Annotated in this window: 40 protein-coding genes, 4 tRNA genes, 3 pseudogenes and 1 riboswitch (1 of these 48 cut by a window edge); of the genes and pseudogenes, 29 read left to right on the plus strand and 18 right to left on the minus strand. The window is 61.8% G+C overall.

Translation table 11 applies throughout. From position 1 onward, the window contains the following. Positions 1-170: pseudogene (locus tag ACM62G_RS18715) on the minus strand (inorganic phosphate transporter); it reaches 1,437 nt to the left of the window's first position. A gap of 151 nt (positions 171-321) precedes the next feature. Further along, positions 322-1,344, minus strand: coding sequence for a transporter (locus ACM62G_RS18720; RefSeq protein WP_054061595.1), 1,023 nt, complete (start codon positions 1,342-1,344; stop codon positions 322-324). 276 nt (positions 1,345-1,620) lie between these two features. Here ACM62G_RS18720 and ACM62G_RS18725 point away from each other — a divergent pair, with 276 nt between their 5' ends. Together ACM62G_RS18725 and ACM62G_RS18730 are read left to right on the plus strand one after the other, a co-directional pair. Continuing rightward, entirely contained in the window at positions 1,621-3,243 is a 1,623-nt protein-coding gene (locus ACM62G_RS18725) for a methyl-accepting chemotaxis protein (RefSeq protein ID WP_419735325.1), read from the plus strand. A gap of 120 nt (positions 3,244-3,363) precedes the next feature. Continuing rightward, a complete protein-coding gene (locus ACM62G_RS18730; RefSeq protein ID WP_054057924.1) occupies positions 3,364-3,807 on the plus strand; it encodes a hypothetical protein in 444 nt (147 codons plus the stop codon). 98 nt (positions 3,808-3,905) lie between these two features. On the opposite strand, the gene ACM62G_RS18735 is transcribed toward ACM62G_RS18730, so the two are convergent. Both ACM62G_RS18735 and ACM62G_RS18740 read right to left on the minus strand, forming a co-directional pair. Then, complete coding sequence (locus ACM62G_RS18735) at positions 3,906-4,214, minus strand: PepSY domain-containing protein (protein ID WP_054057925.1); 309 nt, start codon at positions 4,212-4,214, stop codon at positions 3,906-3,908. A 304-nt stretch (positions 4,215-4,518) separates the two neighbouring features. Next, a complete protein-coding gene (locus ACM62G_RS18740; RefSeq protein ID WP_273820345.1) occupies positions 4,519-5,658 on the minus strand; it encodes a glycerophosphodiester phosphodiesterase in 1,140 nt (379 codons plus the stop codon). A 225-nt stretch (positions 5,659-5,883) separates the two neighbouring features. Here ACM62G_RS18740 and ACM62G_RS18745 point away from each other — a divergent pair, with 225 nt between their 5' ends. Next, positions 5,884-6,210 (plus strand): DUF2025 family protein, encoded by a 327-nt coding sequence (locus ACM62G_RS18745; RefSeq protein ID WP_054057927.1) that lies wholly within the window; start codon positions 5,884-5,886, stop codon positions 6,208-6,210. A gap of 18 nt (positions 6,211-6,228) precedes the next feature. Here ACM62G_RS18745 and ACM62G_RS18750 read toward each other — a convergent pair. The 6 genes and pseudogenes from ACM62G_RS18750 to ACM62G_RS18775 form a co-directional block, all read right to left on the minus strand. Then, positions 6,229-6,551, minus strand: a pseudogene (locus ACM62G_RS18750) (antibiotic biosynthesis monooxygenase family protein). Continuing rightward, entirely contained in the window at positions 6,548-7,258 is a 711-nt protein-coding gene (locus ACM62G_RS18755) for a CTP synthase (RefSeq protein ID WP_273820350.1), read from the minus strand. Before ACM62G_RS18755 ends, ACM62G_RS18750 begins: the two are co-directional and overlap by 4 nt. 162 nt (positions 7,259-7,420) lie before the next feature. Then, positions 7,421-7,942, minus strand: coding sequence for a methyl-accepting chemotaxis protein (locus tag ACM62G_RS18760; RefSeq protein ID WP_419737537.1), 522 nt, complete (start codon positions 7,940-7,942; stop codon positions 7,421-7,423). A 27-nt stretch (positions 7,943-7,969) separates the two neighbouring features. Beyond that, positions 7,970-8,737, minus strand: a pseudogene (locus ACM62G_RS18765) (PAS domain-containing protein); the annotation flags it as partial. Between the two features lie 178 nt (positions 8,738-8,915). Next, the gene (locus ACM62G_RS18770; protein WP_273820353.1) at positions 8,916-9,998 is read right to left on the minus strand and encodes a diguanylate cyclase; all 1,083 of its coding nucleotides are present in this window, start codon (positions 9,996-9,998) and stop codon (positions 8,916-8,918) included. Between the two features lie 170 nt (positions 9,999-10,168). Further along, positions 10,169-10,783 carry a TetR/AcrR family transcriptional regulator gene (locus ACM62G_RS18775; protein ID WP_416770261.1) on the minus strand — a complete coding sequence of 205 codons (615 nt, stop codon included), beginning with the start codon at positions 10,781-10,783 and terminating at the stop codon, positions 10,169-10,171. Positions 10,784-10,979: 196 nt separating this feature from the next. Here ACM62G_RS18775 and ACM62G_RS18780 point away from each other — a divergent pair, with 196 nt between their 5' ends. Further along, positions 10,980-12,029: an MBL fold metallo-hydrolase gene (locus tag ACM62G_RS18780; protein ID WP_273820354.1), complete on the plus strand. Its 1,050-nt coding sequence runs from the start codon at positions 10,980-10,982 to the stop codon at positions 12,027-12,029. A gap of 105 nt (positions 12,030-12,134) precedes the next feature. Here ACM62G_RS18780 and ACM62G_RS18785 read toward each other — a convergent pair whose 3' ends face one another. From ACM62G_RS18785 to ACM62G_RS18795, 3 genes are all read right to left on the minus strand, one after another. Beyond that, positions 12,135-12,464, minus strand: a complete 330-nt coding sequence (locus ACM62G_RS18785; RefSeq protein WP_054057934.1) for a helix-turn-helix domain-containing protein — start codon at positions 12,462-12,464, stop codon at positions 12,135-12,137. Between the two features lie 256 nt (positions 12,465-12,720). Then, positions 12,721-13,968 carry a ribonucleotide-diphosphate reductase subunit beta gene (locus tag ACM62G_RS18790; protein WP_416770256.1) on the minus strand — a complete coding sequence of 416 codons (1,248 nt, stop codon included), beginning with the start codon at positions 13,966-13,968 and terminating at the stop codon, positions 12,721-12,723. Positions 13,969-14,451: 483 nt separating this feature from the next. Next, on the minus strand, positions 14,452-14,715 hold the full coding sequence (locus tag ACM62G_RS18795) for a DUF2790 domain-containing protein (protein WP_081005978.1): 264 nt from the start codon (positions 14,713-14,715) through the stop codon (positions 14,452-14,454). 403 nt (positions 14,716-15,118) lie between these two features. On the opposite strand from ACM62G_RS18795, the gene acs reads away from it, so the two are divergent. The 14 genes from acs to astE all read left to right on the plus strand — a co-directional run bounded on the left by acs (position 15,119) and on the right by astE (position 31,084). Then, complete coding sequence (acs, locus tag ACM62G_RS18800) at positions 15,119-17,074, plus strand: acetate--CoA ligase (protein ID WP_054064777.1); 1,956 nt, start codon at positions 15,119-15,121, stop codon at positions 17,072-17,074. A 575-nt stretch (positions 17,075-17,649) separates the two neighbouring features. After that, positions 17,650-18,426, plus strand: coding sequence for an ABC transporter substrate-binding protein (locus ACM62G_RS18805; RefSeq protein WP_017902898.1), 777 nt, complete (start codon positions 17,650-17,652; stop codon positions 18,424-18,426). A gap of 88 nt (positions 18,427-18,514) precedes the next feature. Next, positions 18,515-19,204 carry an ABC transporter permease gene (locus ACM62G_RS18810; protein WP_054058800.1) on the plus strand — a complete coding sequence of 230 codons (690 nt, stop codon included), beginning with the start codon at positions 18,515-18,517 and terminating at the stop codon, positions 19,202-19,204. Next, the gene (locus tag ACM62G_RS18815) at positions 19,201-19,899 is read left to right on the plus strand and encodes an ABC transporter permease (protein WP_054058799.1); all 699 of its coding nucleotides are present in this window, start codon (positions 19,201-19,203) and stop codon (positions 19,897-19,899) included. Before ACM62G_RS18810 ends, ACM62G_RS18815 begins: the two co-directional genes overlap by 4 nt. A 1-nt stretch (position 19,900) precedes the next feature. Next, on the plus strand, positions 19,901-21,013 hold the full coding sequence (locus tag ACM62G_RS18820) for a succinylglutamate desuccinylase/aspartoacylase family protein (RefSeq protein ID WP_419735326.1): 1,113 nt from the start codon (positions 19,901-19,903) through the stop codon (positions 21,011-21,013). A gap of 28 nt (positions 21,014-21,041) precedes the next feature. Further along, positions 21,042-21,806 carry an ABC transporter ATP-binding protein gene (locus ACM62G_RS18825; protein WP_054058797.1) on the plus strand — a complete coding sequence of 255 codons (765 nt, stop codon included), beginning with the start codon at positions 21,042-21,044 and terminating at the stop codon, positions 21,804-21,806. Positions 21,807-21,930: 124 nt separating this feature from the next. Next, on the plus strand, positions 21,931-22,923 hold the full coding sequence (gene argR, locus ACM62G_RS18830) for a transcriptional regulator ArgR (RefSeq protein WP_419735327.1): 993 nt from the start codon (positions 21,931-21,933) through the stop codon (positions 22,921-22,923). Between the two features lie 326 nt (positions 22,924-23,249). Further along, entirely contained in the window at positions 23,250-24,470 is a 1,221-nt protein-coding gene (locus ACM62G_RS18835; RefSeq protein ID WP_273826306.1) for an aspartate aminotransferase family protein, read from the plus strand. Positions 24,471-24,609: 139 nt separating this feature from the next. Next, positions 24,610-25,626 (plus strand): arginine/ornithine succinyltransferase subunit alpha, encoded by a 1,017-nt coding sequence (aruF, locus tag ACM62G_RS18840; protein WP_419735328.1) that lies wholly within the window; start codon positions 24,610-24,612, stop codon positions 25,624-25,626. Positions 25,627-25,698: 72 nt separating this feature from the next. Further along, positions 25,699-26,724, plus strand: coding sequence for an arginine N-succinyltransferase (gene astA, locus ACM62G_RS18845; RefSeq protein ID WP_054058793.1), 1,026 nt, complete (start codon positions 25,699-25,701; stop codon positions 26,722-26,724). Further along, entirely contained in the window at positions 26,721-28,187 is a 1,467-nt protein-coding gene (gene astD / locus ACM62G_RS18850) for a succinylglutamate-semialdehyde dehydrogenase (RefSeq protein WP_419737538.1), read from the plus strand. Before astA ends, astD begins: the two co-directional genes overlap by 4 nt. 169 nt (positions 28,188-28,356) lie before the next feature. Then, positions 28,357-29,703 (plus strand): N-succinylarginine dihydrolase, encoded by a 1,347-nt coding sequence (gene astB / locus ACM62G_RS18855; RefSeq protein ID WP_416770250.1) that lies wholly within the window; start codon positions 28,357-28,359, stop codon positions 29,701-29,703. A 65-nt stretch (positions 29,704-29,768) separates the two neighbouring features. Further along, the gene (locus ACM62G_RS18860) at positions 29,769-30,059 is read left to right on the plus strand and encodes a hypothetical protein (protein WP_026145011.1); all 291 of its coding nucleotides are present in this window, start codon (positions 29,769-29,771) and stop codon (positions 30,057-30,059) included. Between the two features lie 17 nt (positions 30,060-30,076). Then, a complete protein-coding gene (gene astE / locus ACM62G_RS18865; protein ID WP_273826307.1) occupies positions 30,077-31,084 on the plus strand; it encodes a succinylglutamate desuccinylase in 1,008 nt (335 codons plus the stop codon). A 7-nt stretch (positions 31,085-31,091) separates the two neighbouring features. Here the strand turns inward: astE and ACM62G_RS18870 are convergent, their stop codons facing one another. Next, entirely contained in the window at positions 31,092-32,540 is a 1,449-nt protein-coding gene (locus ACM62G_RS18870; protein ID WP_419735329.1) for a M91 family zinc metallopeptidase, read from the minus strand. A 143-nt stretch (positions 32,541-32,683) separates the two neighbouring features. Beyond that, entirely contained in the window at positions 32,684-33,175 is a 492-nt protein-coding gene (locus ACM62G_RS18875) for a 6,7-dimethyl-8-ribityllumazine synthase (RefSeq protein ID WP_419735330.1), read from the minus strand. Positions 33,176-33,308: 133 nt separating this feature from the next. Further along, positions 33,309-33,478: riboswitch (FMN riboswitch) on the minus strand. A gap of 202 nt (positions 33,479-33,680) precedes the next feature. On the opposite strand from ACM62G_RS18875, the gene ltaE reads away from it, so the two are divergent. The 7 genes from ltaE (at position 33,681) to ACM62G_RS18910 (ending at position 39,802) form a co-directional block, all read left to right on the plus strand. Continuing rightward, positions 33,681-34,685: a low-specificity L-threonine aldolase gene (gene ltaE, locus ACM62G_RS18880; RefSeq protein ID WP_419735331.1), complete on the plus strand. Its 1,005-nt coding sequence runs from the start codon at positions 33,681-33,683 to the stop codon at positions 34,683-34,685. 147 nt (positions 34,686-34,832) lie between these two features. Next, on the plus strand, positions 34,833-37,457 hold the full coding sequence (alaS, locus tag ACM62G_RS18885) for an alanine--tRNA ligase (RefSeq protein WP_419735332.1): 2,625 nt from the start codon (positions 34,833-34,835) through the stop codon (positions 37,455-37,457). A gap of 237 nt (positions 37,458-37,694) precedes the next feature. Further along, on the plus strand, positions 37,695-38,936 hold the full coding sequence (locus ACM62G_RS18890) for an aspartate kinase (RefSeq protein WP_054058786.1): 1,242 nt from the start codon (positions 37,695-37,697) through the stop codon (positions 38,934-38,936). A gap of 191 nt (positions 38,937-39,127) precedes the next feature. Then, positions 39,128-39,316: a carbon storage regulator CsrA gene (gene csrA / locus ACM62G_RS18895; protein WP_054058785.1), complete on the plus strand. Its 189-nt coding sequence runs from the start codon at positions 39,128-39,130 to the stop codon at positions 39,314-39,316. Between the two features lie 62 nt (positions 39,317-39,378). Further along, positions 39,379-39,469 (plus strand) — tRNA-Ser (locus ACM62G_RS18900). Positions 39,470-39,576: 107 nt separating this feature from the next. Beyond that, positions 39,577-39,653 (plus strand) — tRNA-Arg (locus ACM62G_RS18905). Positions 39,654-39,725: 72 nt separating this feature from the next. After that, positions 39,726-39,802: transfer RNA gene (locus ACM62G_RS18910), tRNA-Arg, on the plus strand. Between the two features lie 40 nt (positions 39,803-39,842). Here ACM62G_RS18910 and bamE read toward each other — a convergent pair. Beyond that, positions 39,843-40,322, minus strand: coding sequence for an outer membrane protein assembly factor BamE domain-containing protein (bamE, locus tag ACM62G_RS18915; protein ID WP_419735333.1), 480 nt, complete (start codon positions 40,320-40,322; stop codon positions 39,843-39,845). A 319-nt stretch (positions 40,323-40,641) separates the two neighbouring features. On the opposite strand from bamE, the gene mgtE reads away from it, so the two are divergent. Then, positions 40,642-42,084 carry a magnesium transporter gene (gene mgtE / locus ACM62G_RS18920; protein WP_017902917.1) on the plus strand — a complete coding sequence of 481 codons (1,443 nt, stop codon included), beginning with the start codon at positions 40,642-40,644 and terminating at the stop codon, positions 42,082-42,084. Positions 42,085-42,206: 122 nt separating this feature from the next. On the opposite strand, the gene ACM62G_RS18925 is transcribed toward mgtE, so the two are convergent. Next, positions 42,207-42,533, minus strand: coding sequence for an Arc family DNA-binding protein (locus ACM62G_RS18925; RefSeq protein ID WP_026145013.1), 327 nt, complete (start codon positions 42,531-42,533; stop codon positions 42,207-42,209). A 570-nt stretch (positions 42,534-43,103) separates the two neighbouring features. Here ACM62G_RS18925 and ACM62G_RS18930 point away from each other — a divergent pair. Beyond that, positions 43,104-43,180, plus strand: a tRNA-Arg gene (locus ACM62G_RS18930). Positions 43,181-43,244: 64 nt separating this feature from the next. On the opposite strand, the gene ACM62G_RS18935 is transcribed toward ACM62G_RS18930, so the two are convergent. After that, on the minus strand, positions 43,245-43,730 hold the full coding sequence (locus ACM62G_RS18935; RefSeq protein WP_419735334.1) for a hypothetical protein: 486 nt from the start codon (positions 43,728-43,730) through the stop codon (positions 43,245-43,247). A gap of 119 nt (positions 43,731-43,849) precedes the next feature. On the opposite strand from ACM62G_RS18935, the gene ACM62G_RS18940 reads away from it, so the two are divergent. Together ACM62G_RS18940 and ACM62G_RS18945 are read left to right on the plus strand one after the other, a co-directional pair. Then, positions 43,850-44,737, plus strand: coding sequence for an AraC family transcriptional regulator (locus tag ACM62G_RS18940; protein ID WP_419735335.1), 888 nt, complete (start codon positions 43,850-43,852; stop codon positions 44,735-44,737). A gap of 191 nt (positions 44,738-44,928) precedes the next feature. Beyond that, complete coding sequence (locus ACM62G_RS18945; RefSeq protein WP_419735336.1) at positions 44,929-46,473, plus strand: class I SAM-dependent methyltransferase; 1,545 nt, start codon at positions 44,929-44,931, stop codon at positions 46,471-46,473. Positions 46,474-46,610: the final 137 nt, after the last annotated feature.

A 46,610-nucleotide genomic window follows, 5' to 3' on the forward strand; every position in this document is an offset into this window, starting at 1 on the left:
GTGACCACGGTGCCGAGTTCGTGCATGTCATGCACGAGGCTGTAGGCGGTGAACAACAGGCCGACGGCCAGCAGCGCGAAGAAGAGGACGGCGGTGAAGACGTGGGGTTTGCTTTCCAGCTGCGGCCTGCCGTCGCTGGCGGAGGCAGCAGTCAATGAAGGGGTAGCCATGCCTGAAATCCTGTTTGGGAACGGGTATCAGTCATGATCATTGCTAAATGTTACAGAGAGGCTGCCACAGATCAGTATCCGTGGATTTTACCGGGCCGATGGTCTGACAGGCTGCCGCCAGGATGAGCGGGTACACCCTGAACCCGGGGGCTCAGTAATCCTGGCGCTTGCGAAACGCCCAGCGTCCGGCCAGCAGGGTGAAGGTCGCCACCAGCGCCACCAGAATCCAGAACCCTTCCGGGTCGCCGGCCAGCGGGATGCCACCGACGTTCATGCCGAAGAAACCGGCGATGATGTTGATCGGCAGCGCCAGCACCGTGACCACCGTCAGGGTGAACAGGCTGCGGTTGGTCTGTTCGTTGACGGTGGCGGCGATCTCTTCCTGCAGCAACTTGATCCGCTCGCCCAGGGCCTCGAGGTCGCTGAGGATCAGCGAAAACTCCTCGGTGGACTTGCGCAGTTCCTTGACGTCCTCCTTCTGCAGCCACTGTGGCGGGCGGTTGAGCAGCCGCAGCAGCGAGCCCGGCTCAAGGGCCAGCAGCCGTTGCAGGCGCACCAGCACCCGGCGCATGGCACCCAGCTCCGCGCGGTTGATGGTCAGGCGCTGGGCGAGCAACTGGTCCTCGATCTGGTCGACGCTGAGGGTGGTCTTGCGCACGATCTGGGTCAGCACTTCACCCTGGTCGCGCAGCAGGTGCACCAGCAATTCCAGCGGCGAACGGAAGTGTTCGCCGGCCTTGACCGAGGAGCGCAGCTTGTCGACCGAGTGCAGGGGCTGCAGGCGGGCGCTGATCAGCAGCTTGCTGCGTGCGCAGACCCAGAGTGTCGAGACATCCGAGGAGGTCATGCTGCCAAGGTTGAACACCACGTCGTTGACCACCGCCAGCAGGGCGTTGTCGACATGTTCGATGCGGGTCGAGCGTGAGCCTTCGTGCAGGGCTTCGAAGAACTCGTCGGGCAGCGACAGATGGGTGGTCATCCAGCGTTCGCAGGCCGCGTGGGCGAGGTTCAGGTGCAGCCAGAGAAACGCTTCGTCGTCCTCGGGGTTCTGCAGGTAGCGCAGGGCGGTGGCGGAGTCGATTTCCTCGCCGCGCTCGCCGGCGCGAAAGCGAAAACCGTAAAGCAGGCCGAACAGGTCCGGATCGCGGTGACTTTGGTCAAGGCTGTGGTTCATGGAGGCTCGCTGAAATGAAGCGCCCGAAACATTTTTTTACAGGTTCGCTTGAGCCGCATCATCTCAGGGCGTTTTGACATTTTTGTTACGGATTGACGTGCACAATCGCGGCCCATGACCGGTGGTCGGCTCGACTCAAGCGCCGTGCCGGTGCGCCGATGGCGAAGGTGTAGGCTGCGGCGTTTTGGGCCACAAGCCACGATGTCGCTGACAGGGATGTTTTGACTGTTCGCACTCCTGATCGGAGTGCCCAATCCCTGTCCAGAGATATCCACGATGTTGCAGAAATCCTTGAGAGCCCAGATTCTCGCGCTACTGAGCGGCAGCCTGTTGGCGATGCTGTTGATCGCACTGACCTGCTTCCACTTCCTGTCCAACGGCATACGCGACTATCGGGAGCTGATCGGGGGGCCGTTGCTCGCGTCGCAACTGGTGGACGAGGCCAACCTGCGGTTCAAGGAGCAGGTGCAGGAGTGGAAGAACGTCCTGTTACGCGGCAAGCAATCCCAGGACCTGAACCAGTACTGGCGCCAGTTCGAGGATCGCCAGCGTGATGTGCAGGAGATTCTCGGCCGCCTGGCGGCGCAGCCGGCTATCGACAGCAGCCTGAAGGCCCAGGTCGAAAGGCTGCGCGAGGAGCACCGCCAGCTTGGTGTCGCCTATCAGAAGGGCCGTGATGCCTACGTTGCCAGTGGCGCCGATCCGAGTGCCGGCGATCAGGCGGTCAAGGGCGTGGACCGTGCCACCAGCGAGCAGATGAGCGTGCTGGTCAGCCAGTTGCGCAAGGCCGGCGATGCACAGTCGGCCGCCATCAGCGAGGCCGCCGGGCGCACGGTCTGGAGCGGTATCGTGGTGATGCTGGTGTCAGGTCTGCTGATCGCGCTGCTGAGCCTGTGGCTGGTCAATCGCAACCTGGTCGAACCGATTCGCCGCCTGATCGACTATGTGGCGCAACTGAGCCATGGCCGGTTCGCCGAGCGCGTGGCCGCCGACCGCCAGGATGAGCTGGGGCGTCTGGCCGTTGCCGCCAATACCCTGCGGGACTTTCTCGCCGATACGTTCAATCGCCTCAAGCTCAGCACCGCGAACCTGGACAGTGCCAGTGGCGAACTGAACGCGATTGCCGGCCTGATGGCTACGGGTACCCATGAGCAGTTCGAACGGACCGACCAGGTGGCGACGGCGATGACCGAGATGTCCGCCACGGCCCAGGAAGTCGCCCGGCACGCCGCCGCTGCGGCCGGCGCCGCCGACGAAGCCGACCGCTCGGCCCAGCAGGGCGAACTGGTGATGCAGTCGACCATCCAGACCATCACCCGCATGCGCACGGAAATCTCCACGACCGCCACGGTCATTCGCCAGCTGGAAAGCGACAGCGGGCGGATCGGCAAGGTGCTTGAAGTGATCCGCGGGATCGCCGAGCAGACCAACCTGCTGGCGCTCAACGCGGCCATCGAAGCGGCACGGGCCGGCGAGGCCGGACGTGGTTTCGCGGTGGTGGCCGATGAAGTTCGCAGCCTGGCCCAACGCACGGCCGCGTCGATTCTGGAAATCAACCAGATCATCCAGTCGGTGCAGACCGGGGCGGTGGACGCGGCCCAGGCCATCGAGGGCGGCCAGGCCCGCAGCGACGAAAGCGTGGAGCAGGTGACCGAGGCCGGCGCGATGCTCGAGCGCATCACCGCGGCCGTCGAGGCCATCCGTGACATGAACCGGCAGATTGCCACGGCCGCCGAGGAACAGACGTCGGTGGCCGAGGATATTTCCCGCAACCTCACCGAGATCACCGCGATTGCCAGCACCAACCTGGACAACGTCAAGCGCACCGAGGCGGCCAGCACCAACCTGCACGGTCTTTCGGGGCAACTGAACGAAGTCACGGCCAGGCTGGGGGCCTGAGCCTTATCCTGGCGTCGCGGTTGTGTATCGGGATGCTGACCAACGGGATACAGGATAGGTCTCAAACCGGCCAGTCTTCTGTCGATGATGGGGTATCACCACCTCGATAGGGTATTTCCCATGGTCAGCATCACCTCGGTCACCATCACCCCAAGCCAGTCCACCCGTACCGCCACCCAGGCAGCCAGCAGCGACGACAGTACGACGACCGGTACCGTCGCCGCCAGCAGCACCGATACCACCAAGACCGCTGGGACCCAGGCGGCCGCTGGCGGTGGCGCGGCGGGCAGCGGCGACAGCTCCAGTTCGGAGTCCGATACCGTCAAGGCGCTGCGCAAGCAACTGGCCGAGTTGCAGAAGCAGTTGCAGGAACAGGAGCAGCAATTGCAGAAGGCCCAGGCCAGCAACGACAGCGACGAAGCCAAGGCGACTGCCGTGGCCACCGCTTCGGCTCAGGTCGCGACGATTTCCGCCTCGATCCAGACCGTCACCGCGGCCTTGACCCAGGCGCTGCAGGAGTCCGGCAGCAGTACGTCGGGCGGTACCGTCAACACGACCGCCTGAGTGCTTGGACAGCATCTCCCGGGGTTATGGGAGGATGAAAACGAACAAGCCGCACGTTCCGGGTGGAACGCGCGGCTTGTGATTCACGGGGCGGACGATCAGCTGTCGCGCTTCTCCTGCAGGACGGCGGCGCTCTTGGCGTCGAGTTTGACTTCCCACTTCACGCCGTCGGCGGCCTTGAGTTCGACTTCATAGACATAGCCACCACTGGTGCCATGGTCCAGTTCGGTGTCGGTGATGGTCGCGCCTGGGTACTTGGCCAGGGCGGCCTGGTTGAGCTTGTCGAAGTCGGCGATCGCACCGGATTTCAGCAGCCCGGGAATGTGGTCCGGACGGACATCGGCCGAAGCGAAGCCGGCAACGAGAGTCAGGGCGGAGGCGGTCAGCAGGGTCGAGAGGGCTTTCATCGGGGGATTCCTTGTCTGGATGATTTCAGTGGGGTCAGCCTAAGTGTTGCAACTTAATTCACCCTTAAATTGACCCCTGTTCTTGCTGACTGACGATTGCGTCGTTTGTTCAATCGCGCGTAGAGCGCGCCTTTCAAGCGCCAGGCGCAGGCGGCGCCACAGTACCAGGCGGTGACCGGCGCCTCGGGCGTCAGGATCACCTGATGGGCGGAGTGGGCATGGGGCGCGGTGGCCCCAGCTCACCGTGGATCAGGGCGTAGTCACGCCCCAGCCCGAGGACGCCGTTCCACTCGCGCTCCTTCACTCAGTAACCGTTGGCCTCGAGGATTTGCGGCACGGTTTTCGGCGAGGCGCGCTTGAAGTACTTGAGCAGTTCGGAGGCGCGGTTGGTGAAGATGCCATCGACACCGGCGTCCATGACCTTCTTGAAGTCCACCGGTTCGTCGACGGTATAGACGTGAACCAGCAGGCCTTTATCGTGGGTCAGCTGGTTCATCCACGGTTTGACCAGGTCGGAGTAGCTCTGGTCGCCGCCATGGGTCAGTTCGGCCGACGGGCCGGTGCCGATGGCGCCGTTGGCCTTGGCGAAGTCCACCCACTTGATGAACTCGGCCTTGTCCTTCGGTTCCTGCTTGGCGTAGTAGGCGGCCTTGGTCTTCTCGCCGGAGTCGGCGAAGCTGACGTTCGACTTGGGTTCGATGCTGCCTTCGCCGACCCACAGCAGGAGAATCTTCGGCGTGTTCGGCATTTCCTTCTGCAGCAACTCCAGGCTGCTCTTCTCGAAGGTCTGCAGGATCACCCGGCCGGCGCCCTGGCCGACCTGTGGCTGCTCCTTGGAGTGGACCTTGTCCGGGCCGAGCAGGCCACGTTCCTGCAGCTTGTTCTTGAGGTCATGCTCGATACCGGGGAACTGCTTGGGTTCCTTGGTCTCGATGTACAGGCCGGGGCGATGCTTGGGGTTGGCCTGGGCGATGTCGATGATCTGGTCGAGGCTGAGAATCTTCAGGCCGACATAGGACGGCCGCGCGCGCTCGGGGTAGGCCTTGTTGAACCAGCTGCCGGCGTCCAGGGTTTGCAGCTCGGCCCAGGTGAACTCGTTGGCCGGGCTGTCCTTGCGTTCGGGGAACTTGCTGGCGACGTCGGTGGTGCGCGACAGGTTGTTGTCATGCAGGGCGAAGATCACTCCGTCCTTGCTGCGCTGCAGGTCCATTTCCAGGTAGTCGGCGCCGAGGTCGCGGGCCAGGGTGTAGGAGGCCGCGGTGGATTCGGGGGCATCGAAGGACGCGCCACGGTGGGCGATCACCGCCGGATGGGGAATCCCGGCCTTGGCCGCGAGCTCGGCCGGGGTGGTGCCGGCTTGTGCCGTGTCCAGCCCCATGGCCAGCAGCAGGCTCATGAGCAGAGCACTTTTCTTGAAGGTGGCGGCGCTGAAGGTGACAGGCATTGCGAATTCCTTTCGTACGGAGTGAAGGCCCTCTTTTAACAACTGAATGCTTCAAGTGCTATCGCGAAATGCTGCAAGAGCCGGTTGTGTCGTTTTTTCGACACAATCAGGACGGATTTTGCAGTAGGCTTGAGCGGCAGTTTCCCCTGTAGAAGGAAACGCGCTGCCCACCTTGTGTGTAAACCATCGACCCATGGGCCTTCGGGCTCTCCAGTGAGGTTTACCATGCGCATCACTTCCGAACTCATCTGTCAGGCCGCCGACCAGCTCAAGGGTTTCGTCGGCCTGAATCGCAAGACCGGCCAGTACATCGTGCGTTTCAGCGAGGACTCCTTCGGCATGGACGTGGCCGACGACGGGATCATTCCGGCCAGCGAATTCGTCTGGCTACCGGCAGGGCAGGAGGCCATGCGTCTGGCCCGGGAGCGGATCCAGTTGCTGTTGGATCAGAACATCGACCAGCGGATCAACATCACCGAGCCGTTGCGGGTGTACATGCAGCGGGTGGACATGCCCCAGATCGCCGCATTGCGCCGGGTCGTGCCGGGCTGACACGAGCGGGAGGCCGGCTCAGCGATCGAAGCGATAGGCGCGTTCGACCTTGCAGACGCGGGTCTGGCACGTCTCGTACCAGGTCGAGCGGCCGCGCTCGCGGATTTCGCTGTGCTCGGCATGCTGCTTCCAGGCCAGGATCGCCGTCTCATCGCGCCAGTAGGAAACGGTGAGGCCCAGGCCGTTATCCCCCGCGCCGACTCGACACCGAGAAACCCCGGCTGCTCGCGAGCCAGGTCGAGCATGCGCCGGGCCGCTTCGGCATAGCCCTGGTCGCCTGCGGTACGCAGGGAGGTGAAGATCACCGCGTAGTAGGGAGGCTGGGGCGTGCTGGCAATCATGCGTGTTCTCCGGCACAGGCGCTCAGGAAGGCACTGACCAGGGGTGGCGCGATACCTTGCAGGGCGGCCCGCTCCGGCTGGAACAGCGTCGCGACGAAAAACGGATGGTTTGCCAATTCGACGGCCCGCAGTTCCCCCTTGTCGTCGTGGCCGGTGGCTTGCAGGTCGGTGTCGAGCAGCGCCGCTTCGAAGGCCGGGTTGATGCCGTAGCGGCAGTGATAACCCTCGTGGGTTCGCTGGCTGGCATAGGCCCTGGCTATACGCGAGCCTTCGACCAGGCGGATGCCGTCGGTGGCTTCCACCAGGGAGCAGCTCAGCGCCGAGATCACCGCGCGCGGCGAATCCGGCGCTTCCTCACCGTGCTGCGCGTCGTCCCAGCCGAGCACGTGACGGGCATATTCGAGAATCGCGTACTGGAAGCCGGCACAGGTGCCGAGGTAGGGGAGTCGTTGTTCACGAGCATGGCCAATGGCAAGCAAGGCGCCATCGAGGCTGCGATACGGGCTGGCGGGAACGCACCAGATGCCGTCGAAGCCTGCCAGATCGTCCGCGGTCTCGATGCTGTCGGTCGCCACCCAGTGGGCCTGCACCTGCAGACCGGTGGCCTGGGCGGCCAGCTGCAGGGCCACGGGGATGGCCTTGTGGGCCGTCACTTGCGGGTCGTGATCGCCGACCAGGGCAATCTTCAGGGCAGGGCGCAGTTCCATGGGCTTCTCCGGCTTGTCGGTCTCTGCGCCGGACTATAGGTCTGCCTGTTCGCCAGCAAAATAGGCATTCGCTCAAGTGAACAATGCCTTTGTGCAATCAAGTCGCGGGACGACGCGACAGGCACGCCAGGGCATCTGCCGATGTCCTGGCGTGTCGGGTGCTCAGTGCACCCTGTCGTTGGCGAACATGCTGACCGCCTGTACGGCATTGCTCGCCCCGTCGCGGATCTGCAGGATCACCGTACCGGCCTCGTCCGCCAGGCCGACGCCCTTGGATGCCCGGTCGCGGGTGCCGTTCATGCTCTGGATGGCCTGCTGGGTTTCGCTCTGGATCATGCCGATCATGCTGGATATTTCGGCGGTGGAGCCGCTGGTACGTGCCGCGAGCAGACGGACTTCATCGGCCACCACGGCGAAGCCGCGACCCTGCTCGCCGGCCCGGGCCGCTTCGATCGCGGCATTGAGGGCCAGCAGGTTGGTCTGCTCGGCGATCCCGCGAATGGTGTTGACGATGGCGGTAATCTGTTCCGAGCGCTCGCCCAGCTTGGCGATCAGGTTGGACGAACCTTCGATGTTCGAGGCAATCTCGCGCATTTCGCTGGCGGCCTGCTGGATCACTTCGGTGCCTTGCTCGGCGACCCTGCGGGTCTCCACCGAGATGTGATAGGCCTGGCTCGCGCTCATGGCGTCCTGGGCATGTTTCTCTTCCCGCCGGGTCACGTCCGAGGCGAACTTGACCACCTTGCACAGTTTGCCGCTGGCGTCGTAGACCGGGTTGTAGCTGGCTTCGAGCCAGACGCTCTGGCCACGCCTGGTCACGCGTTCGAACTGGCCGCTGAAGAATTCGCCCTGGTTCAGGCGGCGCCAGAAGTCCTGGTAGTCGCTGCCGCCGACAGTGGCCGGGGTGCAGAAGATCCGGTGATGCTTGCCCTGGATTTCGGCCAGGCTGTAGCCCATCAGGTCGAGGAAGTTCTGGTTGGCGCAGATCACCGTTCCGTCGGGCCTGAACTCGATGGCGGCCATGGCCCGGTCGATCGCCTGCAGCTTGCCGTTGGCTTCGCTTTCCTGCTGGATCTTGGCGGTGACGTCCATGGCGTACTTGACGATTTTCACCGCCTTGCCGTTCTCGTCACGGATCGGGTTGTAGCTGGCTTCGAGCCAGACGCTCCGGCCATCGGCGGCGACCCGCTCGAAAGTGCCGGACTCGAATTGGCCGGCCTTGAGGCGTGACCACAACTGGCTGTATTCGGCACTGCGAGCATAGGCTGGCGAGCAGAACATACGATGGGGCTGGCCGAGCACCTGCTCCTGGCGATAGCCCATGGTCTTGAGGAAGTTGTCGTTGGCGCGCAGGACGATGCCGTCGAGATCGAATTCGATGACGGCCATGGAGCGGTCGATGGCCGCGAGCAGGTGGGCCTGTTGGTCGATGGTTTGTTGCAGGTCTTGCAGGGCTTTCTTATGGGCTGCAAAAAACATGGCATGAGAACTCGGAGAGAGGGGAGATCTATCCCTTTCCAGGCCCGGCAGACCCTTGGGGGAAGGGCGCCGGTGGCCAGCGTTCCATGGATGGCACTTTGCCTTATATTCTTATACAAAATAGATTGGTCTTGTACAAGAATCCGCCGTGTGGTTCTTTGAAGTAGCCGAATGGCGCTCAGGCGGAGCTTGCCAGGTACTCGTCCGAGGATTCGGTATTTTCACCGTCGGTGCTGTTGACCTTGTTGCGCCCGGTATTCTTGGCGATGTACAGCGCCTTGTCGGCCTCGTTGAGCCAGGCACCGGCGTCCTTGAAACTAGCCCGGAAGGGCGCCAGGCCGATGCTCAGGGTGACCCGCAGCTCCGGTATTTCCTCGCTGCGCAAGTTGCTGAAGACCTGGCGCAGCCGCTCCATGATCTCGCTGGCCTGTTCCAGCGACAGGCCCGGCAGGATCACGCAGAACTCGTCACCGCCATAACGCCCGGCCAGGTCGTGTTCACGCAGGTTGGCCTTCAGGTCGCGGCTCAACTGGCGCAGTACGCTGTCGCCGATCAGATGGCCGTAACTGTCGTTGATGGTCTTGAAGTGGTCGATATCGATCAATGCGATTGCCGCCTGGCAGTGTGTCTGCCGGCACTTGTGGAACTTGATCTGCAGCAGGTCCTTCCAACTGCCGTGATTGAGCAGCCCGGTCAGGCTGTCGGTACGGCTCAGGGCGCTCAGTGCACGCTTGTGGTCGGCGAGCTTGATCGCCACCTGGAAGCTGCCCATGCCGATGACCACCGGGTACAGGATCAACACCGGCAGGCAGGCATAGATCTGGATCTGGGTGGTCACCCCGTTGAACGCCGGAGTAAAGATCAGCCAGGAGACGAGGATCCCCAGCAACTGCGCGAGCAAGCCCCTGAGCATCAGCCGCGGGCCGCCAGCGGCGACGTTGTGCATGGTCATCAGCGCGAGCATGTTGACCGTGACGAGGGGATTGAACTGGATGGTCGCCGCCCAGAAACCACCCATCAACGAGTCGATCAGGATGTTGCGTCGTTCCGCCCGGTACGGATAGTGGGCGTGTCGGGCGATACGATAGGCCACATGCGGCCAGATCACGGCGTTGAATGCCAGCAGGGCCCAGATCCAGATTGGCATCGACAAGGGGGCGAGTGCGGCGATGATGCTGAAGCAGCCGACGCCTACGCCTATCATGCGGGGCAAGTAGATGCGTCTGGCAAATGATTGCCCTTTGCCTCGATGGATTTCCATAGGTCTCTGCGTCACTTATTTCTTTGTCGGAACACAGGCAATGTGTTCGGCACGGAAGCGCTATTCGTCTGATAAGCAGGATGAATATTGTCGGGGATTCCGTAAAGAATAATCAGTGTCCTTCCAAGCCATTTCTAGGGTTTGGCAGGTGATTTGGCGGGGCGTGTCGGCTATTTGACGATTTCGTAGCCGGAAAGGAACAAATCCAGCGCCGATTCTATGACGCGTGTCTGTGTCGCGGTATCCAGCGGTGGCTGGCCGAGGGAAATCTGCGGCCAGAAGGCGAAGGCCTTGAGCAGGCCGTAGATCTGGTGAGTGGCGAACTCGGGGTCGACCGCCTTGAGTTTGCCGTCGGCCTGGGCGTCGCGGATCCACTGCTTGAAACCTTCCTCCTGGCTGGCCAGTCGCGAGACCATGTCCTGCGCGCGCTCGGGCGCATGAATGGTGGCTGCGATCGCCACCCGTGCCAGATCGAGAAAGTTGCTATCGTTGAACAGCCGCATCTTGCGCATCAGCATGTCGCGCAGTTGCTCGCGCAGGGGGCGCTGCGAGTGATAGGTCATGTCCATCTGCGCGGCACTGCTGGCCCATAGGCGATGGAGAATTTCGGCGAACAGGTCTTCCTTGCTCTGGAAGTGGTTGTATACCGTACGCTTGGAGACCTCGGCCTTGGCCGCGATCCGGTCCATGCTGGTCACTTCGAAACCGTCGGCGCGAAAGGCCGCGATGGCCGCCTGGATGATGGCTTCGCGTTTACGGTCGGTGAGGCGCAGGGGGACGGTCATGGGCAGGCTTCGGCAGGTCAATAAAAGTTACACTCGGCAGTTTACTTGGCGAGTACTTTGGCGCAAGCTAGAAACTACACTGTGTAGTGTAGTTCTTTTCTGCAACTTCGTCCGATCAAGGTTTGCCTGCGGCGGCCCCTGATCTTTCAGCACCTGAGCGTGGGAACTCCTTCGGGTTCCCGGGAGTCACCCTGTCATGACCATTCGTTCGCGTATTGTCGCTGGATCCTCATCCCGGAAAGAGCAGGGCGCTTTTCGCAACCTGGCGCCGACACCCCACGGCGGCCTGGGCAAGACCTTGGGTATCTTCTGGAAAATGACCTTCCAGAAACCGCGCAATACCCGGCCGGCGGGCAGCGTACCGGTCCAGGCGCTGAGCCGTGAGCAGTTGCTTGCGGCTGCCGACTTCAGCGTATTCCGTCTCGGCCACTCGACCCTGCTGCTCAAGTTGCACGGCAAGTTCTGGCTGACCGATCCGGTGTTCTCCGAACGGGCCTCACCCGTTCAGTGGGCCGGACCGAAGCGTTTCCATCAGCCGCCCATCAGCCTGGAAGAACTGCCGCCGATCGAGGCGGTGATCCTTTCCCACAATCACTACGACCACCTGGACCACAAGGCGGTATTGGCACTGGCGGCCAAGACCAAACACTTCCTGGCCCCGCTGGGCGTTGGCGACCTGCTGGTCAAATGGGGCATCGCCGCGCAGAAGGTGCAGCAACTGGACTGGTGGGAAGAGACGGTCGTCGAGGGCATCCGCTTTGCCGCTACACCGTCGCAGCACTTCTCCGGAAGGACGCTGTTCGACAACAACCAGACCTTGTGGGCCTCCTGGGTGATGATCGCCGATGACGTGCGGATCTTCTTCAGCGGCGATAGCGGTTACTTCGACGGCTTCAAGCAGATTGGCGAACACTATGGGCCGTTCGACCTGACGCTGATGGAAACCGGTGCCTACAACGTCGACTGGCCTCATGTGCACATGCAGCCGGAGCAGAGCCTGCAGGCGCACCTGGACCTGCGGGGGCGCTGGCTGCTGCCGATCCACAATGGCACCTTCGACCTGTCGTTCCATGCCTGGTACGAACCCTTCGAGCGGATCCTGGCGCTGGCCTGGGACAATAACGTGTCCATCACCACCCCCGCCATTGGCGAAGCCTTCAACCTGATGCAGCCCCATCGCGGGCGCGCCTGGTGGCTGGAGGTGGAACAGGCCCTGGAGAATGAATCCGCCCTGAGTACTCGCTAGGCGATCCAGGAAACGCCCCTGCGTTCACCCGTTTGCGTCGAAAGCCGGCGGGCCCGACCCGGTGCCCGGCTTGCAGGGCAGGCCGGCAGTGCCGACCTGAATCGATTACTCGATCAGTTCGTAGTCCTGTCGTTCGATCGGGTCCGGTGTAGTGCCGCGAATGTTCATTCCACGGCCGGGTGCAAAGCCTGGGAAGAACACCAGGCCTTCGGCCTCGAAGCGAAAGGCCAGGGCCAATCGGGTGACATCCCTGAGGGAATCGCCCTTCTCGAAACGCTGTACGGCGGCCACCGAGACGCCAGACTCCTGGCTCAACTGCTCGCGACTCCAACCCAGCATCGCGCGGGCTTGCCGGCAGTGCAGCGGGGTGAATTGATGCAGGACCATGCGTTCAACGGTAGTACTCATCACATGATTGGCAGCTTGGCTGGACATGGGGCTCTCCAGGATCGATGGGTTGACTTGAAAATACTGTGTTTTTGTACAGTTGTTTTCGAGCTGGAGCAAAGGATTTTTCGGCAATCCGACTATCGGTCGCCGGTCGGCACCGAGTAGGCCTGGGTGTCTGATCGGGAGGCTTTTCGATGATGTTGAGGGCTCATTGGCGGGCAAGCCCGCCAATGGCCCACCCATGAAAAAGCCCTGAACAGGTCAGGGCTTTTGGCGTCGCGATCCATGCGTGCGGGACGAATCAATCCCAGCTCAGTGCACCGCCGGTCTGGTACTCGATCACGCGGGTCTCGAAGAAGTTCTTTTCCTTCTTCAGGTCCATGATCTCGCTCATCCACGGGAACGGGTTGGTGGTGCCCGGGTACTCTTCCTTCAGGCCGATCTGCGACAGGCGACGGTTGGCGATGAACTTGAGGTAGTCCTCCATCATCGCCGCGTTCATGCCCAGCACGCCGCGCGGCATGGTGTCACGGGCGTATTCGATTTCCAGCTGGGTGCCCTGCAGGATCATCTGGGTCGCTTCTTCCTTCATCTCGGCATCCCACAGGTGCGGGTTCTCGATCTTGATCTGGTTGATCACGTCGATGCCGAAGTTCAGGTGCATGGACTCGTCGCGCAGGATGTACTGGAACTGCTCGGCGACGCCGGTCATCTTGTTGCGCCGGCCCATGGACAGGATCTGGGTGAAGCCGCAGTAGAAGAAGATGCCTTCGAGCACGCAGTAGTAGGCGATCAGGTTGCGCAGCAGTTCCTTGTCGGTCTCGACTGTGCCGGTGTTGAACTGCGGGTCGGAGATCGAGCGGGTGTACTTCAGGCCCCAGGTGGCCTTTTTCGCCACCGAGGGGATCTCGTGGTACATGTTGAAGATCTCGCCTTCATCCATGGCCAGCGATTCGATGCAGTACTGGTAGGCGTGGGTGTGGATCGCCTCCTCGAAGGCCTGGCGCAGGATGTACTGGCGGCACTCGGGGTTGGTGATCAGGCGGTAGACGGCCAGGACCAGGTTGTTCGCCACCAGGGAGTCGGCGGTGGAGAAGAAGCCCAGGTTGCGCATGACGATACGACGCTCGTCGTCGGTCAGGCCTTCGGGGTTTTTCCAGAGGGCGATGTCGGCGGTCATGTTGACCTCTTGCGGCATCCAGTGGTTGGCGCAGCCGTCGAGGTATTTCTGCCAGGCCCAGTCGTATTTGAAAGGTACGAGCTGGTTGAGGTCGGCGCGGCAGTTGATCATGCGCTTCTCGTCGACGGCGACACGGGCCGAGGCGCCTTCGAGTTCGGCCAGGCCTTCGGCGACATCGAGGGCGTCGAGGGCGGCCTTGGCGCGGATGATCGCGGCGGAGTCGCTGGCGGTCACGGCACGGGCTTCGAGGGCGGCGGCACCGCCGGCGCTGTCCAGGCGATCGAGGGTGGCTTCGCTGGCCTGGCCGGTCTTGCTCTCTTTTTCTGCTACTTCGCCGTCTTCTTTGTCGAATTCGTCCCAGCTCAGCATGACGTGTCGTCTCCTGCGTGAGGGCCTGACGCCGGTGTGAAAACACGGATGGGCGGTTTATCACACGGCACGATGGCCACATTGGATATAAGGAATCGTTGCTTGCACCGGCTGTGCAGGCAAACAACGGGAAATTTGTACGGGGCCCCGAGGGGCGGATGGCGCGGGGATGACGCCGGTTCCTGCAGCGATGCCAGCGTGAGAACGCTACCCTGCAAGGGAATATTGCAAGCCCGTTTTACCGGGACATTATAAGGGCTTTTTGCGGTCAGTGGTGTGACGGATTCCGCCCTTGCGTGTGCTTGGGCGGGCACGGCTCGGGTTTGCAGGGCTTTGGCGGCAAAAGAATTTTTTGCCTGGCGGGGGTGTTGGCGACGAGTGGTTCGCTGCGGGAGGCGGCCGGATGATGACCGTTGTGCAAGGACACCCTTGCCGCAGCCGCAAGAATCGCTTCCTGCGGCAAGCGGCTTTCAAGGCGGGCGATCAGCCGTTGGAACAACCATTACCCATTACACGATATTCCATGACATGCCGAACACCCTGGGAGTCTTCATAAACCATGCGTGCCGGTACAACTTCGCAAACTTCCGGAATTTCACTCATGGAGATAACTTTGTGAATATCCGGGTGCATGGAGTAAGTGTATTCCTCTACCGGCAGGTTCCGGCTGGCTACATCGGTCGCCGCCTCGTCGGCCATGGCTGTTGCACAGAGGCTGCTGAGGACTAAAGCGGCAAAAAGTTTCATCGGTTCACCTATTGATGGTCGTGTAGGGGCACGCGGCCCTTGTGGGACCACGTGTGAAGCTCTGGAAGTTTGAATTCGAATTAACGGCCTTCGTGGGGGCTGTCGTCTGGTTAATTCGTTGCCTTAGTTGGCGAAGTTGATTTTAAGAGTGCGCCAGTCGTTCATACAGGTGGGCTTTTGATAAAGACTATTGACAAAACCTGTAACAATCGTCGAAAAAACGTCCTGCCCGAAGATATTTTCCCTGGGCCGAATATCGCCACAGGCCACGTGCTTGAGCCCTGTTGGCGGTATTCACGACGTTTTGTAGGGTTTTGTTACTACCATCGTCGAATGGTCCGGCAGCGTCAGCCCGGCTACAACAGGGCCATAAAACAACAACTATGTCACCGAGGTAAGAAAGATGAGTGCGGCTTCCCTGTACCCCGTTCGCCCTGAGGTTCTGGCCAATACGCTGACCGACGAGGCGACCTACAAGGCGATGTACCAGCAGTCGGTCGTCAACCCTGATGGCTTCTGGCGCGAGCAGGCCAAGCGTCTCGACTGGATCAAGCCTTTCACCACGGTAAAACGGACTTCCTTTGACGACCATCACGTCGATATCAAATGGTTCGCCGACGGCACCCTGAACGTTTCCTATAACTGCCTGGACCGCCATCTGGCCGAGCGCGGCGACCAGGTCGCGATCATCTGGGAAGGCGACGATCCTGCCGATTCGCGCAACATCACCTATCGCGAGCTGCACGAGCAGGTCTGCAAGTTCGCCAACGCCCTGCGTGGCCAGGACGTTCATCGCGGCGACGTGGTGACCATCTACATGCCGATGATTCCCGAAGCCGTGGTGGCCATGCTGGCCTGTGCGCGGATCGGCGCGATCCACTCGGTGGTGTTCGGTGGTTTCTCCCCGGAGGCTCTGGCCGGTCGGATCATCGACTGCCGCTCGAAGGTGGTGATCACCGCCGACGAAGGCGTACGCGCCGGCAAGAAGATCCCGCTCAAGGCCAACGTCGACGATGCCCTGACCAACCCGGAAACCAACAGCATCCAGAAGGTCATCGTGTGCAAGCGCACCGGTGGCGACATCAAGTGGAACCAGCATCGCGACATCTGGTTCGAGGACCTGATGAAAGTGGCGGGCAGCGTCTGCGCGCCCAAGGAGATGGGCGCCGAAGAGGCCCTGTTCATCCTTTATACCTCCGGTTCCACCGGCAAGCCCAAGGGGGTGCAGCACACCAGCGGCGGTTACCTGCTGTATGCGGCCCTGACCCACGAGCGTGTGTTCGACTACCGTCCGGGCGAGATCTACTGGTGCACCGCCGACGTCGGCTGGGTCACCGGCCACAGCTATATCGTCTACGGCCCGCTGGCCAACGGCGCGACCACCGTGCTGTTCGAGGGCGTGCCGAACTATCCGGATATCACCCGGGTGGCGAAGATCGTCGACAAGCACAAGGTCAACATCCTCTACACCGCACCGACGGCGATCCGCGCCATGATGGCCCAGGGTTCGGCCGCAGTCGAAGGCGCCGACGGCAGCAGCCTGCGCCTGCTCGGCTCGGTGGGTGAGCCGATCAACCCGGAAGCCTGGGACTGGTACTACAGGAATGTCGGCAAGTCGCGCTGCCCGATCGTCGATACCTGGTGGCAGACCGAGACCGGCGGCAACATGATGAGCCCGCTGCCGGGGGCCCACGCCCTCAAGCCAGGTTCCGCGGCCCGTCCGTTCTTCGGCGTGGTACCGGCGCTGGTGGACAACCTGGGCAACATCATCGAAGGGGCGGCCGAAGGCAACCTGGTGATCCTCGACTCGTGGCCGGGCCAGGCGCGTACCCTGTACGGCGACCATGACCGCTTCGTCGACACCTACTTCAAGACCTTCCGCGGCATGTATTTCACCGGTGACGGTGCGCGCCGCGACGAGGATGGCTACTACTGGATCACCGGCCGTGTCGACGATGTGCTCAACGTCTCCGGCCACCGCATGGGCACCGCCGAAATCGAAAGCGCCATGGTCGCCCATCCGAAAGTCGCCGAAGCGGCCGTGGTGGGGGTGCCGCACGATATCAAGGGGCAGGGCATCTACGTCTATGTCACCCTCAACAGTGGCGAGGAGCCGAGCGAAGCGCTGCGCCTGGAACTGAAGAACTGGGTACGCCGCGAGATCGGACCGATCGCTTCGCCGGATGTCATCCAGTGGGCGCCGGGCCTGCCCAAGACCCGTTCGGGGAAAATCATGCGCCGTATCCTGCGCAAGATCGCCACGGCGGAATACGATGGGCTGGGTGATATCTCGACCCTGGCAGACCCGAGCGTGGTGCAGCACCTGATCGACACCCACAAGACCATGAACGTCGCCTGAGGCTGCCCAGGCAAAGAAGGCCCCGTCCGGCGATGAGCCGGGCGGGGCTTTTTCATTCTGGAGAAGGGCTATCGGATGGGTGATTGAAAAGAGATAAATATCGGTTTTTGTCGTGGGACGTTTCTTCTTGTTACCCATGCACTGCGAAGTAACCAAATATGTCACCTGTCGCCCGCATTCGGGGCATAGGGAAACGCTTTTGCCCGATTTCGGCTGACGATATCGGTCGAAAAGAGCCTCGTCGCACACCGCGCTTGCCGTAATAGAAGGCTTTGCGAATAATAGGCCCGCAATTTGCAGCGTAGATCGGTTGCCTTTCTTTTGCCCTTGCATGAATTTCAAGGGCTGTCAATGTGCCGGGTCGGCATTCTCGATGCTTCTGTAATTACTTGTCGCATTGAGGAAATATCGACTTCGGGCCTGTCGTTAGAATGCCGATCACTCGCTGGTCGTTGTGCATGGACCGCCGCCCAATCGGCCCTCGCAGGACGCGGCGCCGTAATCCCTGTTCACCCTTCGCATATTGGGCTCGCGCTCACTCTGCCGTTTTTGCCCTTTACCGATGGAGTCCTAAGATGAAGAAACTCGTGCTTCTTGGCGCCCTGGCACTGTCCGTGCTGTCGCTGCCTACATTCGCCGATGAAAAGCCTCTGAAAATTGGTATCGAAGCGGCCTACCCTCCATTCGCCTCGAAGGCCCCGGACGGCAGCATCGTCGGTTTCGACTACGACATCGGCAACGCCCTGTGCGAAGAGATGAAGGTCAAATGTGTCTGGGTCGAGCAGGAGTTCGATGGCCTGATCCCGGCGCTGAAGGTCCGCAAGATCGACGCGATCCTGTCGTCCATGTCGATCACCGACGATCGCAAGAAGTCCGTCGACTTCACCAACAAGTACTACAACACCCCGGCCCGCCTGGTCATGAAGGAAGGCACCGTGGTCAGCGACAGCCTGGTCGAGCTCAAGGGCAAGAAGATCGGCGTGCAGCGTGGCTCGATCCACAATCGTTTCGCCGAGGAAGTGCTCAAGCCGCTGGGTGCCGAAGTCAAGCCGTACGGTTCGCAGAACGAGATCTACCTGGACGTGGAAGCCGGTCGCCTGGACGGCACCGTGGCTGATGCCACCCTGCTGCAGGACGGTTTCCTGAAGACCGACGCCGGCAAGGGTTTCGCTTTCGTGGGGCCGCAGTTCACCGACGTCAAATACTTCGGTGACGGCGTAGGTATCGCCGTGCGCAAGGGTGACAAGGCCGATCTGGACAAGATCAACGCCGCCATCGCCGCGATCCGTGCCAACGGCAAGTACAAGCAGATCCAGGACAAGTACTTCGACTTCGATATTTACGGCAAGTAAATCTCGCCAGCTCGTCCGAAATGGCGCAAGCAACAGGATCCCTGCGGTTTGCGCCATTTTTTCATCCCAATTTTCGAGGACCTGAATCATGTTGAAAGGCTACGGGGCTGTCATCCTCGATGGTGCTTGGCTGACGCTTCAGCTCGCCTTGTCGTCCATGGCCCTGGCCATTGTTCTGGGTTTGATCGGGGTGGCGCTGCGCCTGTCGCCGGTACGCTGGCTGGCCCGGCTCGGTGACCTGTACGCCACCGTGATCCGTGGTATCCCCGACCTGGTGCTGATCCTGCTGATCTTCTACGGCGGCCAGGATCTGATCAACCGAGTCGCGCCGCTGCTCGGTTATGACGACTATATCGATCTCAATCCGCTGGTCGCCGGTATCGGTACGCTGGGTTTCATTTTCGGCGCCTACCTGTCGGAAACCTTCCGCGGTGCCTTCATGGCGATCCCCAAGGGGCAGGCCGAAGCCGGCATGGCCTACGGGATGAGCAGCCTGCAGGTGTTCTTCCGGGTGCTGGTGCCGCAGATGATCCGCCTGGCGATCCCCGGCTTCACCAACAACTGGCTGGTGTTGACCAAGGCGACCGCGCTGATTTCCGTGGTCGGTCTGCAGGACATGATGTTCAAGGCCAAGCAGGCGGCGGATGCCACCCGTGAGCCTTTCACCTTCTTTCTTGCAGTGGCGGCGATGTACCTGGTGATCACCAGTGTCTCGTTGCTGGCACTGCGTCACCTCGAGAAGCGCTACTCGGTAGGCGTAAGGGCGGCTGATCTATGATCTTCGACTACAACGTCGTCTGGGAAGCCATGCCGCTGTACCTCGGCGGCCTGCTGACCACTCTGAAACTGCTGGCCCTGTCGCTGTTTTTCGGCCTGCTGGTGGCGGTACCGCTGGGGCTGATGCGGGTCTCAAAACAGCCGCTGGTCAACGGTGCGGCCTGGCTCTACACCTACGTGATTCGTGGTACGCCGATGCTGGTGCAACTGTTCCTGATCTACTACGGTCTGGCCCAGTTCGAAGTGGTGCGCGAAAGCTTCCTCTGGCCATGGCTGTCGAGCGCGACCTTCTGCGCCTGCCTGGCCTTTGCCATCAACACCAGCGCCTACACCGCCGAAATCATCGCCGGCAGCCTCAAGGCTACGCCCAATGGCGAGATCGAGGCGGCCAAGGCGGTCGGCATGTCCCGCTACAAGATGTATCGGCGCATTCTGCTGCCGTCGGCCCTGCGTCGGGCGCTGCCGCAGTACAGCAACGAAGTGATCATGATGCTGCAGACCACCAGCCTGGCCTCCATCGTGACGCTGATCGACATCACCGGTGCCGCCCGTACCGTCAACGCCCAGTATTACCTGCCGTTCGAGGCCTACATCACCGCGGGTGTGTTCTACCTGTGCCTGACCTTCATCCTGGTGCGCCTGTTCAAGCTGGCCGAGCGCCGCTGGCTGAGCTACCTGGCTCCACGGAAGCATTGAGATGGAACGTATCGATCATTCGCTGCCCTGGGGCAGCCTGGGTACCGAGCGTCGGTTGTCGGTGTTCCGTTTCGGCAGCGGTGAACGCAAGGCCTATATCCAGGCCAGCCTGCATGCCGACGAACTGCCGGGCATGCGTACCGCCTGGGAGTTGAAGAAGCGCCTCGCCGAGCTGGAGGCCCGCGGGGCCCTGAAGGGCGTCGTCGAGCTGGTCCCGGTCGCCAACCCGATTGGGCTTGGCCAGTTGCTGCAAGGCAATCACCAGGGGCGCTTCGAGTACTCCAGCGGCAAGAATTTCAACCGCGATTTCGTCGAGCTGAGCGAGCCGGTCGCGGCGCTGGTCGATGGTCGACTGGGTGACGACCCCCACGCCAACGTGCAGTTGATTCGCCAGGCCATGCGCGATGTGCTGGCCGCGTTGCCGCCGGCTGACAGCCCGTTGCAGGGCATGCAGCGGATTCTGCTCGGCCACGCCTGTGATGCCGACATCGTGCTGGACCTGCATTGCGACTGCGAGGCGGCACTGCACCTGTATGCGCTGCCGCAGCACTGGCCGCAATGGCGCTCGCTGGCCGCGCACCTGAATGTGCGGGTGGCGCTGGTGGCGGAGGACTCCGGCGGCACCTCGTTCGACGAGGCCTGTTCGCTGCCCTGGCTGCGCCTGTCGCGGCGCTTCCCGCAGGCCGCGATTCCCCTGGCGGGGATGTCCACCACCATCGAACTGGGCGGCCAGGCCGATACCGGGCCGGACGCGGCGGTGGCCCATGCCGAAGGCATCCTGGCATTCCTGGCCGAGCAGGGGCTGATCGACGGCGAGTGGCCGGCGGCGCAGCACCAAGCCTGCGAGGCCATGCCGTTCGAAGGCACCGAGTTGCTCTACGCGCCCCATCCCGGTGTCGTCAGCTACCTGTGCCCGGTGGGCAGTTGGGTGGAGCCCGGCGAACCCTTGTTCGAAGTGATCGATCCCTTGTCCGACCGGGCCAGCACCGTCCGTGCCGGCACGGCCGGTGTGCTGTTTGCCGTGGAACGGCTGCGTTACGCCCAACCCTCGATCTGGCTGGCCAAGGTGGCGGGGCGCGAGCCCCTGCGCCACGGGCGCCTGCTCAGCGACTGACCTGACTGTTTTCGTGAGAACCGACCGCATGTACAAGCTTGAAGTCCAAGACCTGCATAAACGCTATGGCAGTCACGAAGTGCTCAAGGGCGTGTCCCTGGCGGCCCAGGCTGGCGATGTGATCAGCATCATCGGCTCCAGTGGCTCCGGCAAGAGTACCTTCCTGCGCTGCATCAACCTGCTGGAGCAGCCGCACGCCGGACGTATCCTGCTCAACAACGAAGAGCTCAAGCTCGTCGCGAACAAGGACGGCGCCATGAAGGCCGCCGATCCCAAGCAGTTGCAGCGCATGCGCTCGCGGCTGTCGATGGTGTTCCAGCACTTCAACCTGTGGTCGCACATGACCGCGCTGGAAAACATCATCGAAGCGCCCGTGCACGTGCTGGGCGTGTCGAAGAAGGAAGCGCTGGAGAAGGCCGAGCACTACCTGAACAAGGTGGGCGTGGCGCACCGCAAGGACGCCTATCCGGGGCACATGTCCGGCGGCGAGCAGCAGCGCGTGGCGATTGCCCGGGCGCTGGCGATGGAACCGGAAGTGATGCTGTTCGACGAGCCGACCTCGGCTCTCGACCCGGAACTGGTCGGTGACGTGCTGAAGGTCATGCAGTCCCTGGCCCAGGAAGGCCGGACCATGGTCGTGGTGACCCACGAAATGGGCTTTGCCCGTGAAGTCTCCAACCAGTTGGTGTTCCTGCACAAGGGGCTGGTGGAGGAGCGCGGCAATCCTCGCGAGGTGCTGGTCAATCCGCAATCCGAGCGTCTGCAGCAATTTTTGTCGGGCAGCCTGAAATAGTCGTCGCTTTTTCTGCTGCCACTGTGCACCAAAATAGGTCATTCTGCGCGCCGTGTGCGGCCTGGTCTACTTTGATGAGGTCGTTCCCGGCCTTTAACCCTGTTCTGCTTTCGGATTGCACGCCATGACTGCCCATCGAATTGGTTTCCTGATTTGGCCCGGCACTAAAGCCTTGACGCTGGCGCTGGCCGAGGAGGCCTTGCGTGTCGCCCAGCGCGTGCATCCGGAAGTGATCTACGAGCTGTCGTTCCTGCAGGCCGAGACACCGGCGCAAGGTGGTGCCGCGGCGGCCTGGCAATTGCCGGGGGAGCCCTGGGCTGGACAGCTCGAGGGCTGCCAGAAACTGTTCCTGCTGGCTGACGAACCACCGGCCGCGCTGGCGCCAGCCCTGGCCAGTGCCCTCAAGCAACTGGTGCGTTCCGGTTGCATGATCGGCGGATTGTCCGCCGGGGTCTATCCACTGGCCCAACTGGGCCTGCTCGATGGATACCGCGCCGCGGTGCACTGGCGTTGGCAGGATGACTTCGCCGAGCGCTTCCCCAAGGTGATCGCCACCAGCCATCTGTTCGACTGGGATCGTGACCGTCTGACGGCCTGTGGTGGCATGTCGGTGCTGGACCTGCTGTTGGCGGTGCTGGCCCGGGATCACGGTGCCGAGCTGGCCGGTGCGGTGTCCGAGGAGCTGGTGGTCGAGCGCATTCGCGAGGGCGGCGAGCGCCAGCGTATTCCCTTGCAGAATCGCCTGGGTTCCAGCCATCCGAAGCTGACCCAGGCGGTATTGCTGATGGAAGCCAATATCGAAGAGCCGCTGACCACCGACGAAATCGCCCAGCATGTCTGCGTGTCCCGCCGGCAACTGGAGCGGATCTTCAAGCAGTACCTCAATCGCGTCCCCAGCCAGTACTACCTGGAGCTGCGCCTGAACAAGGCCCGGCAGATGCTGATGCAGACCAGCAAGTCGATCATCCAGATCGGCCTGTCCTGCGGTTTCTCCTCGGGGCCGCATTTCTCCAGCGCCTACCGCAACTTCTTCGGCGCCACGCCGCGGGAGGATCGCAATCAGCGGCGCAGCAGCAGCCCGTTCGAGCTGTCCTCCGTCCCCGCCGAGCGCGGCTGAGCCCCGCTATCGGCATCGCTGTGCTGGCGATTGCCCTCCCGCTGACCGGATGGGCTGTCCATCCGGATTGCCGGCATTTTTCTAAAAATCACGTCGCAGGGTTCGTCAGTCGAAAATCTCCTCGTCGCGACTCTGCATGAAAAGCCTCTCACCGTTTAAACTGCGCCTTTGCGAAGCTATTTGTCGCATTGCCGAAAACCCCGGCAAAACCCGGTTTGGCGCTATAAGAAGTTGTCGCTTGGCGGCAAGGCCGGACCGAAATCTGTCCTTACAATCCCCCCATCGCTCGCCAGTTTCAGGCAGGCGTTCCTCTTCAGGAGACTCCGATGTCCGTTGAGCAAGCTCCGGTGCAACGCGCCGATTTCGACCAGGTAATGGTTCCCAACTACGCACCTGCGGCTTTCATTCCCGTGCGTGGTGCCGGTTCCCGAGTGTGGGACCAGTCCGGTCGTGAGCTGATCGATTTTGCCGGTGGGATTGCGGTGAACGTCCTGGGCCACGCGCATCCGGCGCTGGTCGGGGCCCTGACCGAGCAGGCCAACAACCTGTGGCACGTCTCCAACGTGTTCACCAACGAGCCGGCCCTGCGCCTGGCCAGGAAGCTGGTGGACGCGACCTTTGCCGAACGCGTGTTCTTCTGCAACTCCGGCGCCGAAGCCAACGAGGCCGCCTTCAAGCTGGCCCGTCGCGTGGCGTTCGACCGTTTCGGCGAGGAAAAGTACGAGATCATCGCGGCGCTCAACAGCTTCCACGGCCGTACCCTGTTCACCGTGAACGTCGGTGGTCAGTCGAAGTACTCCGATGGCTTCGGCCCGAAGATCACCGGTATCACCCATGTGCCGTACAACGACCTGGCGGCACTGAAGGCCGCGGTTTCGGACAAGACCTGTGCCGTGGTCCTGGAACCGATCCAGGGCGAGGGCGGCGTGCTGCCGGCCGAGCTGTCCTATCTGCAGGGTGCCCGCGAGCTGTGCGACCAGCACAACGCGCTGCTGGTGTTCGATGAAGTGCAGAGCGGCATGGGCCGGACCGGCAAGCTGTTCGCCTACATGCAGTACGGCGTGACCCCGGACATCCTCACCAGCGCCAAGAGCCTGGGCGGTGGTTTCCCGATTGCCGCCATGCTCACCACCGAGGCGCTGGCCAAGCACTTGGTGGTCGGCACCCACGGCACCACCTACGGTGGCAACCCGCTGGCATGTGCCGTCGGCAACGCGGTGGTCGACGTGATCAACACACCTGAAGTGCTCAATGGCGTTGCTGCCAAGCACGACGCGTTCAAGACCCGCCTGGAGCAGATCGGTGCCAAGTACGGCCTGTTCACCCAGGTCCGTGGCATGGGCCTGCTGCTCGGCTGCGTACTGGCCGATGCCTGGAAAGGCAAGGCCAAGGATGTGTTCAACGCTGCCGAACAGGAGAATCTGATGATCCTGCAGGCCGGCCCGGACGTGGTGCGCTTTGCGCCAAGCCTGGTGGTCGAGGACGCCGATATCCGCGAAGGCCTGGACCGTTTCGAGCGTGCTGTCGCCAAGCTGACCCAGGCCTGATCGGCCGAGTGCTGGCAATTGCGTCGTCGTGCCGGTCGGCCGGCGACGGACAGATTATTCCTGTGCCGGGCATGCCCGGCATTTTTTTCCCTGCGCCGGCGCTGCCGCCGGCCTGTTCTTCAAGTTAAGGAGTGACACCATGCTGGTGATGCGCCCCGCGCAAATGGCTGACCTGGACGAGGTACGGCGTCTGGCCGCCGACAGCCCCATTGGTGTCACTTCCCTGCCGGATGACGAGGATCGACTGCGCGACAAGATCGCCGCCAGCGAAGCGTCGTTCGCCGCCGAGGTCAGCTTCAACGGCGAGGAAAGCTATTTCTTCGTACTCGAGGACTCCGATACCGGCAAGCTCGCCGGCTGCTCGGCGATCGTTGCCTCGGCCGGCTACTCGGAGCCCTTCTACAGCTTCCGCAACGAGACCTTCGTGCACGCCTCCCGCGAGCTGAAGATCCACAACAAGATCCACGTGCTCTCGCAGTGCCACGACCTGACCGGCAACAGCCTGCTGACCAGCTTCTACGTGGTACCGGAACTGGTGGGCTCTGCCTGGTCCGAACTCAACTCCCGCGGACGCCTGTTGTTCGTGGCCAGCCATCCGGAGCGTTTTGCCGACTCGGTGGTGACCGAGATCGTCGGCTACAGCGATGAAAATGGCGACTCGCCCTTCTGGGACGCCATCGGTCGCAACTTCTTCGACCTGAACTACGCCGAGGCCGAGCGCCTTTGCGGGCTCAAGAGCCGGACCTTTCTCGCCGAGCTGATGCCGCATTATCCGATCTATGTGCCGCTGCTGCCGGACGCCGCCCAGGAAGCCATGGGCCAGGTGCACCCGCGGGCACAGATCACCTTCGACATCCTGATGCGCGAAGGTTTCGAGACCGATCACTACATCGATATCTTCGACGGCGGTCCGACCCTGCATGCGCGGGTCAGCGGCATCCGTTCGATCGCCCAGAGCCGCGTGGTGCCGGTGAAGGTCGGTGATACCGGCAATCCCGGGCGCCAATACCTGGTCTCCAATGGCCAGCTCCAGGATTACCGTGCGGTGCTGCTGGAGCTCGACTATGCCCCTGGCAAGCCGGTGACCCTGGATCAGGAAGCGGCCGAGGCCCTGGGTGTCGGCGAAGGTGGCAGCGTGCGCCTGGTGGCGGTCTGACGCCGGTATCGAAAGCAGCCTTACAGCGAGTTTCGCGGGAGCCGCCAGGCGGTGCCCGTTTGAGGAGATAGCATGATCGTTCGTCCCGTACGCAGCAGCGATTTACCCGCTCTGATCGACCTGGCCCGCAGCACCGGTACCGGCCTGACCACCTTGCCGGCCAACGAGGCGCGGCTGGCCCACCGTGTCGGCTGGGCGGAGAAAACCTTCCGTGGCGAAGCCGGGCGTGGCGATGCGGACTACCTGTTCGTGCTCGAAGACGACAACGGCCGGGTCGTCGGTATCTCGGCGATCGCCGGGGCCGTCGGCCTGCGCGAGCCCTGGTACAACTTCCGCGTCGGCCTGACCGTCAGCGCCTCCCAGGAGCTGAACATCTACCGCGAGATTCCGACGCTGTTCCTGGCCAATGACCTGACCGGCAACTCCGAGCTGTGTTCGCTGTTCCTGCATGCCGATTATCGCAGCGGCCTCAACGGGCGCATGCTGGCCAAGGCGCGGATGCTGTTCATCGCCGAGTTCCCGCAGCTGTTCGGGCAGAAGATCATTGCCGAGATGCGTGGCATGTCCGACGAGGACGGGCGTTCGCCATTCTGGGAAAGCCTGGGGCGGCACTTCTTCAAGATGGAGTTCAGCCAGGCCGACTACCTGACCGGCGTCGGCAACAAGGCGTTCATTGCCGAACTGATGCCGAAATTCCCGCTGTACACCTGCTTCCTTTCCGAAGGCGCGCGGGCGGTGATCGGCAAGGTGCACACCGATACCGAGCCGGCCCTGTCGATGCTCAGGAGCGAAGGATTCAGCTACCAGGGTTACGTCGACATCTTCGACGCCGGCCCGGCGGTGGAGTGCGAGACCGGCAAGATCCGTGCGGTACGCGACAGCCAGGCGCTGGTGCTGGCCATCGGTACGCCAGGTGACGACGCCACGCCGTTCCTGATCCACAACCGCAAGTGCGAAGACTGCCGCATCACGGCCGCTCCCGCCCGGTTGGCGGCGGGCACCCTGGTGGTCGATCCGCTGACCGCCAAACGTCTTCAATTGAGTGCGGGCGATTCGGTCCGCGCCGTAGCGCTATCCGCTTCCCGGGAGTCGAAATAATGAGCACGCTTTACATCGCAGGCCAATGGCACGCTGGCCAGGGCGAGGCCTTCGAATCGCTGAACCCGGTGACCCAGCAGGTGTTGTGGCGCGGCAACGGCGCCAGCGCGGCGCAGGTCGAGCAGGCCGTGCAGGTTGCCCGTGAGGCTTTCCCGGCCTGGGCGCAACGCAGCCTGGATGAACGCATCGTCGTGCTCGAAGCCTTTGCCGCCAGCCTGAAAGGGCATGCCGACGAACTGGCCCGCTGCATCGGCGAGGAAACCGGCAAGCCACTGTGGGAAGCGGCCACCGAAGTGACCAGCATGGTCAACAAGATCGCCATTTCGATCCAGAGCTATCATGAGCGCACGGGCGAGAAAAGCGGCCCGCTGGGCGATGCCAGCGCGGTGTTGCGCCACAAACCCCACGGCGTGGTGGCGGTGTTCGGCCCGTACAACTTCCCTGGGCATCTGCCCAACGGGCATATCGTCCCGGCGTTGCTGGCCGGTAACAGCGTGTTGTTCAAACCGAGCGAGCTGACCCCGAAGGTGGCCGAGCTGACGGTCAAGTGCTGGATCGAGGCCGGGCTGCCGGCGGGTGTGTTGAACCTGCTGCAGGGGGCCCGCGAGACCGGTATCGCCCTGGCGGGCAACCCGGGGATCGACGGCCTGTTCTTCACCGGTTCCAGCCGTACCGGCAATCACCTGCACCTGCAGTTCGCCGGGCGCCCGGACAAGATCCTCGCCCTGGAAATGGGCGGTAACAACCCGCTGGTGGTGGATCAGGTCGAAGACCTGGATGCGGCGGTCTACACCATCATCCAGTCGGCGTTCATCTCCGCCGGCCAGCGCTGCACCTGTGCCCGTCGCCTGCTGGTACCGGCAGGGGCCTGGGGCGACCAGTTGCTGGCGCGACTGGTCGAGGTCAGCGGCAACATCGAGGTCGGCGCGTTCGACCGGCAGCCGGCGCCTTTCATGGGCTCGGTGATCTCCCTGGCGGCGGCGCGGGCGTTGATGGAGGCCCAGGCGAACCTGTTGGCCAACGGTGCCGTGGCGCTGCTGGCGATGACCCAGCCACAAGCCGGTGCCGCACTGCTGACGCCCGGCATTCTCGATGTGACGGCGGTGAGCGGGCGTCCGGACGAAGAGTTCTTCGGGCCGTTGCTGCAGGTGATTCGCTACAGCGGGTTCGATGCAGCGATCGCCGAAGCGAACAACACCCAGTTCGGCCTGGCGGCGGGCCTGCTGTCCGATTCCGAGGAGCGTTACCGGCAGTTCTGGCTGCAGAGCCGGGCCGGGATCGTCAACTGGAACAAACAGCTGACCGGCGCCGCGAGCAGCGCGCCGTTCGGCGGAGTAGGGGCCTCGGGCAACCATCGCGCCAGTGCCTACTACGCGGCGGACTATTGCGCGTACCCGGTGGCTTCGCTGGAGACGCCGAGCCTGGTGGTGCCGGCGAGCCTGACGCCGGGTGTGAAACTTTGAATCGTGTGGGGCCTGCGGGCCCCGTTCGCGGGCAAGCCCGCTCCCACAGGCCGGGTGTCCGGCCTCGCCCTCGCGAGTGGCCTGGGCTTGCTGGCGATCACCAGACCGCGTTCGCCATCCACCGCATTACCTGATGTCTATAACAACAGATTTTCCTGGAGCCTCGCCGATGAAATCCTTTGAAGTCAATTTTGACGGTCTTGTAGGCCCTACCCACAACTACGGCGGCCTGTCCTATGGCAACGTCGCCTCCCAGAGTAACAGCCAGCAGGCTTCCAACCCGAAGGAAGCGGCCCTGCAAGGCCTGGCGAAGATGAAGGCGTTGATGGAGATGGGCTTCGTCCAGGGCGTGCTTGCACCCCAGGAGCGTCCGGACGTTGCCGCCCTGCGCCGACTCGGTTTCGCCGGCAGCGATGCCCAGGTGATCGAACAGGCCGCGAAGCAGGCCATGCCGCTGCTGGTCGCCAGTTGCTCGGCTTCGAGCATGTGGGTGGCCAACGCCGGTACTGTCAGCCCGAGCGCCGACACGGCCGATGGGCGTGTGCATTTCACCGCGGCCAACCTCAACTGCAAGTACCATCGCAGCATCGAACACCCGACCACCAGCCGTGTGCTGGGGGCGATGTTCGCCGACGACAGATACTTTGCCCATCACGCCGCCTTGCCGGCCGTTGCCCAGTTCGGTGACGAGGGTGCGGCCAACCATACGCGCTTCTGCCGTGAGTACGGCGAAGCCGGCGTCGAGTTCTTCGTGTTCGGCCGCAGTGCGTTCGACACCCGCTACCCGACGCCACAGAAATACCCGGCCCGCCAGACCCTCGAAGCGTCGCAGGCGGTCGCCCGCCTGCACGGCCTGAGCGATGACGGCGTGGTCTATGCCCAGCAGAACCCGGCGGTGATCGACCAGGGGGTATTCCACAACGATGTGATTGCGGTGGGCAACGGCGAGGTGCTGTTCTACCACGAGGACGCGTTCCTCGACACCGACCGGGTGCTCGCCGAGCTGCGGGACAAATTGGCCCGGCGCGGCGGCAACTTCCAGGCGATCTGCGTGCCGCGTGCCCAGGTGACGGTGGAAGATGCGGTGCGCTCCTACCTGTTCAACAGCCAACTGCTCAGCCGCGCCGATGGCAGCATGATGCTGATCGTGCCGGAGGAGTGCCGCAAGAACGAGCGCGTCTGGCAGTACCTGCAGGGCCTGACGGCTGCCGGTGGGCGGGTGCGCGAGGTGAAGGTCTTCGACCTCAAGCAGAGCATGCAGAACGGCGGCGGGCCGGCGTGCCTGCGTTTGCGGGTCGCGCTGAAGGAATCCGAGCTGGCGGCGGTCAACCCAGGGGTTATCATGACCGCGCCGTTGTACGACACGCTGACCCAATGGGTCGAAAGGCACTACCGCGACGCCCTGCGCGAAAGCGATCTGGCCGATCCGCAGTTGTTGCTCGAGTGCCGGACGGCGCTGGATGAACTGACGCAAATCCTTAAACTGGGCGCGGTTTATCCATTCCAGATCAATTGAAAGCGTGAGCCTGGCCTTCAGTGCAAGGCCAGGTGCGCGACTTTTCTCCAGATGAGAGCACGAACATGAGCGATACCCCCCTGCAGTTGATTCTCGAAGACACCGATGGCGCTCAACTGCAAACTTCCTGCACGCGTTTTGCCGTGATCTGGCAGGGTAAGGAAGTGTGGATCCAGCAGGACGGTCGTGGTCAGTTGCTGATCGGTGTCGATGTCGAAGAAGGCGATACCGAGTATGCCAACCTGCTGCTGCGGCCATTGGCGACTAATCTTGTAAGCCTGCAACTGGAGATGGAACCGGCCGACGTTGGCGACGACGATCACGTGCACGGTCCCGACTGCAATCACGATCACTGATCAAGGAACACCGCGCTATGCTCGCCCTCGGCAAACTGCTTGAACTGACCCTCGCCGGTCGTGAACCGGCGGAGAAGACTCAACTGACGGTCGAAGGCGTGCGGATGCGCTGGCTGAGTGAGGGCGCGCTGGAGGTGCGGCCTCCCCAGGGGCGGGACAACGGGCTGGATCTGTTGCTGTCCGCCGGTATCCACGGTAACGAGACCGCGCCGATCGAACTGCTCGATCGCCTGTTGCACGATATTGCCCGCGGCGACCTCAAGCCTCGGGCACGCATTCTGTTCCTGTTCGGCAACCCGGAGGCGATGCGCCGCGGCGAGCGTTATATCGAGCAGGACATCAACCGGCTGTTCAATGGTCGCCATGAACAGAGCAGCGGCAACGAGGCGTTGCGGGCCTGCGAGCTGGAGCGGTTGGCGGCGAGCTTTTTCAGCGTGGCCGATCGCAGCCGCCTGCACTACGACCTGCATACCGCGATTCGCGGCTCGAAGATCGAGCAGTTCGCGCTCTATCCCTACAAGGAAGGGCGTGCGCACTCGCGTCAGGAGCTGGCGCGACTGCAGGCCAGCGGGATCAGCGCAGTGCTGCTGCAGAACAAGCCTTCCATCGTCTTCAGCAGCTACACCTACGACAAGCTCGGGGCCGAGGCCTTCACCCTGGAGCTGGGCAAGGCCCGGCCGTTCGGGCAGAACCAGGGCGTCGATGTGTCGCGCCTTGAACTCCGCCTCAAGCAGCTCATCGAGGGCAGCGAGCCGGACACCGAGCAGCGGCTCGACGGCCTGCAACTGTTCAGCGTGGCGCGGGAGGTCATCAAGCACAGCGATGCCTTCCTGCTGCACCTGCCGGCGGATATCGAGAACTTCTCGCCACTGCCCAAGGGTTACCTGCTGGCCGAGGACCTGGCGGGCAGCCGGTGGGTGGTGGAGGAGGACGAGGCGCGGATCATTTTCCCCAACCCGAAGGTGAAGAACGGCCTGCGCGCGGGGATCCTGGTGGTCCCGTCCGGTAGCGAACAGTTGGCCTGACGCCTGCTCAGTCCTCCCGGTACTGTTTACGTGGCGGGATGCCGAATTCCCTACGCAAGCCGTTTTCGCTGAAGGCCTCGGGGTTGCTGCTCAGGGGATCGGGGTGGCCGGCGAACGGGAACGAGGCCCCCTGGATGTTCAGCCCGACGGCTTGCAACTCGAGGTTGGGGATTGCATGGCGGGGTCTGTCGCCGTCGATGCCATCCGCACTCATGCCGGGAAACATCGTGCCGGTCACGTAGTTATAGGCATGGCACAGCTCGTGATACAGGTGCACGATACTGGTGACCTCGCCCTTGAGAAACGACGGGTCGTAGTAGACCTGGCAGCCGTCGCTCGGTGGTGCGGCCTGGCCGTTTTCGATGAACGGGTAGTCCTGCCCCGGGTGATTCGGAACGCACATGCCGTTTTCCTCTTCACTCAGTTCTCTGACCACGACGGGAATTCCGCTTCTTTCCCGGGCCTGGCCCAGGGCGTCGAGCAGTTGGCGGCCATTTTCCGAGCCCAGCAGCAACCTGAGATCGTCGTTGACCCGCTCCTGGAACTGCGCCGAGCCTTCGACGACCACGCCGCAGCTGTCCAGGTCTTTGGCGGCGATGATGACGCCGGGGTCTTCAAGACGGCTGGAGGGTGCTGTTTCAGCGGCGGAGTAGGCATTGAACAACCGAACATCCGGCCTGAGGTCGTCGACGATGTCGGTTCCCGTTCCGGTGTAGGCGGTGGTGCGGGCGGCCCCGGAAACGAGATGGTCGTCACCATCGGAGCCGCTGAGCACACTGTGGCCGGTGCCGCCCTGTAACAGGTCGTCGCCCTGGCCGCCGTCGAGGAAGCAGGAGCCTTTGCCCCCGATCAAGGTATCCCGGCCCTGGCCGCCGTAGGCGGTGATGGCGCCGCTACCCAGGGCCCTGACCAGGTCGTCGCCGGCGCCGGCCTCGACATAGCTGGCGCCGCTGCGGGTGAAAATCCGGTCGTTGCCGGAGCCTGCGTTGACCTTGGTGAAGCCGCCGCCAGCCACGACCAGGTCGTTTCCCTCTGCCGAATCGATGAAGACCGTGGTCTTGACCGCGTCGTCCACCCTGATGCGGTCATCGCCTGCCTGCGTGCGCAGGACGATCACCTGGGTGTCCGACGCCAGGTCGAGGTGATAGCGCCGCTCGTTGATGTCGATGACCAGATGATCGGTCTGGTAGAGATGGATGCGGTCATCGTCGTTGCCGCTGGTGAAGACCAGATGGTCGGTCGGGCCGCGATAGCTGGGCGGCGCCTGCAATCTGTGGCGTTCGATCAGGACGTTGGTGTCCTGGTGAACCGAGTGCACCTGCAGGCTCCTCTCATCGTCCGGGTATTGCCGCAGAGGGGTGATGGTGGGCGTGTCGGTTTCAGTATTGCCGTCGATCCGGTACTCATGCTCGGGCGCGACGGCCGGGGTCGGGTTCAGGCTGGACAAATCATTCATGGGGCCTCCGTGGGCGTTGGGTCTCGATAGCGCTGAACAAGGCGCAAGGGTCGAGCCCACTTAACCCTGAAAGGGAGGCGGGGAGAGCGTAGATAGTTATGGAGGCATGACCTGCCGGCACCGGCCGGCAGGTCGAGGCGGCTTCAGACCGCCAGTTTCTGTACGGCCGGACGCGGCAGCGCGCGCAGCTTGCCCAGGGTGTCGGCGCAGGTTCTTGCGGCTTCCTGGCCCTTGTGCACGAAGTGATCGAAGAAGAATTTCTGGTGTTCTTCGCCCGCGTGGAAGTGGTGAGGCGTGAGGACCACGGAGAACACTGGAATCTCGGTGTCCAGCTGGACCTGCATCAGGCCGTCGATCACCGCCGTGGCGACGAAGTCGTGGCGGTAGATCCCGCCGTCGACCACCAGGCCGGCAGCCACGACGCCGGCATAACGGCCGGACTTGGCCAGCAGTTTGGCATGCAGGGGGATTTCGAAGGCGCCGCCGACCTCGAAGAAGTCAATATCGCTTTCCTGATAACCGAGCTTGGCGATTTCGCTGACGAAGCCGTGGCGGGCCTGATCGACAATGTCCTTGTGCCAGCAAGCCTGGATGAAGGCGATGCGCTGGTTCTGGTGGATAGTGGTGGTTTGCATCTGTTCTGACTCCTGTTTGTATGAAAAACAGGGCGTTATGAATCGAATGGGATTCAAGGGTACGTCCAGGTCGGCCGTACGCTGCGGTCGGGCAGGCGTGCGGCGCTCCCGAGGAACGGCCCTTGGGTGCCAATCCCGTTCTCTCTTCATCCGGACTATGACCGTCGGCCCCGGAATCACACCGGGTCTGCTGACCTTGGAGGCGGACGGTCGTGACCGTTCACCTCGTCAAGCGCTCGCGGGCTAGGCGTGTTGCGCGCCATTACCGCCGGTGGGGAATTGCACCCCGCCCTGAGAACGTTGCCACCAGTCTTTCTGTTGGCGGCGATTTTTTACCATATATTTCCAGGGTGTGCATGGGCGACGTTACGATGATGATCATCGAATGTTTCCCGCACGCCTGGGCATTTGGCACGGCAGTGCTTGATTATCGCGGGCCATGACCGCAGTAATGGCTTTCGAACGGGACGTTCCCGATCTCACCCTTCATGACGAGGCCTGTTTCATGACTGTCATCGATCTTCGCAGTGACACGGTTACCCAACCCAGCGCCGGCATGCGCGCCGCCATGGCGAATGCGCCCCTGGGGGACGATGTGTATGGCGAGGATCCGACGGTCAATCGGCTCGAGAGCGAGCTGGCCGCCCGGCTGGGGTTCGCCCGAGGGCTGTTCGTGCCTTCCGGGACCATGAGCAACCTGCTCGGGCTGATGGCTCACTGCGGCCGGGGCGACGAGTACATCGTCGGTCAGCAATGCCATACCTACAAGTACGAAGGCGGTGGTGCCGCGGTGCTCGGTTCGATCCAGCCGCAGCCGCTGGAGGTGCAGGCCGATGGCTCGCTGGACCTCGAGCAGGTGCGGGCGGCGATCAAGCCCGATGACTTCCACTTTGCCCGCACCCGCCTGCTGGCCCTGGAAAACACCATGCAGGGCAAGGTGCTGCCATTGGAATACCTGGCGGCGGCCCGCAGCCTGACCCGTGAGCAGGGGTTGGCCCTGCACCTGGACGGTGCCCGTCTTTACAACGCGGCAGTCAGGCTGGGGATCGATGCGCGAGAGATCACCCGGCATTTCGATTCGGTGTCGGTCTGCCTGTCCAAGGGGCTGGGGGCGCCGGTCGGCTCGGTGCTGTGCGGCAGCGAGGAACTGATCGGCAAGGCGCGGCGGCTGCGCAAGATGGTCGGTGGCGGCATGCGTCAGGCCGGCCTGCTGGCGGCGGCGGGGCTGTACGCCCTGGAGCATCAGGTCGAACGCCTGGTCGACGATCACGCCAATGCGCGGCACCTGGCCGACGGGCTGCGTGACGCCGGCTATCGCGTCGAGGCAGTGCAGACCAACATGGTTTACGCTGACCTGGGTACCCGGGCCGAGGCGCTCAAGGCGTTTGCCGCCGAGCGCGGGGTACGCCTGAGCGCCGCGCCGCGCTTGCGGATGGTCACGCACATGGACGTCAATCGTACACAAATCGAGCAGGTGGTCGCGGTATTGGCCGAATTTAACCGCCAATGAGCCTGCAGGCCGTCCAATTGAGGGTTTCTATCGTATAAACACACTGTACCCAGGGCGCAGGGCCGATATAATGCGGCCCTTTGCAAGTCGCAAATCCATTCAGACGTGATGCACTTGCCTCCGGCTGCAGACTCCGTGGAAGAACCTATGAAAAGCGCAGAAATCCGTGAAGCCTTCCTTCGCTTCTTCGAAGAGCAGGGCCACACCCGTGTCGCCTCGAGCTCTTTGATCCCGGGCAACGACCCGACCCTGTTGTTCACCAACGCGGGGATGAACCAGTTCAAGGATTGTTTCCTGGGGCAGGAAAAACGCGCCTACACCCGCGCGGTCAGCAGCCAGAAGTGCGTTCGCGCCGGCGGCAAGCACAACGACCTGGAAAACGTCGGTTATACCGCTCGTCACCACACTTTCTTCGAAATGCTGGGCAACTTCAGCTTCGGCGACTACTTCAAGCGCGACGCCATCACCTTCGCCTGGACCTTCCTGACCTCCGAAAAGTGGCTGAACCTGCCCAAGGAAAAGCTCTGGGTCACGGTCTACGCCAGCGATGACGAAGCCTACGATATCTGGACCAGGGAAGTCGGCGTACCGGCCGAGCGCATGGTCCGTATCGGCGATAACAAGGGCGCGCCCTACGCCTCCGACAACTTCTGGACCATGGGCGACACCGGCCCGTGCGGTCCTTGCACCGAGATCTTCTACGATCACGGCGCCGACATCTGGGGCGGCCCACCCGGCTCGCCGGAAGAGGACGGCGACCGCTACATCGAGATCTGGAACAACGTGTTCATGCAGTTCAACCGCACCGCCGACGGCGTATTGCACCCGCTGCCAGCACCGTCGGTGGACACCGGCATGGGTCTGGAGCGGATCAGCGCGGTGCTGCAGCACGTGCACTCCAACTACGAGATCGACCTGTTCCAGAGTCTGCTGAGCGCTTCGGCGCAGGCCATCGGTTGTGCCAACGACAACCAGGCTTCGCTGAAAGTGGTCGCCGACCACATCCGTTCCTGCGGCTTCCTGATCGCCGATGGCGTGCTGCCGTCCAACGAAGGTCGCGGTTATGTGCTGCGCCGGATCATTCGTCGTGCCTGCCGTCACGGCAACAAGCTGGGCGCCAAGGGCAGCTTCTTCTATCTGATCGTTGCCGCGCTGGTGGCCGAGATGGGCGAGGCCTTCCCCGAGCTGAAATCCCAGCAGGCGCACATCGAACGTGTGCTCAAGGCTGAAGAGGAACAGTTCGCCAAGACCCTGGAGCAGGGCCTGAAGATCCTCGAACAGGACCTGGCTGAGCTCAAGGGCAATATCGTTCCTGGCGACGTGGTGTTCAAGCTCTACGATACCTACGGTTTCCCGATGGACCTGACCGGTGACATCGCCCGCGAACGCAACCTGACCCTCGACGAGGACGGTTTCGAGCGCGAGATGGAAGCCCAGCGCGAGCGTGCCCGTTCCGCCAGCTCCTTCGGCATGGACTACAACAGCCTGGTCAAGGTCGACGTGGCCACCGAGTTCACCGGCTACAGCGCCACCAGCGGTGCGGCGAAAGTGGTCGCGCTCTATAAAGAAGGGCAGTCGGTGGACGTCTTGAATGAAGGTGAAGAGGGGGTCGTGGTCCTGGACCGGACGCCGTTCTATGCCGAATCGGGCGGTCAGGTTGGCGATTGCGGCTACCTCAAGGCGGTTGCCGGTCGTTTCGACGTGCGCGATACCACCAAGACCGGTGGCGCTTTCCTGCACCATGGCGTTCTGGCCCAGGGCAGCCTGCTGGTCGGTGCCGAGGTCGAGACCCAGGTCGCCGCCGAGGTGCGTCACGCCACCTCGCTGAACCACTCGGCCACCCACCTGCTGCACGCCGCGCTGCGCCAGGTCCTGGGTGAGCACGTACAACAGAAAGGCTCGCTGGTTGACAGCCAGCGCCTGCGCTTCGACTTCAGCCATTTCGAAGCGATCAAGCCGGAACAGATCAAGGCTCTGGAAGATATCGTCAACGCCGAGATCCGCAAGAACTCGGTGGTGGAAACCGAAGAAACCGACATCGACACCGCGAAGAAGAAAGGCGCGATGGCGCTGTTCGGCGAGAAATACGGGGATACCGTTCGCGTGCTGAGCATGGGCGGTGACTTCTCCGTCGAGCTGTGTGGCGGTATCCACGCCAACCGGACCGGCGACATCAGCCTGCTGAAGATCATCAGCGAAGGTGGTGTGGCGTCGGGTGTGCGGCGTATCGAGGCGGTGACCGGTGCTGCGGCGCTGGCCTACCTGAATGCCGCTGAAGAGCAACTCAAGGAAGCCGCGAACCTGATCAAGGGCAATCGCGACAACCTGATCGACAAGCTGTCGGCTGTGCTGGAGCGCAACCGCCTGCTGGAAAAACAACTCGAGCAATTGCAGGCCAAGGCCGCGAGCGCTGCGGGTGACGACCTGTCGGCCCAGGCCCGGGACGTCAAGGGTGTGAAAGTACTGGCCGCACGCCTGGACGGCCAGGATGGCAAGGCCCTGCTGGCACTGGTCGATCAGCTGAAAAACAAACTCGGCCGCGCAGTGATCCTGCTCGGCAGTGTCCATGAGGAAAAGGTCGTGCTGGTTGCTGGCGTGACCAAAGACCTGACCGGCCAACTCAAAGCCGGTGATCTGATGAAACAGGCCGCTGCGGCGGTGGGTGGCAAGGGCGGTGGTCGTCCGGATATGGCGCAGGGCGGCGGTACCGACGCCTCGGCGCTGGACGCCGCACTGGCCCTGACCGTGCCATTTGTCGAGCAGGGCGTTTAAGGCTTCGCGCAAATGCCTATCGTCCAAGGGCTGTACGAAATGTTTTCGGGCGAAAGCCAGGCCAGGCGAAAACCGGCGAGCAAGCGCAGTTGACTTGAGTCAATGAGCATGGCGAACCGGTTTTCAACGCAGCCTGGGCGAGCGCAGATACATTTTCTACAGCGCCTGGTGATAGGCAGCGAGGCTGTGGTTTGAATGATTAATGGGCGCCCCTTTACGGGCTGAGGCGGCTTAGAAATGGCTTTGATCGTACAGAAATTTGGAGGCACCTCAGTCGGCACTGTCGAGAGAATCGAGCAGGTCGCCGACAAGGTTAAGAAATTCCGCGAAGCCGGCGATGACCTGGTGGTTGTGCTGTCTGCGATGAGCGGCGAAACCAATCGCCTGATCGATCTGGCCAAACAAATCAGTGGCGAGAACCAGCCGGTTCCACGCGAACTGGATGTGATCGTTTCCACTGGTGAGCAGGTGACCATCGCGTTGCTGGCCATGGCGCTGATGAAGCGCGGCGTGCCAGCGGTGTCGTATACCGGTAACCAGGTGCGGATCCTGACCGACAGTGCTCACACTAAAGCACGCATCCTGCAGATTGACGATCAGAAGATTCGTGCTGATCTGAAGGAAGGTCGTGTGGTTGTCGTCGCCGGCTTCCAGGGTGTTGACGAGAACGGCAATATCACCACGCTCGGTCGTGGGGGGTCCGACACCACCGGTGTGGCACTGGCCGCGGCCCTGAAGGCTGACGAATGCCAGATCTACACTGACGTCGATGGGGTCTACACCACCGACCCGCGGGTCGTCGCGTCGGCTCAGCGCCTGGACAAGATCACCTTCGAGGAAATGCTGGAAATGGCCAGCCTCGGCTCCAAGGTCCTGCAGATCCGCGCAGTCGAGTTCGCCGGCAAGTACAACGTTCCGCTGCGCGTTCTGCACAGCTTTAAGGAGGGTCCGGGTACCCTCATTACTATTGATGAAGAGGAATCCATGGAACAGCCGATCATTTCCGGCATCGCCTTTAACCGCGATGAAGCCAAGCTGACCATCCGTGGCGTGCCCGATACTCCGGGCGTGGCCTTCAAGATTCTCGGCCCGATCAGTGCCGCCAACATCGAAGTCGACATGATCGTGCAGAATGTCTCGCACGATAACACCACCGACTTCACCTTCACCGTACACCGCAACGACTACCAGTCGGCGCAGAATGTACTGGAGAACACCGCGCGTGAAATCGGCGCCCGGGAAGTGATTGGCGACACCAGGATTGCCAAGGTCTCGATCGTCGGTGTCGGCATGCGCTCCCACGCGGGCGTTGCCAGCCGCATGTTCGAGGCACTGGCCAAGGAAAGCATCAATATCCAGATGATCTCCACTTCCGAAATCAAGGTTTCGGTGGTGATCGAGGAGAAGTACCTGGAGCTGGCCGTACGTGCACTGCACACGGCGTTCGAGCTGGACGCTCCGGCCCGACAGGGCGAGTGATTGCGTTACTCCAAAGGGCGCGGTTGAACCGCGCCCTTTGTATTTTTTGATAAGTGTGGGCAAGCGCTGTTCTTTTGCCCGCTCTCGTCAATACTTAGGGGCGTAGGGCTATGGCTATCTTGGGTGTAGGCCGAAGCCCTTTTTTTTGCAGACTGTGTTGTCCCTGAACTGAAATGCGTGAGGAGATAGGTATGTTGATTCTGACTCGTCGGTGCGCAGAAAGCCTGATCATTGGTGATGGCGAAATCACTGTGACCGTGCTCGGCGTCAAAGGAAATCAAGTGCGTATTGGTGTCAGCGCCCCCAAGGAAGTGGCCGTCCACCGTGAGGAAATCTACCTGCGGATCAAGAAAGAGAAGGACGAAGAACCAAGCCATTAATTTTTCTCGTTTTTTTTGTTTGCAAACGGGGAAAAAGCTGGTTAATATACGCCCCGTGTTGCGGAGAGCTGGCCGAGTGGCCGAAGGCGCTCCCCTGCTAAGGGAGTACACCTCAAAAGGGTGTCGGGGGTTCGAATCCCCCGTTCTCCGCCATTATTTGCTTAGTGCGTTACGATCTGGCTTCTTCTGTAAGTTGTTGAAATTACTAGAAAAAGTGCTTTACAAAAAGATTTGACGACCTATAATGCGCGGCAACAAATGCACTCGTAGCTCAGCTGGATAGAGTACTCGGCTACGAACCGAGCGGTCACAGGTTCGAATCCTGTCGAGTGCACCATTTAAGCGTCATCGGTAGCAATACGGATTACGTGGCTTCAACCAGTTGTGGTCTGGTCTAAAAACACAAAATGCACTCGTAGCTCAGCTGGATAGAGTACTCGGCTACGAACCGAGCGGTCACAGGTTCGAATCCTGTCGAGTGCACCATACACCAAGAAGCCCGCACATGTTGCGGGCTTCTTGCTTTCTAGCGTTTGACGCATCCTCTTTCATCGAACTGCACCTGGCTGCTGCGACCTTTCTTCAGGTTGTAGTGATAGCGCGTGGTACTGTTGCTTGTACTTATCTTGTCCGGCTTGCCCAGGGCGCTTTCCACTTCCTGGCGATTCATGCCGGGGCGCACCTGTTGCTGGATGACAGCCTGGCGGCGTGAGCGTGCATCCAGCAGGTTGCCACATCCATCGTCATGTTCGCCCACTACGATCAGCTCCCGGGGCGTTGGAGAGATTTCCCGGGATGCCGGTTGCTGTCTGGTGGGCAGGGGCTTGCTGCCGGGTGCGTGATTGTCTGCGCGTTGCGTTCGCAGGTGGGCGTCGTGGGGGCAGCCCAGTGTGGTGAAGGTGATGTGGCCGCTGGCGTCTTCGCAACGCTGCACCATCGCGGCGCTCGCGCCGGGAGGCTGGTACAGCGCCAGGGGGATCAGCAGGCAGCAGGTTCTTGGTGGCATCGAGGGTCCTCCATGACGGTCGTTGCTAAAGCCTAGTTGCGGGCTTTTACAGCGGGCGTGTGTTTTCTTTTCGGGATGCGTCGTCGAATTCAAAAGCAGCTGAAGAATGTCCGGCTTTTCTCGCAAGCGCTTGTTCTTGCCAAGATTTTTGCCGTTAAAGCGTCTGAGGCAGTGTATGATTGCGCCCGTCAGCCCCGCCGGGGCTTGTGGAAAACCTCCATGGACTTACCCAGTAGTTACTCAGTATTTCGCTTTACCAATCAAGAATTGACTGATTGATCCTTCCGGCGTGTTCCACTGCTGGGAGTGGAGTTCGCCTATGACCGAAATCGAAGTAAAGAAATCTCAAGAAAGCTTGCAGGACCGCCTGGCTCAAGTCGTCGAGCTGCTGCATCGTCAGCGGGTGGTCGAGGACCTGACCCATCGTCAGGAAGGTCATCATCAGGATCGGGTGGAGAACCTGGTCCACCGGCAGAATCTCGTCGAGCTGCAGCGCAAGCTCGATGATCTGCACTCCGCAGACGTCGCTCATATTCTTGAAGCCTTGCCCCTGGATGATCGCCTGACGGTCTGGCAACTGGTCAAGGCCGAGCGCGACGGCGATATTCTGCTCGAAGTATCCGACGCTGTTCGTGAAACGCTGATCGCCGACATGGACGATCACGAACTCCTGGCCGCGGCCAAGGAGATGGATGCTGACGAACTCGCCGACCTGGCGCCTGAACTGCCACGGGACGTCGTGCATGAGCTGATGGAAGCTCTCGACGGTCAGCAGCGTGAGCGCGTTCGCTCCGCGTTGTCCTATGACGAGGAGCAGGTCGGCGCGCTGATGGACTTCGAGATGGTCACCATCCGTGAAGACGTCAGCCTGGAAGTCGTATTGCGTTACCTGCGCCGGCTCAAGGAGCTGCCGGGGCACACCGACAAGCTGTTTGTCGTGGACTATGACGGCGTGCTCAAGGGCGTGCTGCCGATCAAGCGGTTGCTGGTCAATGATCCCGAAAAGCAGGTGGCCGATGTCATGGCCAGCGATCCGGTCAGTTTTCATCCGGATGAGGATGCCTATGACGCGGCGCAGGCCTTCGAGCGTTATGACCTGATTTCGGCACCGGTGGTCGACAAGAACGGCAAGCTGATCGGCCGTTTGACCATTGACGAGATGGTCGACCTGATTCGTGAGGAGAGTGAGAGCGAAGTCCTCAGCATGGCGGGTCTGCGGGAAGAGGAAGATATCTTCGCCTCGGTCTGGAAGTCCTTGCGTAACCGCTGGGCGTGGTTGGCGATCAACCTGATCACCGCCTTCATCGCCTCGCGGGTGATCGGTCTTTTCGAGGGTTCTATCGAGAAGCTGGTGGCGCTGGCTGCGTTGATGCCTATCGTTGCGGGGATTGGTGGCAACTCCGGTAACCAGACCATCACCATGATTGTGCGTGCGATGGCCCTGGACCAGGTCAGTACCGGCAATACCTCGCGGCTGATGCGCAAGGAGTTGGCGGTGGCGCTGCTCAACGGTCTGATCTGGGGGGGCGTGATCGGCGTCGTGGCCTATGTGCTGTATGGCAGTTGGTCGCTGGGGGTGGTCATGACGGCCGCAATGACGCTGAACCTGTTGTTGGCGGCCTTGATGGGGGTGCTTATTCCGATGACGCTGGCGCGTCTGGGGCGCGATCCGGCGATGGGCTCCAGCGTCATGATCACTGCCATGACCGACAGTGGCGGCTTCTTCATCTTCCTCGGGTTGGCGACACTTTTCCTGCTCTGAGTCTCCGGGCGCGGCCTTCTGGTTGCATCACCTCTCCAGGTTCCCGGGCTTTTCCCGGGACCTTCCCGAATTTGACGCAAAAAAAAGCCAGCACGAGGCTGGCTTGAGCTTTCAGGGATGAATCAGCTGGCGTCTGCGGCCATTTCGGCGTCGTGTGCAATCAGCGACACCAGGGCATTCTGCTGACGATGGGACAATTGACGGAAGCGTTGCAGCAGCTCGCGCTCATGCAGGGACAGCTCCGGGCTGTCCAGACGCATGCTGAGCTCGTCGCCCAAGGCACCTTCCTGAATAAGACTCTGCTCCAGGCGTGCAATGATCTCGGAATTCATGCTGCGGTGGTGGTTACGAGCCACGTCGGCGATGCGTTCCCGCATTCCATCGGGCAGACGCACGACGAATTTGTCAGCTGTACGGCTGGAATAAATTGCCTGTTTCAATGGGCGCATAGTTTTAAACCGGTTAGTTCAGGGGAGCGGTTCTCGGAATTGGCCGCAGGATGTCAGTAGGACAGCATGCTTTGCCAAATGTTCAACCTGAATTGAGATGAGGCCCGCATCATGCCTCAAATTTGCCAGATCATTGGCGTCAATTCTGTGACAAATATTGAACTGGATAAAGGCGATATGCCAGCACCAATTATCAGAAATGCGCACTGGTTTGAAAGTTTTCGCCGGTGCGGTGCTCTGATCGGCCATCCCAAGCCAGTCTGAAGGCTACGAGCCTTCCTGCCGCATATGCTACGCGGTGATCTGGCCTTTTGCCTCTATTGTTGAAGGATAGTGGCAAATGGCTGATTTTCTAGTGGACGAACGGTCCGAAGCAGGGCAACCAGGGCCTTTTCCGACCGACGAGCGTGAGTGGGAAGGCGATGTCCCTGCTATCAGTGGCGACAGTGTCTTGTGGCACCCACAGAGGCGACTTACCGTTAAAAAGCCCATGGATGACATGACAAACGTCGGCGTGCCCGTTAACATGCACGCCGTCCGTCGCGTCGCCTGTTCGGGTAGACGCTCGTTGTCTCAGTAGCTCAATTGGATAGAGCATCCCCCTCCTAAGGGGAAGGTTGGCAGTTCGAACCTGCCCTGGGACACCATCAACACAGTCTCGCAGCCTGCACGCCGAGCCTGAATTGCCTACACGGCGCCTCCCGGTGCGCGCTAGGCAAAGTTTCCCCCTCTCCTGCGCAGATAAATCATTTGTGCGCTCAGTCCCACAACCAGCACTACAGCGATGGCACCCTGGGCTCCCAGCAGTATCGGCGATTTCAGATCGGTGACGAACGGATGTCCGTCTGGCACTCGGCGCAGCGTTTCGGAGACGGTGGGTAGCATCAGGAAAAACGCGGTCAGGCTCAGGCAAATGGTTTCCAGATAATGGCGGGCCCGTCCCAGCCAGTTGATGCTGCCAACGCCATAGCCGGCCAGCAGCAATGCAATCGTGATGACGCCCACGATTTTACTGACGGGTTGATGAGCGACCAGGAAGACAGTGAAGCCGCCGATCAGCATCGACGCCAAATAGAGCAGTCCGGGCGTGGAACGAGGGACGATACGGCCGTGGCGGATGAACATGTGGATTGCCAGTGGGATGGCAGGTAGGCTGCCAAGCGTGTGTATCCAGCCGAGGGGGGAGATTCCAGACATTTGATTTTTCCACGTGATTGGACGATGTGCATAAACGGCCAGCGTTGGAGGACTTCGTTTCAGTTGCGTCAGCGCGTTATGATTTCGGGGCAGCTTAATAAAGGCGCGGCCGGCCAGACATGATGAATCCCCGCGAAAACTTGATCATTCATCCGGAAATGCAACTGGAGGGCCTGGCCACGGGCGATCTGCTGTCCCAGGTGCTTGCGCAGATTCGTCTGACCGGGGACCGGGTCTATTCCTGCGTCTTGGCGAGTGGGCAATGCCTCGACCTTGATGAGAAGAGTGCGCACATTTGCGTGCTGCAGAGCGGAGAGTTACAGCTCGAGGAAGGGGGGCAGGCGATCGCGACGCTGGAGCAGGGCGATCTCATTCTGCTTCCTCATGATTCCTCCGGGATAAGGATCATGGCCAGCAAGGGGCCTGTGGCCGTGGTGATCTGCCGATTCTGGTTCGATGCGAGCAGTTTCCAGGCCATGCTGTTTGCCCTGCCCCGATTGATCCATATCCGCAAGGCCGAAGCTGTGGCCTGGGCTGAAGGCATCCTGCATTTCATGTTGCTCGAAGCCAATGACACTCAACCTGGCGGTGCGCTGATGGTTTCGCGCCTTATCGACCTTACCGTTATCCGCATGTTGCGAACATGGGTCCGGCAGAACGCCGCGTCAGGCTGGCTGGGTGGCCTATCGGACGCGCGTATAGCCCGTGCGCTCAGGGCTATCCACGGAAGTCCCGGGCAACAATGGCGCATTGACGCGCTGGCGGAGGTTGCCGGCATGTCGCGCTCCAATTTCTGTGATCGGTTCAGCGCATTGGTTGGGCGCTCGCCGCTGCGTTACCAGAATGAATGGCGGCTCACGTTGGCGAAAACGATGTTGTCGAAACATGACAGCCGAATCGGCGAGATCGGCTTCGCGATTGGCTATGAGTCGGAGGCGGCGTTCAGTCGCGCCTACAAGGCTTTTTTTGGCCGTTCGCCCCGAGAGGATAGCGGCCGGCCGGGTTAGGGCCCGGTGTGTGCTTGTTCGCCGGTTTTCGCCTTGCCTGGCCTTCGCTCGAAAACATTTCGTACAGACCCTGGTCGCTATGACTGACATCCGTAGGAGCGATACTCTGATCGTTCTGCTTGTGATGTGTAGCGGCTACCTCTTATATAGAAGGAGTTTTCTGTTCTCGACTGCCAGGAAGGAAGCAGGCCATGAGTGAAGCGTGGAACGACGGTTATTTCACCGATGAGGGGTACACCTACAGCTATAGCCGGGAGATCAACCCCGTCTTCCAGCGCTACTGCTTGTTGTTGCGTGGTTTCGCAACCCTGGAGAGCGCAAGTGCCTATCATTGTGAGCTGGGCTTTGGCCAGGGTGTGTCGATCAATATTCATGCGGCGGCCAACCCGGGATGTTATGTCGGTAACGATTTTCATCCGGCACAGACTGCGCATGCCAATACCTTGGCAGTGGCCAGCGGGAGCAATGCCCGGCTGTATGACGACAGCTTCGAGCAGTTGCTGGCACGCGATGACCTGCCGCAGTTCGACAGTATCAGCCTGCATGGCATCTGGACCTGGGTCAGTCGCGATAATCAGAAATTGATTGTCGAGTTCGCCCGGCGGTATCTCAAGCCAGGTGGGCTGCTGTATGTCAGCTACAACTGTTTTCCGGGGTGGTCGCCGTCGGCACCGTTGCGCCAGTTGTTCCGTCTCCACGACCGATTTGCCTCCAATGCCTCGATGCCGCCGGCCGAACGTATAGATGCAGCGCTGCAATTTTCTGAGGCGTTGTTGGCGGCAAATCCCCTGTACGCCGAGGCGGCTCCGAACGTCGTTGCCAAGTTGCAGGGCGTCAAGGGGCAGAATCGCCAGTATGTTGCCCATGAATATTTCAACCGCGACTGGAACTGCATGTATTTCACCGATGTGGTGGATGCCCTGTCCGCGGCCAAACTCGACTATGCCACGACCGCCGTGCCACTCGATTCGGTGGACCCGCTCAACCTGACCGGTGAAGGCATGGATTTCCTGGAAGGGATCGAGCAGCCGGTCATGCGCGAGCAGGCGCGTGACTATTTCGTCAATCAGCATTTCCGTCGGGATCTGTACCAGCGCGGCGCTATCAGATTGTCTGCTGCAGAGCAGCGCGAGGGTATGCTCAATACCCGCTTTGTCCTGTTGCAGGCAGCGGAGACCGTTCCGGGTAGTGTCAAGGGGCCGGCCGGTGAAGCGACATTGCAGTCAGAGATATACGGCCCTGTGCTCGAAGCGCTGGCGGCGAAGGCCTATGCGCCGAAAACCTTGCGGCAGTTGTTGGGGGCTGTGCCTTCGATGGCCTATGGCGACCTGGAGCAGGCGGTAACGGTACTGGTCGGCATGGGGGTGGCGGCACCCTGCCAGAGCGAGGCTGCCGAAAAGCTGGTGCAGGCCAATTGCAGTGCTCTGAACCTGCATCTGTGCAAACGTTCGCTGTTCAACAACCCGATATCGACCCTGGCCAGCCCGTTGACGGGAGGTGGCGTGTCGATCAGTCGTTTCGGGCAACTGTTCCTGATATCGATCATGCAGGGTAAAAAACACCCTGCTGAGTGGGCGCAGTTTGCGTGGGGCATCATCAGTTCCCAGGGGGAGGGGATCGTCAAGGATGGACGGGCCCTTACCACTGCCGAAGAGAATACTGCGGAGTTGCTGGCCCAGGCCGAGGCATTTGGCGATAAGTCGCTGGTTATCCTGAAGGCACTGAAGATCGTTTGATGGCAGGAGGTGGGCCGGCCTTCTGCTTGTTTGGGGGGGCTGTTCCGCTTTTGCCTTTTAATAGGGGCCTGCACATGACACAACACCCAGGCTCCTCCCTCCTGCAGCAGCGAGCGGGCTTTGGATTGGCGGTTTTG

The sequence above is a fragment of the Pseudomonas sp. COR18 genome (assembly GCF_048568395.1).
Lineage (GTDB): Bacteria > Pseudomonadota > Gammaproteobacteria > Pseudomonadales > Pseudomonadaceae > Aquipseudomonas > Aquipseudomonas fuscovaginae_B.

Coding starts and splice junctions, on each gene's coding strand:
- ACM62G_RS18940 (WP_419735335.1), top strand. CDS start 43,850: ATGATGAATCCCCGCGAAAACTTGATCATTCATCCGGAAATGCAACTG.
- ACM62G_RS18755 (WP_273820350.1), bottom strand. CDS start 7,258: ATGGAACTGCGCCCTGCCCTGAAGATTGCCCTGGTCGGCGATCACGAC.
- ACM62G_RS18745 (WP_054057927.1), top strand. CDS start 5,884: ATGCGCATCACTTCCGAACTCATCTGTCAGGCCGCCGACCAGCTCAAG.
- ACM62G_RS18790 (WP_416770256.1), bottom strand. CDS start 13,968: ATGCTGAGCTGGGACGAATTCGACAAAGAAGACGGCGAAGTAGCAGAA.
- ACM62G_RS18720 (WP_054061595.1), bottom strand. CDS start 1,344: ATGAACCACAGCCTTGACCAAAGTCACCGCGATCCGGACCTGTTCGGC.
- aruF (WP_419735328.1), top strand. CDS start 24,610: ATGCTGGTGATGCGCCCCGCGCAAATGGCTGACCTGGACGAGGTACGG.
- ACM62G_RS18810 (WP_054058800.1), top strand. CDS start 18,515: ATGTTGAAAGGCTACGGGGCTGTCATCCTCGATGGTGCTTGGCTGACG.
- csrA (WP_054058785.1), top strand. CDS start 39,128: ATGTTGATTCTGACTCGTCGGTGCGCAGAAAGCCTGATCATTGGTGAT.
- ACM62G_RS18925 (WP_026145013.1), bottom strand. CDS start 42,533: ATGCGCCCATTGAAACAGGCAATTTATTCCAGCCGTACAGCTGACAAA.
- ACM62G_RS18870 (WP_419735329.1), bottom strand. CDS start 32,540: ATGAATGATTTGTCCAGCCTGAACCCGACCCCGGCCGTCGCGCCCGAG.
- ltaE (WP_419735331.1), top strand. CDS start 33,681: ATGACTGTCATCGATCTTCGCAGTGACACGGTTACCCAACCCAGCGCC.
- ACM62G_RS18740 (WP_273820345.1), bottom strand. CDS start 5,658: ATGCCTGTCACCTTCAGCGCCGCCACCTTCAAGAAAAGTGCTCTGCTC.
- ACM62G_RS18945 (WP_419735336.1), top strand. CDS start 44,929: ATGAGTGAAGCGTGGAACGACGGTTATTTCACCGATGAGGGGTACACC.
- ACM62G_RS18735 (WP_054057925.1), bottom strand. CDS start 4,214: ATGAAAGCCCTCTCGACCCTGCTGACCGCCTCCGCCCTGACTCTCGTT.
- ACM62G_RS18795 (WP_081005978.1), bottom strand. CDS start 14,715: ATGAAACTTTTTGCCGCTTTAGTCCTCAGCAGCCTCTGTGCAACAGCC.
- bamE (WP_419735333.1), bottom strand. CDS start 40,322: ATGCCACCAAGAACCTGCTGCCTGCTGATCCCCCTGGCGCTGTACCAG.
- ACM62G_RS18815 (WP_054058799.1), top strand. CDS start 19,201: ATGATCTTCGACTACAACGTCGTCTGGGAAGCCATGCCGCTGTACCTC.
- ACM62G_RS18860 (WP_026145011.1), top strand. CDS start 29,769: ATGAGCGATACCCCCCTGCAGTTGATTCTCGAAGACACCGATGGCGCT.
- ACM62G_RS18805 (WP_017902898.1), top strand. CDS start 17,650: ATGAAGAAACTCGTGCTTCTTGGCGCCCTGGCACTGTCCGTGCTGTCG.
- ACM62G_RS18780 (WP_273820354.1), top strand. CDS start 10,980: ATGACCATTCGTTCGCGTATTGTCGCTGGATCCTCATCCCGGAAAGAG.
- ACM62G_RS18760 (WP_419737537.1), bottom strand. CDS start 7,942: ATGAGCGCGAGCCAGGCCTATCACATCTCGGTGGAGACCCGCAGGGTC.
- ACM62G_RS18825 (WP_054058797.1), top strand. CDS start 21,042: ATGTACAAGCTTGAAGTCCAAGACCTGCATAAACGCTATGGCAGTCAC.
- ACM62G_RS18785 (WP_054057934.1), bottom strand. CDS start 12,464: ATGTCCAGCCAAGCTGCCAATCATGTGATGAGTACTACCGTTGAACGC.
- ACM62G_RS18935 (WP_419735334.1), bottom strand. CDS start 43,730: ATGTCTGGAATCTCCCCCCTCGGCTGGATACACACGCTTGGCAGCCTA.
- argR (WP_419735327.1), top strand. CDS start 21,931: ATGACTGCCCATCGAATTGGTTTCCTGATTTGGCCCGGCACTAAAGCC.
- alaS (WP_419735332.1), top strand. CDS start 34,833: ATGAAAAGCGCAGAAATCCGTGAAGCCTTCCTTCGCTTCTTCGAAGAG.
- ACM62G_RS18890 (WP_054058786.1), top strand. CDS start 37,695: ATGGCTTTGATCGTACAGAAATTTGGAGGCACCTCAGTCGGCACTGTC.
- ACM62G_RS18835 (WP_273826306.1), top strand. CDS start 23,250: ATGTCCGTTGAGCAAGCTCCGGTGCAACGCGCCGATTTCGACCAGGTA.
- ACM62G_RS18875 (WP_419735330.1), bottom strand. CDS start 33,175: ATGCAAACCACCACTATCCACCAGAACCAGCGCATCGCCTTCATCCAG.
- ACM62G_RS18775 (WP_416770261.1), bottom strand. CDS start 10,783: ATGACCGTCCCCCTGCGCCTCACCGACCGTAAACGCGAAGCCATCATC.
- astA (WP_054058793.1), top strand. CDS start 25,699: ATGATCGTTCGTCCCGTACGCAGCAGCGATTTACCCGCTCTGATCGAC.
- ACM62G_RS18730 (WP_054057924.1), top strand. CDS start 3,364: ATGGTCAGCATCACCTCGGTCACCATCACCCCAAGCCAGTCCACCCGT.
- ACM62G_RS18770 (WP_273820353.1), bottom strand. CDS start 9,998: ATGGAAATCCATCGAGGCAAAGGGCAATCATTTGCCAGACGCATCTAC.
- ACM62G_RS18820 (WP_419735326.1), top strand. CDS start 19,901: ATGGAACGTATCGATCATTCGCTGCCCTGGGGCAGCCTGGGTACCGAG.
- ACM62G_RS18725 (WP_419735325.1), top strand. CDS start 1,621: ATGTTGCAGAAATCCTTGAGAGCCCAGATTCTCGCGCTACTGAGCGGC.
- acs (WP_054064777.1), top strand. CDS start 15,119: ATGAGTGCGGCTTCCCTGTACCCCGTTCGCCCTGAGGTTCTGGCCAAT.
- astB (WP_416770250.1), top strand. CDS start 28,357: ATGAAATCCTTTGAAGTCAATTTTGACGGTCTTGTAGGCCCTACCCAC.
- astE (WP_273826307.1), top strand. CDS start 30,077: ATGCTCGCCCTCGGCAAACTGCTTGAACTGACCCTCGCCGGTCGTGAA.
- mgtE (WP_017902917.1), top strand. CDS start 40,642: ATGACCGAAATCGAAGTAAAGAAATCTCAAGAAAGCTTGCAGGACCGC.